We start from the raw sequence: 57,671 nt of genomic DNA on the forward strand, positions 1-57,671 counted from the left end.
TGCATCGTAAGACCTTGTGCTACTCGAAGTCAGTGGAGATGCTCAGTCATTCGATTCGCTTGTTACTGCACTACCTCAAATTTCGAGATGTGCCCATTCCAGTCTAATTCATCCTCTCATTCAGCAATGCCTGACATCCTCTCATACCAAATTGATTTTTGAGTGCTACAGATCTTGGAAGCCCCCTAAATCCCCCACGAGTGGGGGACTTCAAGCCAAATCTGTTTCGGATTCTCAAAGTCCCCCAGTATGGGGGATTTAGGGGGCGAAGGATCTGTCGTATCAACAAATTGATTCGGTATCACACCTATGCTAAATCGGCTCTATAGAAGCGCTGGCTTGATAAGAGCGTGGTGATCGCTTCTTGGCTTAAGGCTTTTGAGAGTAATCGTCCTTGACCAAATTTGTAGCCCAGCTCTCGGAGTCTTTCGAGTTGCTGCTGGGTTTCGATGCCTTCCGCGATCGTGTTCAGTTCCAACTGATTGCTCAAAGCCGCAATTGTTTCAACAATTTGACGATCGCGTTTGCCGGACTGAATCTGATGCACAAAGCAGCGATCGACCTTGAGATTATCAATTGGTAAACGATGGAGGTAGCTTAACGATGAGTATCCTGTGCCAAAATCATCAATACTAATTTGAATCCCTCGTTCTTTAATCTGGTCGAGCAACCGAATCGTAGACTCAGTATCCTCAATCAACATACTTTCAGTAATCTCTAAAGTCAGAGAATCGCCTTGCAGGCGGGTTTGATCAAGAACACGATCGATCTCTTTGAGCAGATCCGATCGGCGTAAATCCAGAGCCGAAAGATTTACGCTCATCTTCATTCCAGAAACTTCAGGAAAAGTTGACTGCCATCTAGCAAGCTGATCGCAAGCTGTCCGAAGTGCCCAATAGTCTAGCCGGGTAATCAGTCCTGTTTCTTCCGCAACTGCAATGAATTCTCCAGGGAGTTTCAAGCCCTGAGTCGGATGCTGCCAGCGAATCAGCGCTTCAAATCCAATCACACAGCCTGTATCCAGCGCAACAATCGGCTGATAGTGCAGCACAAATTCTTGATTGTCGATCGCTCGGCGCAGGTCGTTTTCTAAATCCAGATGCTTCAATGCTTGCGTGTGCATTGAAGCATTAAAGATTTCATACCGTCCCTTGCCATTGGTTTTTGCCCGATACATCGCAATATCAGCATCGCGCAATAGGTCAGAAGCTTCAGCATACGCTTTCGTGCCTAGCACAATACCGATGCTAGCTGAGGTATAGACCTCTCGTTCTTCAATCAGGAGCGGAGTCTGTAGCGTGAAGAAAATTCGCTCGGCGACGTGAATCGCTTCTTGCATGTCCTGAATCTCATCGAGCAAGATGACAAATTCATCCCCCCCTAATCGAGCGACTAGATCAATGCGGCGGACTGTTGTTTGCAATTTTTGGGAGATCGCAATTAGCAATTGGTCGCCTGCTAAATGCCCCAAGCTATCGTTAATCACCTTGAAGCGATCGAGATCCAGAAATAGCACAGCAAAGCAATGATCCTGTAAACATCCCGCTCGATTGATCGCAAGTTCTAACCGCTCTATTAACAAATGGCGATTGGGTAATCCCGTTAGTGCATCATGTAAAGCATCATGTTTGAGCTGACTTTGAACTTGAATACGCTCTGTGACATCGCGAGAGGTGGTCTGGAGCTGAACAATTTCCCCTTTCGCGTTCACAATCGGCTTTGTCAACGTCTCAAACCAGATGTAGTGACCCGATTTCTGACGAATTCGATAGGTCACGGGCAACGGTTTTCCACGCACTGCCGTGATGTGAGCTTGTTTGTGGATGTAATCGCGATCGTCAGGATGAAAAAATGAATAGGGATCTTTCCCCAACATTTCGTCATGTCGATACCCTAGAAGCCCTTCGCAAGACGGACTCACATAGCAGTATCTTCCCTGCAAGTCGTGAAGACAAACCAAATCGTTTATGTTCTCGGCTAATAACCGATAGCGGGTTTCGCTCTCTCGCAATGCTTCTTCCGCTAATTTGCGATCGCTAATATCAACAATCAATCCATCCCAAAGCACGTCGCCATTGGATTGTCGAGTGGGGCGTGCAACTCCCTGTAACCATTTCAATGTTCCCGCAGGAGTAATCACGCGATATTGACATTGCCAGGTTTGCAGGCTTTCGTAAGACACTGCAACAGAAGCGTGCAGTTGTTCTGCATCATCAGGATGCGTTAATCCCCACACAACCGTTGGATCTTGCAGTGCTGCATCAAATTCAAAGCCATAGACATCGCGAAAACCAGAACTAATGTAAGTGAATTGATCAGAACCATCGGGTCGGAGGCGATAACCATAGAGAATTCCAGGCACATTGTCTGCCATCTTTTGAAATCGGCTTTCACTTTCCCGAAGTGCAGTTTCTATGCGGCGGCGCTCTTCTAGTTCCTGTTGTACCTGCTGATAAAGATTGGCTTGCTGAATTGCAACTTCTAGCTGGTCTGCAACGGACTGAGCGAGTTCAAGCTGATCGTCTTGCCAGACGAGGGATTGTTGGGTTGTCGCGATCGTAAAACTACCCCAAATTCTTCCGTCAATCACCAAGGGAATCAGTAATCGTGCTCCGGGCAAGCATCGAACATTTTCCTGGTTAATCGAGTCCTCCAGACAGGATGTATCTTCAACTCGGACTTGCTGCAATTGCTTGAGTTGCTCTGCAAACGGATTTCCCGCATCGGCAATTTCTAACCCGATCATGGCTGGGGCGCTCGGATCATGATGAAATTCCGCAACATACTTCCAAATTTCTTGCTCTGGTAGGTACTGCACCACAAAGCAATCGAGATTTTTCAACAGCAGAGCCGTTTCTTTAGTGGCAGTCGCAAAAATGGTGTCTAAGTCTAACGAGTTACGGATTGCCTGAAATACTCGATTTAATGCCTGTTCGCGGAGGATTTTTTCTTGTAGTGCAGTAACGTCACGTCCCACCGATTGAATTTCGATCAGTTGTCCCTGCTGATCAAAAATCCCCAAATCTAGCCACTGCGTCCAGCCCGTTTGATCATTTGCACGAACGTCTTGATTAATACTTTCAAAGATCGGATGATTTGGGCTAAGCGTAGCAATCTTGCAATGAAGTTTTTCTAAGTCATGTTGGGGAACAAAGCTACTCCACTTTGTCCCAACAATTTGATCTAGAGTACGACCTAGCGCATGACAGAGCGCATCATTGGCAAAGGTAATCGTGGTATCTGGCAGCGATCGTAAAATTAAGTCTGTTTGCGCCTGTACTAACTGGCGGTAGCGGTATTCACTAACTAACAGCGTATTTTCCACGACCTGCTGCTCTAGTTCGCGGCGTTTGCGTTCAGCCTCGCTGCGCTTTCTCTCGCTGATATCTTGAAACGTTGCGATCGCGTACCTCACCTGTCCCTGCTGATCCAGCATCGGTGTCGCCCAAACTTCCAGAGGAATTACACGGTCAGCATGGTGAATTTCTATGTCATCCACCCAAACGACTTCGCCCTTTAATGCGCGATGACTGGGTAAAGCATCCACTGGGTAAAGCTGCTGAGTTCCTTGCTGATACAGTTGAAATGTTTCAGAGAGTCGTTCGGAATGCACTTGGGCTGCGTAATTCACCCCTAGCAATGAGCGTCCAGCCTGATTGATATAGACGACTTTCCCAACGGAATTATGCACAGTAATCCCGATCGGCGTAGCATCTAGAAACTGAATTAGACGAGGTTCGTCTCCGGATACGGTTGCGCCTGCAATCAGAGACTCGACTAAGAGCTTGACAGACTCTGGTGTTTTTTCCCAGTCCTCTGGCGAGACTTGCTCACAGGGGAAGGGTTGCTGTTTTGCCATCACCCCAGCACCTTAGATTTGATAAAGAGATTGATAAAGCGATTGTCTAAGAGTTTACCCGCCTCCCAGATCTATTCTTAGTTTTTGTTGATTGAAAAATAGCATGACTGTAGAGATGTGATCGATCGCGTCGCTACCAACAATTCCGCCATGATCGATTCTGTGCAACGTTCACCAATCAACGTTCATCAATCAAATGAGTATGACATTTAAGAGAGCTAAGAGAGCGCAGCTTTGCGTTTGAGGATGATCATTGTTTCGCCGACGATCGGAGGACGCGCTAGTAGAGATCCTTGAGCATCAGTAATTTCAAGTCTAGGCAAGTCGAAGGTCTGGGATCGTGCCCAGAGTTCGTTGGCAAATTGATCCTGCTGCTCTGCACTAAAGCGATACCAATCTTCGGAGACGCGCACCTTGATCTGGGCGCGATCGATTTGCGGTTCAACTCCCATTACCAAACCCCCAATGAACCGATCGCTAATTTCCATGATTTGAGATTGAATTGCGGCAACTTGTTTTTGTTCTGGGGTGAGTTCTGGTTCTGGAGGAGTTGAAATCGGTTCTGCGACTGGTTCAGGCTGGGGTGCTGCTTCGACCATTGGTTCTTCAACAACTGGTTCAGGAACAATTAGTTCAGGGGCTGGTTCAGAGATCGGTTCAATTGTCGAAGGTGCTACTGGCGCCTCGGCAACAGAGACTTCAGCAGGCTCAACCTCCTCTATAACTGGGACTTCAGCAGGTTCAATCACCTCTACCGGAGTCGAAACAATCTCAGGAGCCGCTTCGGGAGTAGTGAGATTGGTCGGGAATGGAGTCGGTTGAACTGGAGCCGTCACAGGTGGACGACTGGCAACTTGAACGGGTTGTGGAGGTTTCGAGGCAAAGAGTGAAGACGTGAACCAAAATAAAACGACGATCGCCCCTGCGACAATGCCGCTCAACGCTCGATCGCCCAGTTTTCCGTTCAGAGTTGCAGGCAGACGATCGCGAATCACGCTCAGCAATTTTCTCCAAATAGGCAAGAATCGTTCTACGGCGATCGTCAAGCCCGTCGCAATTTTCACCAGTAGTGGATTGAGTTCGTTAGCCGCTTCGACGCGATCGGCAGCGCTCTCTAGAATCCGGCTCGTCGATCGGAGTGTCCCGATCGTTCTCGTTTTCAGCGTCGTCAGGATCTTGCGGGCGGTGGCTTGAGAGTGTGGCAAACTGGACTGGGATTCTGTCGGTGAGTTTGTAGGGGAATTTGCGTCTGGGTGTGACATAGATGTGATCTCCTCGACAAATGAAATCCGTTAGCGTCCGGTAGAGTGAAAATCAGTTGAACTTTCAATCTATCATCTGTCGATCGCACTGTTGTTTAGAACTAGCCGATATGAGTCTAAAGCGTCGTCAACTTCTGGTTTTAGGAGGATTAGGTAGCCTCGGTCTCGTGGTTGCTGGAAAAACCTTGAGTCGTTCCCCTGAACCGTCTTCGAGCATGGCTCAAACCGTGTCTGAGCCGCCTAAGCCCTCTGCTAATGAACTGATGCTGCGCTTTGTTGCCGTGGCAGACTCAGGGGCAGGCGATCGCAACCAGTTTGCCTCAGCAGATGCGATGGCAGCCTATCACCGCAAAAATCCCTATTCGCTGGTCACTCTAGCAGGCGACAACATTTACGACAGTGGCGAAATGGAGCGGATTGGCGTTGCCTTTGAGCAACCTTACGCCCCGCTCCTGAAGCAAAATGTCCGCTTCCGCGCCTGCTTGGGAAATCATGACATCCGTACCGAAAACGGCGATCCGCAAGTTCGTTATGCCGGGTTCAACATGAACGGACGTTACTATACTTACCGCGAAAAAGATGTCCAGTTCTTTGTGCTCGATACTAACGGTAACGCCGATTGGAAAGACCAGATTGCTTGGCTCGATGCTGAGTTGGGGCGCAGTTCTGCACCCTGGAAAGTTGTTTATGGGCATCATCCGATTTATTCGTCGGGCGTGTACGGCACCGATCCAGTCATGATTCAGAGGTTTGCCCCGCTATTCAAGAAACATCAAGTCCAGCTTTATATCAATGGACATGAACATCATTACGAGAGATCGACCTCGATCGACGGCACAACCTATTTAGTGACCGGAATTGGTGGCGCACATTTACGCCGCGTTGGACGCTCGAAGACGACAGAGTACGCTGTGTCTCGCTATGGATTCAGCGCGATCGAAGTTTATCCCGATCGTCTCCAGATCGAAGGGATTGGCACAGATGGACTGGTGTTCGATCGTGGAATCGTCGCCAGAGCCGCCACCGTATGATCTCAAATCTCTAAATGGTTGCTGTAAGCCGTTCAGCCTCCACCCAGAATCGAGGGAGGATTGCTTTTCAGACTGTACTGTGAGTTGGGGAATACAACCCTCCCCAACTCACAGATCTTTAAACCTAACTCAGCACCCAATCTACCAGCAGCCTGACGCCGTAACCCGTTGCGCCTGCCCCGTTGTAGCCATTCTCTTTATCCGTCCAAACTGGGCCTGCCACATCTAGGTGCGCCCAAGGAGTCTCTTTGACATACTGCTTGAGAAACAGTGCTGCTGAAATTGCACCACCTGCCCGTGCTCCGGTGTTCTTCATGTCCGCAATGCCCGACTTCATACTTTCAAAGTATTTTTCTTCCATCGGCATTCGCCAAAGTTTTTCGCCCGATTGCTCACTCGCTTTCAGGAGTTGATCGGCAAGTTCATCGTTGGGACTCCACAAGCCCGCAATGTTATCGCCTAACGCAATCACGCAAGCTCCGGTAAGAGTCGCTAGATCGACGATCGCATCCACCCCTAATTTCTCTGTATAAACCAATGCATCCGCCAGCGTTAAGCGTCCCTCCGCATCGGTGTTATTGATTTCGATCGTCTTGCCGTTCGATGCCGTGAGAATATCTCCGGGGTGAATCGCCCGACCACTGATCATGTTTTCCGTCACTGCCGAGATAAAATGCACCTCGACATCGGGTTTCAGTTGCGCGATCGCTTTAACGGCTCCAAAGGTTGCACCCGCGCCCCCCATGTCGGTCTTCATCATTTCGATGCCGCTTCCCGCACCTTTGATATTCAAGCCACCGGAATCGAACGTGAGACCTTTACCAATGATCGCCACTTTCTTGCGCGGGGTTCCTTGCGGTTTGTAGGTGATGTGAATGAACTTCGGCGGCAGGTCAGACGCTTGAGCGACACCCAGAAAAGCTCCCATCCCCAGCTTTTCGCAATCTTCTTTTTCGAGAATTTGAATCTCTAAGCCGTGTTCATTCGCGATCGCCAGCGCGGTTTCTGCCATCGTGACCGGAGTGACGTAATTTGCTGGAGCCGCTACCAGTTCACGCGCTAGAAATACACCAGAGCAGATTTGACGCGCCTTTTCGATTGCCGCTTCTTGTCCGGCTAAACCAAGCAGCTCGATCGCGTCGATCTTGCCGTTTTCGTCGGGTTCTGACTTAAAGCGCACATCTTTGTAAAGCCCCAGTTCGATGCCTTCAACGATCGCTTGCGTGGTTGTCGCCGCATCATCGTTGCAGAGCGGCAAGCTCACACCGAGCGTTTTGCAGCGTTCGCGCTTGGCTAACTTGGCAACCGCAGCACCCGATCGTCGCAATGCCTCGCCATTGAACGCCTCTGGTTTACCCAATCCCACCAAGAGAAGTTTCCGAATCGGGCTGCCTGCGATTCGAGTCGATGCCGTACTGCCGGATTTCCCTTTGAACTCAGCATCTGCGATTAATTCTGCGATCGCACCGGATAATTTTTGGTCAAGCGCTGCCACATCGCTCGACAATTCTGCGCCTTCAAATAGCCCGATCGCTAGGCCATCACCTGACCATTCGAGTAGGGGAGTTCCCGTGACTGTTAAATTCATGCCAATCGCCCTTAAGAGTGGGTTCTAACGTCTGTTTTCCAGTATCGATCATAAAGTGGGGAGTCGGGAGTCGGGAGGGGGAAGCGATTTTCTGGGGTGTGGCGTTATTCCCTTTGCAAAAGATGATGTGGCTTTGCCCCTATCTCCGCACTCCTCGCTGAATTGATTGCTTCAGAATCATTAAAACTTTGCTATAACTGCTTACAGTTTGCGTCAAATTGCCCCTTCTTTCTGGATTTTCCAATGCGAAAGCCACTGTTTCAAGCGCGGAAGTTTTGGTTAGTGCTAGCAACTGGAGTTGGAGCGATCGGCATCGTGGCGGGTGCGCTGATCCCGATCGAAAAACTTCAGCAAGTCTCGCAAGTGCCCTCGAATGTTGTAAATTCGCTACAGTCTGTGACAGCTCCCGCATCGGGTGGCGTTGGAACTCCGAGCCGGTTAATTAGCCCATTGGTGGCAAAATCGGCGACGGAGCGAGCCGGGGCGCTCAAGCAGGCGACACAAAGCGCCAGTTCGACTTTAGAGCGCGATCGTGCTCGATATTTGTTGGCAACCGATTTGATTGCTCAAGGTCAAGGTGAAAAAGCACTAGAGCAACTGAAGGATCTAGAGAAAAGCTATCCAGTTTTAGCGGCGCAAATTGGGATGAAACGCGCCCAAGCGTATGAAGTTACAGGCAAGCAGAAAGAAGCGGCGCAGACCTTACAAGCGATCGTTAAACAGTTTCCGAAAGAACCCGCCACGGCAGAAGCACTCTTTACTTTAGGGCGCAAAAATTCCCAATATTGGGATCAAGCTTTAGCCCAATTTCCATCGCATCCAAGATCGATCGAGATCGCTAAAACTCGCCTCAAGCAAAATCCGAAGCAGCTTCCCTTACTGTTGATTGTTGCCAAATACGGCACAAGCAGCAATGGATACACTGAGCTACTGGATAAACTCGTTTCGCAGTATGGCACTCAGTTACAGCCACAGGACTGGGAAGCGATCGCATTCGGGTACTGGGAGAACCAAGTTTATGATAAAGGTGCGATCGCGTATGCTCGCGCTCCTCAAACTCCACTGACCGCATATCGATCGGCGCGAGGGCTGCATCTAAGCGGCAGACCCGGAGCCGTCGAACGCTATCGTCAAATGGTGCAGCAGTTTCCCAACTCTCCAGAGGCAGGGTTAGCGTTGACGCGATTAGCCGCATTAGCCGACACTCCCCCCACTGCGATCGCGTATCTTGATCAAGTGATTCAAAACTTTCCCGATCGTGCACCAGAGGCTTTAGTAGAAAAGTCGAAGCTGCTCGACAAGATGAACAGTGCGAAAACGGCTGCACAAATGCGGCAGTTGGTTCTGACTCAATATGCCAATTCGGAGGCTGCTGCTGAGATGCGCTGGGACTATGCTCAACGCAGCGCCAAAACTGGAAACCTCAAGCTTGCAAAACAGTGGGCAGAACCTGTGTTAACCCACAATCCCACCAGTGAGATTGCAGCAGAAGCGGGGTTTTGGGCAGGAAAATGGGCGCAACGAATCGGCAACAATGATCAAGCAGCAAAACTGTTTCAAAAAGTCCTGAGCGAACATTCAGAGTCCTATTACGCATGGCGATCGGCAGCGATGCTCGGTTGGAATGTGGGCGACTTTAACACGGTGCGATCAATGAATCCCCAAGTGCAAAAGCCGCTCGCTCGTCCAGAACTTCCAGCAGGTTCACCTGCCCTCAAGGAGCTCTATCAACTCGGTCAAGAGCGCGATGCTTGGTCACATTGGCAGATCGAATTTCAGAATCGGGTACAACCATCGATCGCAGAACAATTCACCGATGGCGTAATGCGGTTGGGCGTTGGGGAAAATCTCGATGGGCTTTATATGGTCGGGAGTTTGCGCGATCGTGAAAAACCGGAAGATAAAGCGAAGTATCAGGAGCTAAGAAAGCAGATCGGGTACTGGCAAGCGCTGTATCCGTTCCCTTACGTAGAAACGATCGAGAATTGGTCACAGCAGCGCCAACTTAATCCGATGTTGGTAACGGCTTTGATTCGACAAGAATCGCGCTTTGAACCAGACATCAAATCCAGCGTAGGAGCGGTTGGGCTGATGCAAGTGATGCCCGAAACAGGCGAATACATTGCCAACAATATTAAAGTTAAGCAGTTCAAACTCGCTGACCCTGAAACGAATATCAAGTTTGGAACCTGGTATCTAGACTATACACACTTGCAGTACGACAATAATTCGATGTTAGCAGTAGCTAGCTACAATGCCGGGCCCGGTGCAGTGGCAGGATGGGTAAGTAAAGCGAAATCACAAGATCCAGATGAATTTGTCGAAGCAATTCCCTATTCTGAAACGAGAGGATATGTGAAATCCGTGTTAGGCAACTATTGGAACTATCTGAGACTTTACAATCCAGAGATTTCTCAACGAGTCGCACAGGTGGCAAAAGATCATCCCAAAGGAAACTGACGTGCGCTCGCGGGTTTCTATCAGAATCTCCAGTCGCAACGATCGATACTGAGAACTTTCAAAAACACAAAAAACCTCCGACTTTAACATCGGAGGTTAAATCATCAGGGTGCATCTACCAATCACCGTATTCGAGTCTTCTAGAACTTATCCGGAGAAACCTGAGAATTGTTCAGCCCTTAAGGTGGTTCGCCGCCTGCTTGATCGGCTCAAGGAGATCGATCGACACCTTTAAGCTATTGAGCGATCGATATTCATCCGGCTTGCTATCCGCCGGAATGCCGTGAAAATCACTGCCCCCGCTCATCAACAATCCGTACTGAGCGCACATTTCTTTCAGCCGTTCTGCTTGCCAAAGTGTATGGCTTGGATGATAGACTTCCAGCCCCATCAATCCCGCTTCGACCAGTTGCGGTAGAACCTCTTTGACAGGTGCGCCTCGAAATAGAAACGGATGTGCCCAAATCGGAACTGCACCACACTCACGCAGCAATTGAATGCCTGCGATCGCGCTAAATTTCTCGTATTGCACAAAGGCGGGGCGATCGTCGGCTAAGAATCGATCGAAGGCTTCTCGCGTCGATTCCACATGACCCGCTCTCACCAGGGCAGAGGCAATATGCGGACGACCCGGAGCCATGCCTTCACCCATCGAGGGAAGCTCAATTTCATATCCCAGTGCTGCGAGTTTATCGATCATCTCTTGAGCACGGCGTTTTCGTCCTTCGAGGCGTTCGCTCAACGGGGGAACGAGACGATCGCGATCCGGATAAAAGCCCAAAATATGCAGAGAGCGATCGCGCCAAACGGTGCTTAATTCTAGACCGGGAACGATTTCGAGTTCGGGAGGAGCCGCCGCAATCGCTTCATCCCACCCGGAAACTGTATCGTGATCGGTAATCGCAAGCGCACGCACACCGGACTCGATCGCCATCCCTACGAGTTCGGTCGGACTCAGCATTCCGTCTGAGTAAGTTGTGTGACAATGTAGTTCTAACATACCTCTAATCTAGCGCACCCCAATGCCTGAAGGCCCTGAAATTCGCATCTCGGCTGACCAAATTGCAGCAGCACTGGTCGATCGACGAGTGACAGAAATCTTCTTTGCGTTTGAGCGATTAAAACCCTACGAATCTCAGTTGATCGGGCAGTGTGTAACGGCGGTGCGGACTCGCGGCAAAGGCATGGTGATTTGCTTTAGCAATCAGCTTTATCTCTACAGCCACAATCAGCTTTATGGTCGCTGGTATGTACGCCAACCTCATTCTTATCCACAAACAAATCGACAGTTACGGCTAGCTATTCACAATGCTCAGAAATCTGCATTGCTGTACAGTGCTTCTGAGATTGATGTATTACAACAATCCGAGTTAGCGACGCATCCATTCTTGAGTCGGATTGAATTAGATGTGTTAGACGAAGCAGTGACTGTCGAACAGGTTGAAGCAAGGTTTCGAGACAAGCGGTTTTATCGTAGACAGTTACCGATTTTATTGTTAGACCAGCATTTCCTGGGTGGATTGGGAAACTATCTTCGCAGTGAGATTCTATTTGTAGCGCGAGTGTATCCGGTGTTGCGATCGATCGATTGTTCTGACAATCAAATTCATGCACTAGCACAAGCTGTTCTAACTGTCACACAACAGTCTTATCAGACAAAGGGCATCACCAATGATTTAACCCTTGCAATGCAATTAAAAGCCCAAGGACAAAAGCGAAGTGACTATCGGCATTCTGTGTTTAATCGAGAGAATCGCCCCTGCTTTGTCTGTGGAACCTTGATTGTGAAAGAAATCCTTGCAGGACGGCCATTGTATTACTGTCCTCATTGCCAAGCAAAGATTGTCTCTTGATACCAAATTAATTTTTGAGTGCTACAGATCTTGGAAGCCCCCTAAATCCCCCATACTGGGGGACTTCAAGCCCAATCTGTTTCGGATTCTCAAAGTCCCCCAGTATGGGGGATTTAGGGGGCGAAGGATCTGTAGCATTAACAAATTGATTCGGTATGAGACGTTGCATTACCGCTCTATTCAATCAGCATCGAACTGGATATCAACGCAGCAAGAGGCTTTAGAAGTTAGTCGATCACTCACTGCGGACTCGAATTCCTTGAGCATTGCAATCCCGTAGCCACAGTTGAACCGCTTGCCCAATTACTCCGTCACGGCTTTCCCTGGGCGGAGTGATCGGCTGACTGGGGATAGTCGTACCAATTCGAGTAAACATCAGCGCTAGTTGCCAACCTTCTGGAGTGCGGGTGAGAAATAGCCAGTGAAATTGTTGCAGCTCGACTCCTTTACCGCTGACAAATTCACGTCCTAACGTTGTGATAAAGGCTTGTTTGAGTGTGGGATCAACGGGTCGATCGCTGTTAAGCGGTAACGGCTCAAATTCAGGTCGTCCGGCTAGCAGGACTGAGCTTCTCGGTGAACGAATGGTGCCAAGGCGCGATCGAGCAGCAATGCGATTGGCATATCCAGGCAGAGCCGGCAGCATTGCTTTTATCATTGGTTCAACTTCGGTCGGGCAGGCAACACGCGCCGCATGAGCCGGAGAAATTGGCAGGAGAGTGGCGATCGCAACACCAAGAGCAATAATTCGCTGCATCGTTATTCAGAGACTTTAGAAATAAAATGTCGATCGTAGTTTGAACCACGATCGACGAGAATCTGCATTGCAGAAGTTCCCAGAATTAGATTATCCCTGATCCTTTTCCGCGCTGGTCAGCATCCATCGTTAAAGCTCCTGCTTCATCTTGATTGATGTCGTGCAGTTCTTCAGCCCGCTCTGCCTTTGCCTCCTCTTCAGCTTGCCGCGCATCTCCCGGCACTTCGTAGTACATCTCTGGCTCAATGGCATAGTTGTTCAGCAAGCCTTCTTGATCAACGGTATACCCATCCGTCATTTTGATGCTGCCTTCATCCGTTTGATCATCAGTTGCTGCACTCGCTTCTCGTGCTTCGGTCGGTGTTGTTTTGAATTGCTCACCTTCGCGCTCCTTGCGGGCGGCTGTTTCGGCTGGAACAATTCCACGATCGTAGGTATCTCTGTTAACCCGATTAGATGAGTCGCTTGTATTGTTAACCATAAATCTTCTCCTTAATATCAAATGGTAGTTAAGACTACCAAGATTAAGAGGTAGACTACCAGGCTGCGCGAAACAGAAGAATCCTCCCCACGCTTGAAATAAACTGCTTCAAAGTCCGGCGGTCTCATCCACAAGGTCAACACCGCCAGGAGAAATCAGGGTATTTTGATATACGTCGCCATTAGGAGTCCGTAGAGCAATTTTCATCCTGCAAGTTCCTCACAAATTCGATCGAACGCCCCCACCGGATCATCCGCTGCCGTAATCGGTCGCCCAATCACCAAATACGTTGCGCCCGCCGCAATTGCCTGCTTCGGAGTCATTATTCGCTGCTGATCTCCCGCAGCCGCCCAAGTTGGACGCACCCCCGGACAAACCAGCACAAATTCATCACCGCAAACCTGCCGCAGTTGCGCGACTTCCTGCGGCGAACAAACTGCCCCTGATAACCCACTTTCTTTTGCCAAAAGCGCCATTTCTAACGCATATTCGGGCAGTTCGAGCGGAATCTTCAACTCAAACGCTAGCGATCGCGCCGATAAACTCGTTAACACCGTAATTGCAATCAACTTCGACGGCGTAGCCCCCTCTGGAGTATTTGACTCGATCGCTCGTTGCGCCTGCTCTAATGCGGTTTTCCCGGCAGTCGCATGAATCGTAATCAAATCCACACCAAATCGAGCCGCCGCCGCACAAGCGCCCGCAACCGTATTCGGAATGTCGTGGAACTTCAGATCAAGAAAAATCCGTTTCTGACGCTGCTTCAGAATCGTTAAAATGTTCGATCCACTGCTGACAAAGAGTTCTAAGCCGACTTTCCAAAAGGTAACTTGAGGCAGCTTATCGATGAGCGCGATCGCGGCTGCTTCCGACGGCACATCTAACGGAACAATGATGCGATCGTTCATGGCACAAACCGCACAAACTTACTTTTACCAAGCTGAAGCACTTTTCCGCTCAGCGCTTCTGGTGACTCAAACAAACGATCGACCTCACTCATTTTTTCACCGTCCAGTTTCACCGCTCCGCCTTGAATCTGTCGCCGCGCTTCGGAGCTGCTTTTACACAGACCCGCCGCACTCACGAGATAAAACAGTTTCGCCGGAAATTGCACCCCAGACAGCGAAAATTCTGGCACCGAATCGCTCTCGGTTCCCCCACCTTGAACCAGATTCAGCGCTGCGCTTTGCGCTTCAAGAGCGCGTTCTTTGCCGTGATAGTGGCTCACCACATCCAGCGCCAGAAGTTTTTGACGATCGCGAGGTTTCTCCGGCAGTTGATCGAGCGGTAAATCGGTCAGAAGCTCAAAATATTGCTCGATCGCGTTGTCTGGAACTTTCTCTAATTTCGAATACATACTGAGCGGATCTTCCGACAATCCGACATAGTTCCCCAGAGACTTAGACATTTTCTGAACGCCATCTAACCCCGGCAAAATCGGCATCAGCAATCCAAACTGCGGAGTCTGCCCAAAATGACGCTGCAAATCCCGTCCGACGGCGAGATTGAACTTCTGATCGGTTCCGCCGAGTTCGACATCGGCTTCTAGCGCCACCGAATCGTAGCCCTGCATCAACGGGTATAAAAATTCGTGCAGATAAATCGCGCTTCCTTGCTTGTAGCGCTCCGCAAAGCCTTCCTTCGCCAGCATTTGCCCGACCGTCATCGTTGCCAGCAATTCGAGAATCTTGCTCAAATCCAGCTTAGAGAGCCATTCCGAGTTGTAGCGTATCTCTAACCGCCCTGGGGTCTCAAAATCCAGAATCGGGCGCAACTGCTTTAGATAAGTTGCAGCATTTGCCTTCACCTCCTCTTCGGTCAATTGCTTCCGCACCTCGGATTTTCCTGTCGGATCGCCGATTCTCGCGGTAAAATCTCCAATCAATAGCACCGCTGTATGTCCAGCATCCTGAAACTGCCGCAACTTGCGGTAAATGGTACTATGACCCAAATGAATATCAGTTCCCGTCGGATCAATGCCAAACTTAATCCGCAATGGGCGGTTGCTCTTCTCCAAGCGCACCCGTAAATTTTCAGTCGGCTGAGCCGAATCTGGCTGATCCGGGAAAATCTCGGTCGTACCCCGAAACAGCCAGTCAAGAGAATGAGACATACTTTATACTTTTGAGAAAAATCAACAGTCTAAACAACGGCTTCTTATTTTGACCTAAATCGAATCCACACGACTAAACGATATTGCTCGATCGATTTGCTCCATTTGCCTGAGTCTCAATTATCCTACTAAAGTTGTTTCACCTCATCTCGGAAATTGTCTCAACGATTCAAGGTCTGACGGAATTTTCTTCCAATCTCTGAATCCTTTCTCATGCCCTACTTCTTTAACTGATTCTTTAACTGAAAGAGAGTTTGCCGTGTCGTCCAATACCCTTAGACAAAAGCAGCAGCAGCAACAACCCGAAACCACAAAGGAATTTTTCCAGTCGGTGGGCAAAGTGACGGGCGGAACGCTGCTGGCGATTACGATGCTGTCGAGTTCAGTCGTTGCAGGCGGTCTTGTCGGACTCGCGATTAGTTTTCGTAATTTGCCGGATGTACGATCGCTGCGTGCCTTTAAACCCAGCGAAACGACGCATATCTACGACATAAAAGGCAAAAAGCTCACCAGTATTCACGGTGAAGCAAACCGGGAAGTCGTGCCGCTCAACAGCATTTCTCCGCATCTCAAACGGGCAGTAATCGCGATCGAAGACAGCTATTTTTATTCGCATAGCGGCGTGAATGCAGGGGCGATCGCACGGGCAGGGGTAGCAAACTTCACATCCGGGCGCACCGTTGAGGGCGGTTCTACGGTGACGATGCAGCTTGTGAAGAACCTATTTCTGTCGCCGGAGCGTGCCCTGAGTCGAAAAGTTGCGGAAGCCGTCTTAGCGCTAAGAATCGAGCAGATTTTCAAAAAAGACCAGATTCTTGAGATGTATCTGAATCAGGTCTATTGGGGGCACAACACCTATGGAGCGCAGACCGCCGCCAGAAGCTATTTCAACAAAGATGCAGCCAGTCTGAATTTGGCAGAATCGGCAATGATGGCAGGGCTGATTCAATCGCCCGAAGCCCTCAGCCCCTTTGCGGACATGAAGGCGGCAAAAGCGCGTCAAGCCGATGTGCTGAATCGAATGCGAGAACTCGGTTGGATCACAGCATCTGAAGAAGCTGCTGCCCGCAAATATCCGATCAAGCTCGGAAAAATTACCTCGTTCCAGACCAGTCAAATGCCGTATGTCACCGATGCGGTGGTGCAAGAACTGACGCGCAAATTCGGGCGAGATGCAGTCCTCAAGGGCGGAATGCGGATTCAAACGACGATCGATTCTCGAATGCAGCGCATCGCTGAAGACACAGCACGTCGATCGCTTGCCTCGATCAATGCTCAAGGAGTCGGCGCGGATCAGATGTCGATCGTTGCGGTTGATCCCCGGACACAGTTTGTGAAAGCGATGGTCGGCGGTGTCAATGCAAAGAAGAGCCAGTTCAACCGCGCGATTCAAGCGTTGCGGCAACCGGGATCAGCGTTTAAGCCTTTTGTGTACTATGCGGCTTATGCGTCCGGCAAGTACGCGCCAGATTCCACCATCCTCGATGCGCCTGTGGGATATCCCGATGGCTATGATATGTACTACCCCCAGAACTACGATCGTAGCTTCGGGGGTGCCATGACCCTGAGACGCGCTCTAGAGCAATCTCGCAACGTTCCCGCCGTGAAGCTTGGGCAAGAAATCGGTCTTAATAAAATTGTCGAAATTTGTCGCAGCATTGGAATCAAAAGCCCGATTAACCCCGTGATTTCGCTGCCCTTGGGAGCCGTTGACCTGACTCCGCTAGAAATGGCAAGCTCTTACGCTGCCTTCGCAAATAACGGGTGGTACTCAGAAGCGACTTTAATTGCACAAGTGACCGATAGTAGCGGCAACGTCCTCCTAGATAACACGCCGAAACCGAGACTGGTGCTTGATCCCTGGGCATCTGCTGCAACCAACGATACGCTTCAAGGGGTGATCACACGCGGAACTGCCACTGCTGCGCAGATTGGTCGTCCCGCCGCAGGTAAAACCGGAACCACGTCATCCGAGCGTGATATCTGGTTTGTTGGCTATGTGCCTCAGCTTTCGACTGCCGTTTGGGTCGGGAATGATGACTATACAACTCTGGGAGGTGGGGCAACGGGAGGCACGTTTGTGGCTCCAATCTGGCGTGATTTCATGTCTCAAGCGCTGCAAGATGTCCCGGTTGAGCGCTTCCGTCCTCCGTCGGACTTCGATCGACCTTGAGAAGTCCGTTCGCGATCGTGGCAATCTCCTATCAATCGGTCTCGCTGTGTTCTAGTAGAACCATCCCAAAAAAGGGGCGCATCTCGCACCCCTCAGCCCTGAGTTCAAATCAATTTGATTAGCGCTGCGGTGTATACCATTGAATCAGGTTGTTGACTTGACCTGCTCGGCGTTGGGAGTTGAACAACTCAATGGCAGTCCGGTTGTTGTCCGCGTTCATTTTTTCAGCCGTCCGGTTGCTATCGAGCGTTGTAATGACTGATGCGGCAGCAGCGTTATTGGAATCGCAGTCTTTCACCTCACCGACAACGACGGTGGACGAACTGCGATCGCTAAACGAAGAATTGCTAGAGCGACTCGAATTTTGAGCGCTACTGTTGCGCCCGTAAGCGCTGGAGCGACTCGATTGACTTTGCTGGCTACTTTGTGAACCGCCCGAACCGCCAACGCTGACCAATCCAAATACGCTAACTGAGCCACCCCCACCCGCATTCTGATTTCTTCTGCTCGATTGGCTATTCGAGGCGTTACCCCAAGCGTTGTTGCTGTTAGAGCTTGAGGATTGCCGGGAAGAACTATTGCTTTGAATGTTGTTCTGTGTGTTGTTACCCAATCCAACATCCGCCGTGCTGCATTGAATTTTGTCTGCCAATTTGCCGAACAGAGCATCGTTTGCGCGAGCAGGCATCATTCCAGTAAACAGAGTCGAAGCGAGAACCAAAGCGCCAGAGAATTGAACGAGTTTCATAATCAGTTTCCTTGCTTGAGTGTGTGTTGTGAGGTGTTTCATCCTCTACACTCACTCAGTAGGAGGAACGATCGCGCTTTATGCAGCTTGCCAACAAAAAAGGTGAGAAAAATTTTTCCCACCTTGGTAAACGCCTTAAGCGATGCGCTTTTCGATGTATTGTCCGATCATTTGCTGTTCGCCAGCGCGGGAAATGATCGTTTGTCGAGTGCGGTATTTACTGCCAATCAGCTTAAGTTCTTCTTCAAACACCGAGCCTTTGTATTCGGTTCTGAGGCAGAGCGTATCAGGATTGGTGAAGTAGAAGCCTGCGGTGATGGGTTTCGTGGTTGCGAATCCGCGATCGCGGTACAAGACTGAGCCAATCACGCCAAATAACGTCGAGCCTTTCGATTCTGTCCGCCCGGAAACGGTGTTTTCGCTATCCCAGGTGACCGCTGCACCGCAGGTCATAGCGGTTTCGTCTTCGAGTCCATGCAGATGAGCCAGTTCGACCAGTTCGGGCGCTCCCTGCGGTAAAAAGCGAATCGTAATCATGCTGATCATTTCTTTCACTTCACCATCGGGCAAGGTGTAGTAGCGACGCTCCGAACGCCATTGCCCTTCGGATTGTTGAAAAAACGCTTCGATCAACTGATCATCCGCTGTGGAGGAAAGTACAGATACAGTCACAAACACTGCTCCTTCGAGAGAGTAAATAGTAGCTACAGCACTTATACGCTTTGATTCGGAAGCTTCATCACTTCCGTTAGATTTAATCAAGCCTAAATTTACAAATTTTAATATACTCAGAAATGGGTAGGTCAGCAATAGACCACGGATAGAGGAATCAGTCTGTCATGATGAAGACAAGCGTGTTGCGTGTGCAAGTTGATGCAAGTTCTAGAAGTTGAGCAATTACAAAAGACGTATCAAAGCGGCGGAAAGACGGTTGAAGCTGTAAGAAATGTCTCATTCAATATCGGTGCGGGTGAAGTCTTGGCGTTTCTGGGCGCAAACGGAGCAGGAAAAACAACCACGATCAAAATGATTGCGGGATTGATTCTGCCCGATCGCGGACAGGTCAAAATCGCTGGACGAGATCCGCATCGTCAATCGATCGCGCTTAAGTCGGTGGGAGCCGTTCTCGAAGGCAATCGAAATGTCTACTGGCGACTGACTCCAGAAGAGAATTTAGAGTATTTCGGGGTATTGCGGGGATTAAGCGGGTATGTGGCGCGTCAGAGAGCCAAGGCTTTACTAGAGCGATTTGAACTGATGCCGAAGCGAACAACGATCGTTCAAAATCTCTCACGCGGAATGCAGCAAAAGCTGGCGATCGCGGTTGCATTAATTCACGAACCGCAGTTACTTCTGCTGGATGAGCCGACTTTGGGGCTAGATGTAGAAGCGACTCAAACCGTGAAGCGCTTAGTGCGAGAGATTGCCGCAGAAGATCGAGCAATTTTATTAACCACACATCAGCTAGATATCGCTGAAGAATTGTCCGATCGCGTTGCAATTATCAAAGAAGGCGAAATTGTCGCACAAGAAAGAACCGAGACGCTCATTCAGCAGTTTTCTGGCGATTCATATCGAATTGAATTGGAGCAGGAACTAGACGACGATCGCATCAGTAAATTAAGCGCGATCGATGCGGTGATTGAAGGCAAAACGGTTTATGTTCGTCAAATTGAATTGCTGTATCACGCGTTGGAGATTTTGAAGCCGTTCTCGATCGTGCGGTTGGAAAAAGATCAAGCAAATTTGGTCGATGTGTTTCTGAAATTGGTAAATAAGTAAATGTTTGAGTTATTCGTTGCCCAGCTTAAGTGGAGCTGGATTCAGTATAAACGCTATGCCCATGAGCTTTTTGGTGGCATTGTTGCGTTGACCGTGACGTTTTACGGATTATTTCTCAGCGTTGGATATATTGCGGGGGGAAATGTTCGATTTGGCGATCGCTTAGATGCTGTAATCGTGGGATATATTCTGTGGTCGCTGATCATTTTTATTATGAATGGCATTAATGCAACTTTGCAGCGAGAAGCACAAGTTGGAACATTAGAGCAGCTATTCATCTCACCGTTCAAGGTTAGAAGAATTATTTTGCTAAGAGCCGTTTCTGATCTGGTTTTTCAATTAATTCTAATTGCGTTCGTACTACTAATTATCATGGCGCTGACTGGACGATGGCTGACATTTTCGCCCCTGTTGATTTTGCCATTGATCACTGTGATTCTCGGCGCATACGGTCTCGCGTTTGCGATCGGTAGTCTAACGCTGATTTTCAAAACCGTTCAACAAATTGCCGGAATTCTCAACTTCTCGCTTCTGTTTGTGTTGACCATTCCAACTGAGACTTGGACAGGAGTGCAGCGCTATTTGGGATATTTGATTCCGATGACAACGGGTGCAGGAGTCATTCGAGATTTGATGGCGCGGCAAGCGGGGTTAGATTGGGTTGCATTAGGAGCCGCGTTTTTGAATGGAGCAGTTTATTTCGCGATCGGTCTTCTTCTCTTTCGCTGGTCGGAGCGGGAAACTAAGCGGCGCGGTAAGTTGGGCGGGTATTAGGGATGTCGCGATCGTCTTGTCGATCGCTCCATTCAAACACATCAAGATCTGGATTTAAGCTTTAACGCTGCTCTGGGAACCACTTCTCATCTGTTTATTTCTCAGTTTTCGCAATCCAAACACGACTCCATTTGCAGCAATTCCCCAAATTGGAGTAAAACCAAAAGGAACAGGGGTTGCTGCTTGAGTTGTGCCATCCAACACTACATTGTCAAATCTGAGTGTTCCGGCTCCAGCAGTTGCGTTGTATCCATAGATTCTAAAGCTAACGGAAGTAGTCAAGTTCTGAAAGTCTGTTCCTGTAAAGGCAAGCGATAGTGGATAGAAAACGTCGCTCACTGGCAGGGAAAAGGTTGCTAAGACTGCTGCATAGTTGTCTCTGCTGGAGCGAACTTGAACTAATTGAGAACCCGTGGGCGAGCGCCGTCCATCGAAGGATAGTGTGTTGAAGTTCATGCTTCTGCCAGTGTTAGGCGCAATCTCGAAAGTAACGTACTTAGTTAAATTGACAGTTGGAGTTGTTTCCCAGCCATTGAAGTTGCGCGCTCGTCCCGGATTTCCTTCTACATATGTAGCGGTACCAAGACCACTTGAGTTAAAGCTACTAACCGTAACAGTAGGATCGTCGCTGGTACCAGTAGTAACGTCTCCTTCAAATGTATATCGAGCTAGGGTTAGAGCGTGAGCAGGCAAGGTTGTTGCTAGAGCGGTGCTTGAAAGGAGGAAAGTCGCGATCGCGGCGTTTTTCAGCATGAGCTAGTGCCTTTTATTACAGGCTGTGAAGAACCACTGCGATTATACTTACCACTCCAGAGTGAAGAGAGCTAAGATTTTTCTTCTGAGAATTAATTGCACAACCACTTTGCTGCTGAACTCAGCGCGACTACCAGCTTGAAAGCTGTCCGAAAGCAGTATGGGCGTTGTGTGCAACTTGATACACGACTTGATCAACATTAAAAGATTGCTGTCCCGGAACAAAGCGCCAGAGATAGCCAAAAACTTTGCGAATTTCGGAGAAAATCCGATCGCCCCCAATGCCAAAAAATTGCAGCGCAAACACGATCGCAGCAATCAATAACGCAGTCTTCAGCGTGGCTCTGATCACTCGAACCAGCCAGAGAAAAACCAGGACTGTGATGACGATCGAACCTGCAAGTAATAGAAGCTCCATTCCTCAATCGCTCAAATGATTGAATCTAATTACTTTAGCCCAAACGATGGAGATCCGATCGTCACCCCGCAATTACAACGGTGGCAACTCTTCGAGGATCATAAACCGGATGTGATTCAGGGCAAGATCGCCGATCGAAATATCCATCAAATCTCCTAGCGGCATCCCTTGAGACCTCAGCGATTCAAACGAAATCCCTTTACCAATTTCCGCATGATACCAGGGTAATCCCATAAAAAATCGAGTCGGGTACGGCCCTCGTTCAACAATATCATCGGGATTCGACTCCATCGGCAACCAACCATAACCGGGAATGTAAAATTCAATCCAAACGTGATTGTAGTCGGGTTCAAGCGGTACGTTCTGACGATCGGCAAACGACGGACATTTATATCGTCCTACAGTTCGACAGGCAATTCCATTCAATCGCGCCAATGCTAATAGCACACCAACGTACTCACCACAGGAACCAATTCCGCGTTCAAGAACAACATCAGGGGAATCAATGTGAGGTTTAATGCCGTAAGACAAGCGATCGTAAACATAATTGCGAATCTTCAGCATCTTACGAAGGATATTCGTTTCTGTCCCGATCGCTTCTCTTGCCGCTTGCTGAATCACAGGCGTATCCATTGCCAACTCATCATCGTCCACAAGATAACGATCGCGAAACTCTGCGCTCAAGTCGGGAGCGTTCTCGACAGCTTCAAAGTTGAATTGATACTTGATGCCTCGTACCTCTAATAGAGCTTTCCAGCCAAAGATATGCCGCTCCTGAGATTTGAGCGAATTGAATTTAAACACAGCAACTCGCTGCCCTTCCTGAACATCTTCGGTAAACGGAAGACCGATCGCTTCAACGCTGCGAATTTTTTGTCGATGCGTCTCTGCGGGTAATGCAATTCGCCATTCTAAATTCTGGATTTCTACTTCATCGAGCGGCAGTAATTCCTCAACATACGTCATTTCAATTAAATATCCATTCGATAGCGTATAGCGCTCATCGGGATAATAACGAAAATGAAGCGGATGAATAAAAGTACGATCGCGATACGTTAACTCTAAATTCGGATCAGCATTTGGATTGTCGCGAATATAAGCTTCTTCTCCTGCATAGGATACATATAGCGTTGACTGATCTGTATTGGAATCATTCAGAAAAGCGATCGCGGTTGGATTTTCAAACGGAGTCAGCAGACTAAACTGAAGCTCTCCGGTCGCACGATCGAGGCAGTACACCGTTTCTTCTGTACGATCGCACAGCCACAACTCTTCGCCCCGCACCGTTAAGTTGGTCACACCCACTCCAGGCAAGGGAAACTGCGTGATTTTGCGCTTTGTGTTGCGCTCGTAAATTAGGACATAGCCTAACTTCTGAGAAGTCACATAAATCGTAGATTCCCAAACGCCAACACCATCGATATCGTAAGGCAAGGTTGTAAACAGTTGCGGCTCAAATTGCTCAAACGTGCAAAAGTAAACGCTGTTGTCTTTGGTGAACCAGACTGTTTCTTCCCAGATAGCAAAGCCTTTTGCATCGATAAACTGGTCAGTGTGGCAAGAGTTGAGAACGATCGTGTTGTCATTTCGGGGATTAATTTGCAGTAAAAACCCCCGGATTGTATCTAGCGCCACGAATCGATCGCGCCAGACCGCTAACCCATAAAGCGCATACGTGCCGATTGGACGGATCGATCGCGGACGTATGCTGTCCGACGCAGGATGTGATTGGGGTGTAAAAGTGCCAGAGTCAAGCATTCAAAGAGTCAATCGCCATAGATGATACTCCTGATTCTATTAAAACTCTGGCAGGATGAATGTATCGCATCCAGCGATCGCGCTAAACCAAGCTGCGATCGCTCAAAATTTCATATCCGGTTTCTGTCACCAAAACCGTGTGCTCAAACTGCGCCGAGAGCGATCGATCCACAGTTACGGCTGTCCAGCGATCGGGCAAAATTCGCGTATTTTTTGATCCGGCGTTGACGATCGGCTCGATCGCCAACGTCATCCCCGCTTTCAATTTCACATTCGGCATCCGATAAGTTCTGAAATTAAACACAGAAGGTTCTTCATGTAGATTCCGTCCCACACCATGTCCGGTGAAGTCTTCCACAATCTTGAAGCCGTTCGACTCGACATAATCTTGGATTGCGCCTGCTAAATCGAGCAGGAATGCGCCCGCCCGGACTTGCTCAATCCCTTTGTAGAGGGCTTGCTCTGCTACGTGAATTAGTTTTGCCGCGTCTGGAGAAACCTGACCGACTGCGATCGTAATGCAAGAATCGCCGTGGAATCCTTCAAAGAATGCCCCCGTATCAACCTTGAGAACATCGCCCGTCCGAATCACCTTTTTCTTATTCGGAATCCCATGCACCACTTCTTGGTTAATGCTCGAACAAATCGAAGCCGGGAACCCGTGATAGCCCTTAAAGCTGGGAGTTGCGCCCATTTCGCGGATTCGTTTTTCTGCATGAACATCGAGATCCCAGGTTGTCATGCCAGGTTCGACCATTTCTGAGATTTCTTTCAAAACGGTTGCAACGATCCGCGAAGCTTGCCGCATGATTTCGATTTCTCGATCGGATTTGATTTCAATCCCGCGACGGTTTTTGGCAGGCTTGGGAGTCGGAAGAAGATTGCTCAGAATGTTCATGTCAGGGCGATCGCGCTATCAAAAGATGTTCTTTATTAAAGTAACGCAAACTAGGGCAACCATCGTGGATGCAAACCCCGGAAGGGCAACTCTTCTGGCTGAGTTTTGGCGCTGAGATCCCCTTTGAGCGGCAGCAGCCACAGTTTACTTCCTGATAAAGCCTGACTCACTTCAGATTTGGCGCGATCGTCTGCTTGCGTTTGATCAAAAATCAATGCCTTTCCGTCGGGAGCTAAATCAACCTGAATTTCTCGCTGGTTGGGTAACAACACTAACGGGCGTAGAGTCTGCTCCATTGGCTTTCCTTCCCGCGCTGCTTTGAGGTCGATCGCTGCAAGATAAGGCTGTTCTTGAAACGTATTGCCCGGAATCAAATTCGTTAACAAGCAATACAGCACCTGATTATTCGGATCAAAGTTGGCTCTGACAATCGAGCCTGAAATTTTGAGAATTTCCTTTTGTACCCCTTGCGAGACGAGGAACATCGATCGCGTGTAATCGGTGTTAAATTTCACCATCACTGCCGCCGTTCCATCCGGGGAGAAATTTAACACGGTGCCAAATTTTGGTAAGAAGTCGAGCGGTTGGGTTTGGTCTTGCTCAGCGTTGGGTTGTAGCGGCAAAATTGCGAGTCCTTGCCCTTGAGCCACCGCGATCGAACCGCCATCCGGTGTGATCAGAAAATCGCCGCCTGTTTGTTGATTGCTAATCGGTTTTGCGGGTTGACCGTCTCGCAGCAGCCAAGCGCCCGCATCGTTGGGATCGCGGCGACTGAGGCGCTGAACGACGACCGTTCGACCATCTTGAGATAAATCAAACTTGAGGTTCTGGTAGTCGCGATTGTCGAGAATTTGGGTAATTTGCCCAGGTTGGGTTGGAGAAGCAGAGGCGGTCGGAGCCGAGGGAGCACTCAGATCAGCCGGATCGTTAATTTGAATTCCAGTTGTGACCGTGAAAAGCTTTTGTTCTGCTAAGGATTGCGGGGGGTTGGTGCGCTCAACGGCGCTAAATAAAATTCTGTCGTTTTGCGGATAGGCTTTGAAATCCATGACCGCTAAGTTTTCCGGTGTGAGAATTTTTTTATCTTGCTGCGTTAAGTTGTAGAGAATCAGCCGTCCTGCTTCATTGCCTTCGGCTCCGATAAACGCAAGGACGCGATCGCGGCTCTTGAATTTTGCCTGAAAGTCTCGCAAAATCCCGTTATTTGCACCCTCTTTACTAAAGCGATCGCGAGCATTCGTGAGTGAAACCGTAAATTCTGTGCCATACGGCGCAGGTTGATCGAGCGTGTACGCCATCCGTCGCCCAGCCCAGCTAATTCTTCCTCTCAAATCCGGCTGAATTTTGAGATTTTGCTCGACGCTAGGGTGATCCATCGGACGACTAAACGCCAGCAAAAAGGCGCGATCGTCGGCTCCGACCTGTTTTCCGTCCCAGTTAAACTCTCTGATTCTAGGAGCGCTACGATCGCCGCTGAGCAGCAAAACTCCGATCAGCACAATCAAAACGACCATTAACCCGATCGCAACCCGATCAAGCGGCTGCGGAAACTTGCGGAGCGATTCACGAGGCGTTTGCATAAGCGATGTAGATAGCTGTCCCTCAAGCAAGTCGGGGAGCAATTCAATCAAGAATAGCTTTGATTCTAGAGTATTGGGGTCAGGTGCGATCGACGCTTTAAATCCTTTAGAGGAGCAAGAATTTTGATCTCACTCCTCTAGAACCTATTGCAATCCCTATTGCAATCTAAGATTGCGGTGTTGTCGATTGAGGTGTCGTCGGTGTAGGCTGAGTGCGCTCAAATAAGCTTCTCGGAGCCGCACGACGAAATGCACCGCAATAGTGCATCGATAACACCGCCTTGTAAGCCCAATGATTCGGAGAAACATCAACGAACGGATTTGGCAGCGTTTCTGCGCGATCTTGAGTACAGGCTTGGTAAATCTGCTCGGTAGTGGGCTGTGGTGGAGTTTGAGCGTTAATCGACTGAGACGGAGCCGCAAGACTCACAGTCGGCACAGCGCTGAACACAACGCTTGCCGCAAGAATGGATTTCAGCATGAGGATGAGCGATGACAGATCTGCTCCCAGGATAGATCACCGATTCGCGAGTTGTGGCGGCTAGGGGCATTCCAGCGAGTCGCGGGTGCTGATTCCCGTTTTCGGATTCACGCCGCTTGCGGTTTTACACAGTTCAACGACCTGCGATCGATCCAACACGGCTTCGCTAAAATCTGCTCCGGTGATCTCTGCGCCCTTGAACACCGAGCCAATCATCATTGCAGAAGTTAGAACCGCATCCCGTAGATTTGCGCCCGATAAGTCAGTGAGATAAGCGATGCCATTATCAAAATCGGCTCCTTGCCAATTTGATTTGCTCAAGTCTGAACCGCTAAACACAGCACCGCGCAAATCTGCATCGCTAAAGTTGCTGCCTGAGAGTCGAGCATTGCTAAACTCGGCTCGAATCAGATTCTGTCCAGAATAATCTTTGGTAACGGCTTTAACATCATCGATCGCTCGAATCGCACCGGAACTCGCAGCATGAACCGTTTCTGGCAAGCCGATTAGCACCATGAGCGCCAAAATCAGCGCGAAAAAGACTCGCAACATTCGCATACGATCGTTCATCATTACTCGGCTTTACATTTCGTAATTCTATCAGGCGTGGTGATAAATAACGCTCAGCTATCGGATTTCAAGTAGTCGAGCAGTCGATCGCCCGAATCGGCTCGAACCAGTCCCACCGCAATATCGGGCAGTACCGTTAGACTCGGATAGACCAAATAGCGAGGCTCCCAGCGTGGTCGAAACTTCTCTTTGAATTGATGCAGTCCCTTGAAGTTGTAAAACTGGTTGAGATGCTCAAAAAAGTAGTGCAAGCCCTTCTCAACCCGCAAAGAATCAGAAGTCTCACCTACACCGGCTAGCGGCGATAAGCTGAAATTAAAGCTATCGTATCCCGCCTGCTGAAAGTGTTGCAGCAGCGAGGCAAATAAAAAGTCCATTGTGCCTTTTTCCGCATCATTGCGATGCCGCATCAGATCTACGGTGACTTCTTTGCGGTTGTAGCCAGAAAGCAGATTCGAGAAGGCAATGATTTTTGCGTGTGCATCGTAAACCACCGCGATATGACAACCGCTCAGGTACTCACGATCGAACCAGCCGATCGAGAACTGCTTTTCTGATCCCTGCTTCGATTGCAGCCATTCATCACTCACAGGTTTTAATCGCGTGATCAATCCATCATCGATCGGCGGTTCGTATACTTGCAGCCGATAACCTGCTTTCGTAAGTCTATTGATTGCAGTTCTAAAGTCTTGATTTGCTTTGCCTTTGAGATTGAACGTATGTAAATCAATGATTGCTTCTTCGCCGATTTGCGCCCAGCGATAGCCGAGAGTTTGATACAGCAACAAAGTACCCGGCAAAACTTCGTAGAACGTGGGAAACCAATCGTTTTGATTACAAAATTGCTGAAAAGAGACGATCGCTTCTTTCAAATCCTCTGGATGCCCGATCGGATCACCCAATGCGATCGCGGCTCGCCCTTTAGCAACATAAGCAATCACACTTCTACCCGACGGACTGAAAAAATAAGATTTATCTGGCAGCAACGACAACCGCGCCAGCGAAGTTTTACCAAATTCATCAATAATTTGCTGCGCTCTTTTACGGTCTTGCAGCGTCGCAGGATCACCTCGTAATAATACTGGACGCAACAGCATAAACAACGCATACGTTAACGTAGTCGTTCCAACTGCATAAATCGAATTCGCAAAGAATTCTGCATAACGTCGCCTCGGTTCTAGCCCAGCATTATCAGCAGTAAAGAACATGGCAAGCGTTTGCCACAGAGATTCTGAAAGACTGAAATTAATAGGCGCTCCGTTAATACTGAAGTAACCATCGAGAATATAAAATCCAATCGTGCCATACGCCATTGTGAACACAATCGCTGCAATTAAAACGCGAATGCCTTGAGCGATCGACGGTCGATCGGATTGTGCTGTGTAGGCTTTTCTCAGCACAAATAATTGAATTAATAGAACTGTTGCAAGAACACTTTCTTCAACGTCAAATCCTTTAATCAGATGACTGAAGATTGATATAAATAGCAATGCAACAGTAACATACCAGGCAACGCGCTTACGGCGTAATAAATTCGCTGCCAATGTCAGTAAAATGAATCCTGCCAGCGCTGCAAACAAATGTCCGCCAACCCGCACCGAGAATGGGAAAAAGTGCTTTAACCAAGCGGTTCGCTCTGGATAACTCGGCACGACCGCAGACCACAGATTGACGACCCCCATAATTCCCGTAAGCAGTGCGGCTGACCATACCCCGATGCGAGTTCTACGATCGAGGGTTTCTAGACGTTTCCGATTCCAGCCGAGTTTGGGAGGGAACTGCTGCATACACTCAAAAATGTCGATGTTTTTTCTGCTCTTGAACGTCACGGAACTGGCGACCGACAAAACTCAGAGAATCGGCTAGATGCGTTCTCCAATAATTCCAGCCGACATTTTGCCCGACAATGCCGTGACCACCAGGAAATACATAGAATTCGTTATAAATTCCTAAGCGATCTAAGACCGTGTGAAAATCACGGGTGGCATCTAAGTATTTTTCATCTGCCTCACCCGCATCTAAATAAGCTCGGATACGCTTGCGATCGATGATCGGAATTTGTTCAGCAAACACTTGCGGACTGTTCTGAACGCCGCTGTTATCCATGAAATATCCCGTGTGACTGAAGAAGATCGTAAATCGCGCTAAATGCCGCAGTCCGATATTAAACGCACCCCAACCGCCCGAAGACAATCCGCCCATTGCCCAATAGTGTGAGTCTTCGATCGTGCGAAACTGCTGCTTGACTTCTTGCACTAAGTCCACGCCAATGTAAGTTCCAATTTTTCCATTCTCACCATCGTAGTAATCCGTATCCCAAAAGGGACTGGTGCCGCGATTGTCGTTGCCATCTGGCATGATGATCAGCGAGGCAGGAAGCTTTTGATCGCGGTATAGATTCTTTACTGTCGTTGTAATTGCCGCTTTTTCGTAATAGTCCCGCTCATCCCCATGTCCGCCGTGCAGCAAAAAGATGACCGGATAGCGTTGTTCACGATGTTTTTCGTATCCAGGCGGCAGAAGTATGCCGTATCGCCGCTGTTGTCCCAGAGCTTCGCTGTAGAAGCTTTTAACCTGGAAATTAATTCCCGCAACTTCTTCAACGGGTGGCGTGTCGAGTTGCGGTGCGCCCAAGACAAAAACATACCAATATCCACCCGCCGCGATCGCACTCAAGACGATCGCGCTAAGAATTAACGCGGATGTGCGGAGACGCTTTGATTTCGGCTTCAACGTAAGTGGCATTGTAAACGAGCCATTGTAAACGAACCATTGCCCCAGCAATGGCAACTCTAAACTTAACCATCCAGCAGCCTGTTTTAAATCGCTTCTGGTCAGCATTTCTAGAATACGGAGGTTAATCGTAACAGCTTTCTGGATGAGTGAAGAGCAAATTTGAATGATTGCGCTATAACTCACAGTAATGTGATTGGAAGAGACAAATGTGTGCTGCAACTTACCGGGAACGAGCCGATGCAGGAATGGCAACGCTGCAAACGTTTTATAATACGGCAACTGGATTGTGGAATACGACAGGCTGGTGGAATAGTGCCAATGTTTTAGAAACCACGATCGATTACTTGACCTTCACCGATTCGCTCACGTACCGAACCAATATTTTCAATACGTTTGAGAAAAATAAACGTAACAATTTCTTAAACGAATTTTACGACGATGAGGGATGGTGGGCGTTGACCTGGATTAAAGCCTTTGATCTCACCGGCGAAACCCGGTATTTGGACATGTCGAGGATTATTTTTAACGACATGGCGAAAGGGTGGGATAACACTTGTGGAGGTGGAATCTGGTGGAACAAAGAACATAAGTATAAAAACGCGATCGCGAATGAGTTATTTCTGGCGATCGCAGCGCGATTGTTTCTCAGAACGCGGGATCAGCGCTATCTCGACTGGGCAAATCGCACCTGGAACTGGTTCCGCAGAACCGGAATGATCAATCAAAACAATTTGATCAATGACGGGCTGAATGCTCAGTGTAAAAACAATGGTCAGCCCACCTGGACATACAATCAAGGCGTAATTTTGGGAGCGCTGATTGATCTCTCGAAATGCACCAACGATCGATCCCTATTAACGGTCGCACAATCGATCGCAGATGCCGCAACAAAAGCACTCGCCCCCAACGGCGTGTTGCGCGAACCGTGTGAACCCAACTGCGGATTGGATGGGCCGCAATTCAAGGGAATTTTTATCCGTAACCTATCGGATCTCTATCGCAGCGTAAATAAAATCTCGTACCGTGATTTCATTCTCCGCAACGCCGATTCGATCTGGGAAGAATGCCGCAATTCTAAGAATCAGTTTGGGTTATGTTGGGCGCAGCAGTTTGATCAAGCCGATGCTGCCCGCCAAAGTGCTGCGGTAGACGCGCTCAATGCCTCGATCGTCGCCAGTCGAACGCCACTCATCCTGCAAGCCGAAACTTCAGTTCTGCATAACTTAACGATCGAAGCCGTTCACTCAGGTTATGAAGGTGCAGGCTACATTGCAGGCTGGAACCGGGACGGGCAGTGGGTGGACTTTAATTTCACCTTGCCAAACGCCGGACGATTTGATTTAGTTCTGCGCTATGCGGCAGCCGCAGGAAATGCGATTCGATTCATTTTTGTCAATGGTCGGGCACTTGTGAATGCTCATGTGTTTCCTGGAACCGGAAATTGGACAACCTGGAACACGGCAACGATTCCAAATGTTGCACTAAAAACTGGAAACAATACAGTTTCTATCATTTTTAATCAATCGAAGGGAAGTCGAAACTGGCTGAATCTCGATCAGCTTATCATTCGTTAATTTGGTTCCTTAGAGTAACTTGCGATTCGATCCACGAGGTTAGACCCTTGAAACTTAGACATCGACGCTCCCGGCGCATCAACATCCACATCGAAGACGGACGCTTTCAGGTTGTGGGCATGAACGCTTGGTATTCTTACTGGCGTGATCCTTACCACCTAGTTCTCACAGTTCCTTGGCAGGGATTTATCAGCATCATCTCTGCCACTTACATTGGCATTAACGTCGTATTTGCGTTGCTGTACTTACTTGGTGGAGATTGTATTGCCAATGCTACACCGGGATCGTTTTGGGATCATTTCTTTTTTAGTGTTCAAACCTTTGCGTCGATCGGGTACGGGGCAATGTACCCGAAAACGTTTTACGCGCTTTCGGTGATGACGCTCGAAGCGATCGCGGGACTATTCGCGATCGCGATTCTTACAGGACTGTCATTTGCCAGGTTTTCTCGTCCGACTGCCCGCGTTGCCTTTAGTCAGGTCGCCACGATCGCACCGCATGACGGCATTCCAATGCTCTGCTTTCGTGCCGCCAATCAGCGCCGCAACCAGATCTTAGAAGCACAAATGCGCGTTTATTTGCTGCGAGACGAAGTGACCCTAGAAGGAAACTACATTCGCCGCATTCACGATCTCGCGCTGGTTCGCAGCCAGACTCCAACCTTCGCGCTCACTTGGCTCGTCATGCACCCGATCGACGAAAATAGCCCGCTCTACGGCATGACTCCGGAGTCGCTCGTTAAAACACACTGCATGATTCAAGTGATGCTAAGTGGTCTCGATGAAACGGTGTCACAAGTGCTCAACGATCGGCACATCTACGTGCCACAGGAAATTCTGTGGAATCATCGCTTCATCGATTTGGTACATCGAACACCAGAAGGACACCGCTTTATTGATTACAAAACTTTTCACGACACAGAGCCGATCACTCCGACTCAGGTCTAGACGACTCGATCGAACCCCGACTTGACCGTTTTCGACGACAGTACAAAGCTTATGAACTTTTGCGGCAGGCTTTGCCAGAGACTTGAGAGAGCCACAGTGCTCGATCGCCTCATGCTCAATCTCCTGCGACCTCACCTGTTCCAGGCACATTGCAATGCTCAATTGCCGCGAATTCCCGATTGAACCCGCCATAGGCTGGCATACAGTCCATTCAGTTCAAGCAGAGCTTCGTGAGTGCCTTGCTCGACGATGCGCCCGTGTTCCATCACATAAATGCAGTGTGCTTGTCGAATGGTGGAAAGACGGTGCGCGATCGCGATTGTGGTGCGATGTTGGGTGATGGTTTCGAGCGATCGCTGAATTGCGGCTTCAGTTTCGTTATCGACCGCAGACGTGGCTTCATCGAGGATCAAGATGGGTGGATCTTTGAGAATGGCACGAGCGATCGCCAGTCGTTGTCGTTGTCCGCCAGAGAGTTTCTGACCGCGTTCTCCGACGATCGTGTCATAGCCCTGCGGTAATTGCTCAATGAATTCGTGTGCTTCTGCAAGTTTGGCGGCTTGAACAATCTCTGCACAATTGGCATCAAAACTGCCGTAAGCAATGTTTTCTGCAACAGTTCCGTGAAACAGAAAAACTTCTTGACTCACCCAACCGATGCAGCGCCGCAGATCCCGTAGCTGTAATTCTCGAATATCAACGCCATCGATTAGAATTTGTCCTTGCTGAATTTCGTAAAATCTCAGCAGCAATTTTACTAGCGTACTTTTGCCTGAGCCTGTTGCACCGACGATTCCGATCGTTTGTCCGGCAGGAATATGCAACGAAAGATCTTTCAGGGCAGCCGTGCGATCCGCATATGCAAAAGTAATGTTCTGAATTTCCACATTGCCTTTCACTTGATGGGTTGGGAACGGTCGATCGCCTGTGGGAATTGCGATCGGTGTATCTAACAAATTCATCACACGATTGATTGATGCCATTGCACGTTGGTACTGATCCAACGTTTGTCCCAAAGTTGTGAAGGGCCACAGCAATCGCTGAATGATAAACACCATAAAGCCGTAAGTCCCGACCGAAAGCTCACCATTTGCGGCTTTAAGTCCACCCAAAAACAGGGTTGCCGTAAATCCGATCAGAATCACAAATCGAATCAAAGGAACGAATGCGGCAGAAAGCTCGATCGCTTTTCGATTGCTATTCCGGTAAGCGTTACTTTCAGAGCCAACGCGATCGAGTTCGTAATCTTCAGCCGTAAAGCTCTTAATCGTCGCAATTCCCGATAAGTTATTCGCCAATCTCGCGCTAATCAATCCCGATTTCTGTCTCACATCTGCATATCGGGGTGCTAATCGTTTCTGAAATACGATCGATCCCCATAAAATGAATGGAATCGGCAACATTGCAAGCCACGATACTGAAGGCGCAAATGCAATAAAAGTTCCACCCACTAACAATACAGTCGTGAAAAACTGCAAAAGCTGATTTACACCACTATCAAGAAATCTTTCAAGCTGATTGATATCATCATTGAGAATCGCAAGAAGATTACCTGTAGTTTCGGTTTCAAAAAAGCCAAGCTCTAATTCTTGTAAATGCTGGTAAGCATCCAATCGCAAATCATGCTGCATGGTTTGGGCAAGATTTCGCCATTTGCGATCGTACAAGTATTCAAACAGCGATTCTAATCCCCAAATCAACAGTGTTAGGAATGAGATAAACGTAAGCTGACCAATGAGATCGGTAATTCCAAGTGCAGCAATCCAAGAGCGATCGCGGCTCACCACAATATCGACCGCAATCCCAATTAGGTAAGGCGGAGCCAGATCAAACACTTTGTTAAGAATCGAATAAACGCTGGCTCGAATCGCTTCGGAACGGTAAATGCGATCGTAGTTAAACAGCCGTTGCAGTGGGTGAGCCTTGGCAGATGTCATAGTCAGGAGATCCAAGTAATCTCACTATGCTACAACTTGTGGTTTTATTTTGCAGCGATCAAATTCTGTAGCTCAGCAGTATAGATTATGAATTTAACTGTGTATTGGTTGGCTAAGTGTATTGTCGAGTTTTTCCGCGATCGCACTCACCCATTTCTCATCTTGCCGCGTGTAGCTCCGTGGCGCATTTGCCCCCAAAATCAAAACGCCTTCTTTACCGATCGGCTGACAAATCACACCTTGAGTATTTTCGGGCAGATAGCTGAATTCAATTTTTCCTGGATAAACATTCAGCGCGACGAGATAAATTGGTTTTTGCTTGTCCAAAACGCGCTGTAAAATTGCACCTGGTTTTACTTCTTTGTTGGGGCTGAGAATGCCGCGACGTAAAAGAACTTTACCGCGATAGAAGACAATGAGCGATCGCGTCACCGTATTCGTCAGCAAAATATGAGAAGCCCAAGCTAGCTCAGTTTTCACCGCATCCGGTAATTCTGCATCGAGTTCAAAGCCTTCCTCTCCAATAAGTTCCACACTGTCCGGAGTGCGAGGTTGAATTTGCTGCCAGATTAAGCCCGTCAGAATCAGAATCGCACTCAAAATTACGCCCAGCGCATCCGATCGCGCTTGAGAATCGGTGAGCGCAGGGGTAAGAATACGATTGGTGAACAACAAACTTCCACCGAGAGCGCCAACAACGATCGGTAAAAGGCGTAAAATTCGATTCGGATCAGGCTTTGCCATTGCTCAAAGTTTCGTTCCAGGTTTCGCAGTATTCTTTTAGCCTACCTTACGGGAGGATGCGGTTTGCTAGATCTAATCAGTGCTGGATTGGTTTCAGGGTGGTTAAAGCTTGCAGGGTTGCCTGCTTCGTTTGACCCAAGTGAAATATTCGCTCAAACAACGATCCAATCTCCATTTTGGCAAGCTAGCGATCGAACCGCAGAGAAAGTCGTCAATGACTATCTGAAACTTCTCAGCAGTAAAGGGTTAAAACCAACTGAACAAGGAATTTGGCTACAGTCGGGATCTCATTTACTATTGAGCAATCAGGGGACAACTCCGGTTCCTGCGGCATCGATTACCAAAGTTGCAACATCCTTAGCAGCCTTGCAAACTTGGTCAGCAGATCACCAGTTTGAAACATTGATTAGCTCAACAGGTGCGATCGAAAACGGTACACTTCAAGGCGATCTCATCGTTCAGGGTGGCGGCGATCCATTGTTCTTGTGGGAAGATGCGATCGCGCTTGGAAATGCTCTGCGTCAGTTGGGTATCACTCGCATTTCAGGCAATTTGATTGTTACCGGAAGCTTTATGATGAGCTTTCGCGACGATGCTGTTAAGTCCGGTGAACTGTTGAAAAAAGCATTCAATGCTAAAACTTGGGATGAGGACATTCGCGATGAGTTCGGAGAAATGCCGAAAGAAATGATCCGCCCAATGATCGAAATAAAAGGGAAGGTGCAGACTGGATCAGCCCCTCCAAAACAGATTTTATTGATGAAGTATCGATCGCTTCCGTTGGTTCATCTAATCAAATACCTCAATGTTCACAGCCAGAATGAGATGTCGCAACTGCTAGCAAACAATCTAGGGGGTGTGAACGCTGTGATTCAGAAAGCCTCAACTGCCGCGAACATTTCACCTGATGAAGTTCGATTAATCAATGGATCTGGACTCGGAATGGAGAATCAGGTTTCACCTCATGCGGCTTGTGCAATGTTTGCGGCAATCGATCGCATCATGCACCCGTTGAATCTATCGATCGCGGATTTCTTTCCTGCATCTAGCATTGATCGTGAGGGAACATTAGAAGATCGATCGATGCCAGCACGATCAGTGGTTAAAACTGGAACGCTCAATCAAGTGAGTGCTTTAGCGGGTGTATTGCCAACGCGCGATCGTGGTTTAGTTTGTTTTGCAATTATCAACCGTGGAACAGACATTCTAGAGTTGCGACATCAGCAAGATGTATTACTTCAAGCGTTGCAGAAAGAATGGGGAGCTGATGTTGATGCAAGTGTAGTTCAGCCAAGTGAATGGTTAAAGCAAACACGATTCACTCCCGAACAACGCCTCGAAATCATTGCGAATCGCGGATAAAAGCAAGATTGCTATACAGTTGAAAGGCTGCACCCCATAAGCTTTCATCCTGTCCATAAGAATGGATTTGTGCAGGTAAACGATCTAGCAATAACGGAAACTCGATCGCAGTTTCTCCAAACGACGTGAAATCCGACCAAATCGATTTTTCAGAGGTTTGCTCGGTGAGAAAATTAAGCAAGCTATTCCAGTGCAATCGATTAATCGCCTGATCAAGCTCGATCGTTGCATCACCCATCGCCCCGAACTCAATGCCCTGCTCAAATCGATAGCGCCAGTCACACAGCCGCAGAATACAGCGTCTTGCTGGTAAATGCAGATCACAAATCTGTACATAATCTTGGGTTTTCTCTTTGCGCTGCCGCTGCACTCCTTCACGCATTGAGCTATCAATTACTCGCTCAAAAATTGGTAACTGTCCCTCGACGCGCTGACTCACTTCTGACCAATCAAACGTTAATGATCCGAGTTGCCCTTGGTCATTCTGACAGACGACGATCGCTTGCGGTGCATAATCGAGAAAATACGCGACTTCAAACACTGCGATCTGTTTCAAACTCGCTTCAGGTGCACAGAACGCAGGAATGTTTGCGGCTCTGAGTTGTTGAGTATAAAAATCTAGCTCTCCGATCGCGCCTAATCGATACATTTTCCAGCCGCGATTGGGCAACTGTAGGCGAGCCGTATAGACATCAAGGTTCAAAATCCGCGCAAAGTCTTTAGCGGCTTGAGTGCGGGATTCTGGCGCGATCGCTTCGAGAACCAATAAACCGGGTTCAGTGTTTTCGGGTGCAGATTTGGCTTGTTCGATCGCCTGTTGTCGTTGAGTCTCAATCTGGCTGGCGATCCGCTGGAGTCCTTGTCTTGCTTGAGACATGATCTTCGGGTGAGTCACCGTTTTCAAAAGCTGCTGATACAGGGCGATCGCACCCTCGAAATTGTTCGACACTTCGTACAATCGCGCTTTGTACAGTTGTCCCCAGGGATGATCGGGAGAAGTTTGGAGAAACGCTTTCAGCAATCGAGCCGCGCTTTTGTAATCTTTGCGATCGAACGCTGCTGCAATTTGATCCAGTGACATAGTTCAGCGGGAAAATCTGCCTTTTTAGGTTTCACTTTCTGCGGGGCTTTCTACCATGCCTGCGATTAATGCGGCAGCTGCGATCGGAGCGGTAACAGCCCTTAAAATTCGCTTGCCTAATGTCACAGGCTGATAGTTCTGAGCGATCGCGCTTTCAATTTCCTGGGTTGTCCAACCGCCTTCACAGCCGATCGCAACAATCACGGAATTTTCAAATCTACAGTTAATCAAATGCTGCGATGAACTCCGCTCTGCACAGATATAGCGTGAATCCGCTTGCAATTGTTCTAGCGCTAATTTGAATGGCATTGGTTCTAAAATCGTTGGCACAATCTGGCGCTCCGATTGTTCTGCGGCTTCTTGGGTAATTCGTCGCCAGCGATCGAGCTTATTTCCACTCGGATTCAGTAGAGTACGATCGCTCACCACAGGCGCAATACAACTCACTCCTAATTCTGTCACTTGTCGCACTACATCATCAAATCCCGTTTTTGGTAGCGCTAACATTAATGTGATTGATACTGTTAGTTCTGATGATGCTTGCAGCGATTCGATTAGTGTTGCTTGATCTGATTCAAGCTTGGCAATCCAGGTTTGTCCTTTGCCGTCGAGTGCAATGAAGCGATCGCCATTTTTCAATCTTAAAACGCGCTGAAGATAGTGCTGTTGCTCTGGGGATAAAGAGACGATCGCGTTTTGTATCTGTGATTCATCAATGACTAATCGTTGTAGTTGCGACATTGAATCTACTCCTGAGCCGCAGAGAGAATTGCTTGATACAAGCCAGAGCTAACTCGGAATCCCGCTCGCTCGATTAATGAATCGATTAGAGGTTGAACCAGCGAAATTAAGTCTTGTTGCTTGGCAATGAGTAGTACGCTCAGAATTCCTGTTACTTTTAGCCCTGCTTCTTCCGCAATCGATCGTCCAATTGCTTCATCAATTAATAATCGCTTAGCAGAAAGCTCCAACGCTAGAACAATTGCTTCGGCTTCACCTGCATCAACCCGTTGCTGAAAACTTGCAACTTGAGCGCGATTTTGAACCCTCATCACTTTGACCCAACTCACCGTCTGAACTTCTACCGTTCCGGGTACAGGATAGCCCACGTTTGTTAGTTCGTCGTAAACGGCTTGAGGAATTACGATCTCACCAAAAATCGAGTGTAGAAGCTCAAGTTGGGTAATCGCTGCAAGATTCGTAATCGGAGAAGTGTTGCAGACGATCGTCACAAATCACCCCAAGCTTTCAAATTCTCTACTTCTGTCTGAAAGCTGGTTACATCTTCATAAATTGCGATGCCTCGATGCGCCAATTCTCGCTGAAACTCAATTAGTGGAAGTCCTGCCAATTCTCGTGCTTTCCTCAGATCTAGCTTCTTCTGTTGAAAGAGCAAAATTGCAATTTCACGCTTCAACTCTGACTCAGAAATTTGTGCAGCTTGAAGAATTTCATCAGAAATGATAACGCTCATGGAAGAAATTAGTAGGCTCATTAAAAAAGGGCGTTGTTCACGCCCCTTTATTTTAGACTCCAGCGAATTGGTGAATGGCATCTAATCCGATACGATCGCAGAAATCCCCAAAGCTTTCACCGGGTTTCCGCTCTTTTTTGAACAGAATGAACACAGGTTCAAACACCGCTTCCAAATCATCCATGTTCATCTTTTCGATGAACACTTTCGCGAGTCGCGTTTGATTCGGAGCCGCTCCCATCCAAACCTGATACGTATTTGGGCCATTTCCAACAAATGCCAATTCTGCTAAATATGGACGCGCACATCCATTCGGGCAACCCGTCATCCGCACAATAAACGACTCATTCGGCAAGCCGACTTGATCTAGCAAAAGCCGGATTCGAGTCAACACAGGTAAACTGACACGCTCAGATTCTGCCGTTGCCAGTCCACAAGTGGGTAACGCCGGACACGCCATCGAATCTCGAACTAACGGATCAACTTTCTCCGGTCGCTCAATGCCATGTTCGCGCAGAATCCGATTGATTCGCTGCCTATCTCCTGGCTGAATGTCGTACAGCAACACATTTTGGCTCGGTGTGAGCAGCATCGGCAAATTAAATTTGCTGACAATCTTCCGCAGCGCCGTTTTCAGCCTGAAGCCGCTATCATCTTTGATCCGACCATTCAGAACCGAAATTCCGTAGAACAGCTTGCCGTCACCTTGTTCATTCCAGCCCAAATAATTCTTGAATTCAAATTCAGGCAGCGATCGGAATGGCTGAATCGCTTTGCCAAAATATTCCTCAACTTTGGCGCGGAACTTCTCAACGCCCCATTCTTCGACCAGATACTTCATCCGCGAATGTCTGCGATCGCTGCGATCGCCATAATCGCGCTGGGTGGCGACGATCGCTTTCACCACGTCATACACATCGGCTTTGTCTACGTAACCGATCGGATCTGCCAGTCGCGGGAAGGTTTCTTCCTTGCCGTGGGTGCGTCCGAGTCCGCCACCTGCATAAACGTTAAATCCTTCAAGTTCGCCTTGTTCGTTCGTCAAGACCACTAACGAAATATCTTGAGAGAACAAATCGATCGAGTTATCTCCCGGAACCGTCACACCAATCTTGAACTTACGGGGTAGGTAATGTGTTCCGTAAATTGGCTCCGGAGAGTCTTCAATGTTTGAGCCATTGATATTCCGTTTCCGAGCTTCCACCACTTCGGGATCTTCTTCGCCCGTAATCGCTTTCTCACCGTCGAGCCAAACTTCGTAATAAGCTCCGGATTGGGGCGTTAATAAATCTGCAATATTATTTGCGTACTTCCAAGCGTATTCATATTCCGGGCGATTTCTAAACGGAGCAGGCGGAGCCATGACATTTCGATTCACGTCGCCGCAAGCACTCAACGTTGATCCCATGCTGTTCACGATCGCGCTAATCGTCGCCTTCAGATTCTTTTTCAACACGCCATGAAGCTGAAACGCCTGACGAGTCGTCACCCGAATCGTGTGATTCCCGTATTCATCTGATAAGCGATCGATCGTCAAATAAAGCTCTGGCGGTACAAATCCTCCCGGCGATCGAGTTCTCAGCATCATTGAGTAGTCTTTTTCCTGACCTTTGACGCGGTTATCCCGATTATCTTGCTGATAGGAACCGTGAAACTTGATCAGTTGAATCCCGTCTTCGCTGAATGCTTTTGTGTCGAGTTTCAATTCTGAAGCAACGGGTTCACGCAAGAAATTACTGCGCTCTTTGATGCCTTCAACTTTAGAGGGTTTGCGGACGATGGGTGTAGAAGAAATAACCATTGACTTGTGACTGGCTGCGATCGGTGTAAAGACAACAATTAAAGACAGCAATGCGGCACTTGATGATTCTCAAGCTGCCGTAAGCATTTATTCCCGGTATGCCGCTCGGAATTGTGTTGAATGTGTTTAGTCTATCACGATCGCTCGATCGAGCGGGCGGAAGAGGGCGTTAAGTTCTGTTCCTTAATAATGAAGTCCAACAATCCTTGACACGCATCCAGCAGCAAATCGATCACAAAGTTAAATCCTTCTTGCCCACCGTAGTAAGGATCAGGAACCTCCCGCAGCGTGTGCTCTGTGCAGAAATTACACATTAATTGAACTTTATCGCGATAAGTTCCAGCCGGATCGATCGAGCAAATCGCCTCATAATTGTCGTGATCCATCGCCAAAATCAGATCAAATTCTTCAAAATCCGATCGTTCAAATTGTCGCGCCCGTCCGACTAATTGAATTCCCCGCAGTTTTGCCGCCGCCGTCATTCTGCGATCGGGCGGACTGCCGATGTGATAGCTCGATGTCCCCGCCGAATCACAAACAATCTCATGCTCTAATCCCGCCTGCTGAATTAAGTGATTCATAATATTCTCGGCAGAGGGCGATCGACAAATATTGCCCAAACACACAAACAATAAGCGATATGCCATGTTTCTAATCCATCCACGCTAAAAAACCGAGCCATGAAAGTCTAGCTCGGTTTAATCATAAGTTTGAACGATCTCGCCTTAACCCAATCCTGGCAAATTTAATCCGCCTGTCAGGTCTTCCATTTTCTGGCGCATGGTTGCAGTCGAGTTTTCGTAAGCGGTACGAGTCGCTGCCAAAACCAAATCAGACAGCGTTTCTGCATCTTCTTTCAGCGCATCTGGCGAAATCACAACCTTTAGCGGCTCCTGATTTCCACTCATCGTCACTTTCACCAGACCGCCGCCAGATTCGCCCACGATCTCCATTTGCTCTAGTTCTTCCTGAAGCCGTTTCGCGCCTTCTTGAACCTGCTGTGCTTTTTTAATGGCATCAGTCAATTCGCGCATTTTGCCAAGCCCGAAGCCAAATCCCTGTCCTTGTGACATAACGTTCTAATTAAGTTACGAGTGGAATAGCGGTGCCCAAAGCGATCGAAATCACTAGACACCATCAAACTGCTTTATTATGACATCGAGGCGCAAATCCGACGCACTTGGAAATTCTCGATTGTATAGGGATCTCCCTACCCTCTCTAAAATTCACCCAGCATTTTCACTTCTGGCTCTAGCAACAGCGACCATTCCTGCTGCACTCGCTGTTGCACATGATGAATCAGTTGAAAAATATCCGAGGCTGTCGCGCCCCCACAGTTGAGAATAAAATTCGCATGACGTTGCGCGACCTGAGCGCCCCCGATCTGATAGCCCTTCAAGCCCACCTGCTCAATCAGCCAGCCTGCCTTATAGTTTCCGGGATTGCGGAACACGCTGCCGCAACTCGGTAAATGGTACGGCTGGGTGTTCTGGCGCTGTTGTTTGTGGTTCGCTGTAACCGTGTTCACTGCGGTGGGATCCGCACCCGGACGCAGTTGAAGGGTTGCTTGAGTCACGTAGCGCGAACCGCCCTGTAGAGCCGAGGTGCGATATTCGTACTTCAACTCCTCTGGCGTAAGAATCTGCGTCGTTCCATCGGGTAGCAATACCGTTGCACTCACCAAGATTTCCGAGACACTGCTGCTGTGTGCGCCTGCATTCATCACCACTGCACCCCCCACCGTTCCCGGAATTCCCACCGCCCATTCAAATCCCTGCCATCCTCGATCGGCGAGTTTCCAAGCGAGACGCGGTAACGGTTCACCTGCGCCTACGGTGACTTGCCCGTTCGCATCGTCAAATTCAATGTGCCGTAGATGCCGGGTTGAAACCACTAACCCCGGTAAGCCTGCATCGCTGACCAGCAAATTCGACCCCGCTCCTAGCATCGTCACCGGTACGTCCTGTGAATGCGCCCACTCTAAACAGGCTTGTAGTTCTTCAAGGGTTCGGGGTGCGGCATACCAGTCCGCAGGTCCGCCGACTCGAAATGAAGTCAGTGAGGCGAGGAGAACATTAGCTTTCAGCACAGCGTCGCTACCAACGATCGGAATCGTGAGTATCTTAGACCGAATCGGTTGATCCAGCGCATTAGGCGATCGAGAACCGTCGGAACCAGGTGAATGAACAGTCCGAGAATCAATAGAGAGTGTCATAACATTTCTACAGGTATGGCTTCAACCCGAGATCTAACCGCAACCTATCGCTAGAGTTACAGTTAGATCTCCATTGCACGAAACACAACAAGCACGACTTACAAGCAAGATTGGGGGTGCGACTTCTAGGAAGCAGCTTTCTCAACGCCCTGTTGGTAAGCCATCACATCGGGGATAATCTGATTCAAATTTCCAGCCCCTAGAAAGATCGCAAGATCGCCCGGAGTCAGAAGTTTGGCTAGAAAATCGCCCATCGCAGCAAGGGATGGTTGGTAGTGCACACTGGAATGATGAGTTGCAACCAGATTCGCGAGCGTCTGACCGCTAATTTCCCCGGTATTCGCTTCTCCAGCGCTGTAGATGTCACTGAGAACAACCACATCAGCATCCCCAAACGATTCCGCAAACTCTGCTAGAAAAGTTTGAGTGCGGCTGTAGCGGTGCGGTTGAAAAATCGCTACAACGCGCCGACGCGGATGAGTTTTCCCGGCTTGCAGGCGTGCGGCTGCCAAAGTCACCCGGAGTTCGCTCGGATGGTGAGCGTAATCATCGATAAATAGTACGTCGTTATAATCACCCCGATGCTCAAACCGACGACGCGCTCCTTCAAACGGTGCGATCGCTGCTGCAATTGTCTGAAACTCCAGCCCCAATAACCGACCCACCGCGATCGCGGCGAGTGCATTACTCAAATTATGCTGTCCGAGAATTTGGAGTTTAATCTGTCCTAAGACTTGTCCTCGCTCCCACACTCGCGCGGTTGTGCCATCTCCGCGATATTGGACTTGATCGACGGTGTAATCTGCATTTGTGGCCGGATCAAGACTGTAGCTAATGGTGGGTGTGATGCGATCTCGTACCGTTTCACAATCAATTGATCCGATCGTCACTTTGCAGCGATTCGCAAAGGTTTGGAACGTTTCGACGACTTGATCAAGGGTGCTGTAGTGGTCGGGATGGTCTAGTTCGGCGTTGGTGATGATTCCGATGTAAGGCGCAAATTTTACGAGCGATCCATCGGATTCGTCGGCTTCTGCAACCAAGTATTCGCCCTGTCCGATGCGGGCGTTGCCTTCCCAAGCTTTCACCTCACCACCAACAATCACGGTAGGGTCAAGATTTGCTCCGTGAAGCATGTAGCTAATCAGGCTGCTTGTTGTGGTTTTGCCGTGAGTCCCGGCGACTGCGATGCTGCGATATTCCTGAATTAATGCAGCGAGAATATCCGATCGATGAAAGATGGGACAGCCTAACGCTAATGCGGCTCGGTATTCAGAATTGGCAGGATTGATTGCGGTGGAGCAAACCACTTGCGGCAGTTCGGTTTTGCTCTGAGGCGGAACCAGCGTGGCAACGTTAGCCCCGATTGCGACAGGGTGCGGCACCGTCGTCCGCGATCGCAAACGATCAAAATTTGAGGCATCTTGCCCGATAAAAATCTGTGCGCCTGAGGTTTGCAATCGCTCGGTAATATGGCTCGATCGCAGATCGGAACCCGATACAGGTAACTTACGGTCTAACAAGACATAAGCTAGGGCCGACATTCCAATTCCACCGATACCGATAAAATGAAATGGTCTGCCGCTGAAGTCAACGGAACTCAGCATTTTTCTCCTTACACACCACACCAATGTCACGCGCTATCATATCAAGGATCTCTTTTTACCGATACGGTAATTTGAAACAATTTGATAGCTAGTTTGCCTTCCTAGAATGCCGCTTCAGCGCAATTCAAAACAATTTAGTCTAGCTAAGAATTATTCTGATTGCAAAGTTGCCACTCTAGATGGACTGTAATCAATTCTCTTCACTTAAATTCGGGCTGATTCCTGAAAAATTAAAATCTTTTATGCGCTGAAGAGCGCCGAATCAACCCTGCTTCTAAGTTCTGCTGACTCAAATTTGTTTTAGATCGAATCTTCTTTCAAAGGACTTGTAAGAGTGCCTCGATCGAATTCCAATTTATTGCCAAAATCACCCCCAAGTTGCAGTCTTATTCGTCAGAGTGCTACAGATTTTGCCACAACTATTTTGAAATAGCATCTATTTTTTAGCTTGCCCGTCGTCGTTCTGAAGATTAATGATTCGGTTGACCTTCTTTGGCTCTATCTTGAGGAGTAGAGGCTGCGATCGAATGACTTTGCTATGCCTTGCTGATCCCAATTCATTTGTTGATGAGAAGTCGGCTGCCTTTTACGGTATGATGTGACTCATCAATAGGTATTTATATTCAGAGGGCAAGACGCAGTGGTTAGAGTAGCGATCAACGGCTTTGGACGTATTGGACGCAACTTTTTGCGATGCTGGGCAGGGCGGCAGACGACGGGACTGGATTTGGTTGCGATTAACGATACGTCTGATCCCAGAACGAACGCGCATTTGATCAAGTATGACTCGATGCTGGGTAAATTCTCCGGCGAAGTGAGTGCGGACGAGAATACGATCACGGTGAACGGTAAGACGATTAAATGCACCTCCGATCGCAATCCCGAAAACCTACCCTGGGGGGCTTGGGACATTGATCTGATCATCGAATCAACGGGTGTGTTCATCTCGAAAGAGGGCGCAACCAAGCATCTCAATGCAGGTGCAAAAAAGGTTCTGATCACTGCGCCTGGCAAGAATGAAGATGGGACGTTTGTCGTGGGAGTGAACCACGAAGATTACGACCATCACAAGCACCACATCATCAGTAACGCAAGCTGTACGACGAACTGCTTAGCGCCGATCGCGAAAGTGATCCACGAAAACTTTGGCATTATCAAAGGTACGATGACGACGACCCACAGCTACACTGGGGATCAGCGGATTCTTGATGCGAGCCACCGGGATTTGCGTCGGGCACGGGCAGCGGCGATTAACATTGTACCGACTTCGACCGGTGCAGCGAAAGCGGTTGCGCTCGTCCTCCCCGAACTAGCTGGAAAGCTGAACGGGATTGCATTGCGCGTTCCGACTCCGAACGTTTCGGTTGTGGATCTTGTGGTGAACGTGGAGAAAAGCACGATCGCCGATCAAGTGAATGCAGTGCTGAAAGAGGCTTCAGAAACTTCGCTCAAAGGAATTCTGAAATATTGCGATCTGCCGTTGGTGTCCAGCGATCACGCGGGAACCGATGAATCATCGATTATCGATGCGGCTTTGACGATGGTGATGGGCGGCGACATGGTGAAGGTGGTCGCTTGGTATGACAACGAGTGGGGCTATTCTCAGCGGGTGGTTGACCTGGCTGAAGTTGTTGCCCAGAAGTGGGAAAAATAAGAGAGTTCTTTTTGATGAAATCCCCGGTCGCACACTGGTGCGACCGGGGATTTTTGTTAGATGGGAGCTTGCCAGAGAAAACGCAGCGAATTTCAGTCGCTTATGCCTACAGTAACGCAGGTTCTCAGCCGCTAAAATGCTGAAATCCCTGTTCTAAGCTCAAAGGTCGATCGTCAAACCCACCCGAAGAATCAATTAATTGAACTGCCAAATCAGAAGTAATTTCACCGACGATCGCTGATCCTTTCACTTGCTTCACCCACTGTTGCGCCTGCCCGAACGGTAAAGATAAAACAAGCTCGAAATCCTCACCGCCGTAGAGTGCCCAGTCGATCGCTTGTTGGGGTGAAACCCATTGCTTTAAGGCAGGCTCGATCGGAATCAACGCATGATCGAGCTTTGCCCCAACTCCGCTCATCCGGCAAATTTGCAGCACTGCGTCTGCGAGTCCATCGCTGCTATCCATGCCAGAAACACGACCCGAAAACTGGGGCAGATCAAATCGCGGAATCGGATATTGATGAGCGCGAATCAGAGAAGCCCGTTCTGGAGCGTGATCAGAGTTCAACAACATTTCTAAACCTGCGCGAGATGAGCCATGAACTCCGGTGACGAAAATGGCATCACCTGGTTGAGCGGTCGATCGCTGAATCACACGATCTGGATCAACTTGTCCAAACGCAGTAATTGCCAACGTAACTACAGGCGATCGACATAAATCTCCGCCGACGATCGCCCCACCAAACTGATTCAAACAATCCGACATTCCTTGATAAAGCCGTTCGACCCATTCTACGGGCGTTGTTTTCGGTAGACCTAAACCGACTGTGATACCAAGCGGTAAGGCTCCCATTGCAGCGAGATCCGAAAGATTTGCAGCGATCGCTCTCCAACCTGCGGATTCTGGCGGTGTGGTTCGGTCACTAAAATGCACACCATCGACGAGAACATCAGAAGTAATGACCAGTGATTTTCCCGGTTCTGTGGGCAAAACAGCAGCATCGTCTCCAACAATCGCACTCGGACAGAATGCCTGAACTCGCTTTAATAACCCTTGTTCGCCGATATCTTGAACGGTCAGAGACATAAATTTAAGAGGTGACGAATGCTAGGCATACTTCAACGGCTTGGAACGTATAGCTACGCTGATTGCTACTGAAGTCACTCTCGTCCATAGGAATCCTAAAGCAAATTACGGCATCATCTTGAAGGCAGCGCTACTAAGTTTTGAAGTTAGTAGCGCTGCTTCTTTTAAGCATCTTTTGGCTCGACCAGGTTTTCTAAGCCATCTACAACTTTCATTGACTCGATCGTATCTCCTGCTTTCAGTTGTCCCAAAACATCTGCTCCGTCCGTCACAAAGCCGAAAATCGAATATCGACCGTCGAGCAAGTTTGCACCTGCTGGAGTTAATTCTGGCTCAAACAGGAAGAAAAAGAACTGAGACGATCCACCATTGGGATCAAAGTCAGGACGTGCCAACGCTAAAGCACCATACGCTGAGAACGGTAACACAGGGGGATCAAGGTAGCGTCCTGCATCTTCTAAAGTAATGCCGTAGGTCGGAACCTTATCGCCTTTCACCAAGACTTCGAGTGGAACTGCCCGATATTGGTTTGTTTTCGGGTCAACAAATCCCACTTCCTTTCCGGGTGGATCACCAACTTGCAGCACGTAAGATTCTTCAGCGCGAGTAAAGGGTAAGCCGTTATAAAAACCGCGCTGTACCAGATCGACAAAGTTTCCAGCCGTCACGGGTGCACTATAACCATCCACCACGATCGTTAAATCACCTTTCGAGGTTTTGGCTGCGATCGTGGCTCGTCCTTTCAGTTGCGGCAGATTGTTGTACTCTTGCGGCACTTCATACGGAAAGCCAGTCACCATCGCCGATTCAATATCGCCCACTTTATCGAGCAATTCCGCCCGCTTCTCTAATGTTTTTGACTTATCTTTCGCAGCAGCAACTTCCGTCAGTTCCGCGATTCCGGCTTTTAGCTGCTCGATTAATTGCTCGGCTTCGGGCTTGCGATCGTCTACCACACTTGCCAAAATTTTATCTTTTTTCAGCGACAAAATCCGATCTGCTCGATTCAAATCTGAAGTGACCGCTCCCCAGCGACGATTTGCTCGCAGTTGAGTCGAGATCTCTTCGAGACTCGATTGCACTTGGCGAATTTCGTCATTGTCGATCGGCAACGCATAGCGCAATAATGCTTTTGGATCTTTGATCGCATTCCCTTGAGGAAGTGCGTAAACAGGCGCGGCAACCCCGATCAAGAGCGCGATCGTACAAATCAGTGCGCCAACAGAGCGTTTGAAGGAAACATTACAAAAAGACATACAGCTTAAAACCTAGAGATCAGTCAGCCCGCTTTGATTGTCCCATGTTGGGGAGCGATAAAAAGCGATCAGTGAGCGGTAAAATGAAGTGCCGAACGTTCTCCCCATTTATTTAAAGTCATGATTTCCAGTAACGATTTTCGCCCCGGTGTCAGTATTGAGCTTGATGGCTCAGTGTGGCGCGTGGTGGAGTTTTTGCACGTTAAACCGGGTAAAGGGTCTGCATTTGTTCGCACCAAGCTGAAGAATGCTCAAAACGGCAACGTGGTTGAACGCACCTTCCGGGCAGGGGAAACGGTTCCCCAAGCTACGCTCGAAAAAAGCACGATGCAGCACACCTACAAAGAAGGTGATGAGTATGTGTTTATGGACATGGAGACCTACGATGAAGGTCGTCTCAGCGCGGCGCAAATTGGCGATCGCGTCAAATACCTCAAAGAAGGCATGGAAGTGAACGTCGTGCGCTGGAACGAGCAAGTTCTCGAAGTAGAACTGCCCAACTCTGTCGTTCTCGAAGTGACGCAAACCGATCCGGGCGTGAAAGGCGATACCGCAACGGGTGGCACAAAACCCGCGATCGTCGAAACAGGCGCACAAGTGATGGTTCCCTTGTTTATCACCATCGGGGAAAAGATCAAAATCGATACCCGAAATGATACTTATTTGGGAAGAGAGAAAGAATAATGAGTCAGAGATCAGAGAATCTCTCTTCGCTTTTTCTGATCTCGACCCCGATTTTTGAGGAGTACCAATACTGTGCCACTGGATCTCACTGAACTGCGTGAATTATTAACGACGTTAAATCAAACAGATATTTCGGAATTAACGTTAAAAGCAGATGATTTTGAATTGACGGTACGGCGCGGGTCGCGAGTCGAAGCGCCTGCGATCGCGCCTGTTCCGGGTGTAATGCCTCAACCTGTAGTTGCACCGCCGCCTGAACCTGTAAAACCGGAAGCACCCAGCGCTGCACCCATCAGCGATCGCAAGCTCGTTGATGTGGTTTCGCCGATCGTTGGCACGTTCTACCGCGCTCCTTCTCCGGATGAGCCGCCTTTTGCTGATATTGGGACTCGCATCCAAAAAGGGCAGGTTGTTTGCATCATCGAAGCGATGAAAGTGATGAATGAAATCGAAGCCGAAGTCGCGGGCGAGGTTGTCGAAGTGCTAGTGCAGAACGGGCAACCCGTAGAATATGGACAGCCTTTGATGCGGGTTAATCCGGCTTAGAGAATTCATCGAGCATGGCGGGTGTTTCGATCCGATGCACCCGAATTTCGTGTAGGCGTGGCCCTTCTGCGGAGACAACGGTTAGCTCATAGTTGGCATATTGCAGCGTTTCGCCCTTGTGTGGGATTTTCTGCCACTGATAAAACAGAAAGCCTCCCAGCGTTTGGTACTCATCCATCATGGGCAAACCGAGGTGCAGTCGATCGTTGATTTCTTCGACATCGACTTGCGCTTGGATTAAGAAGGTATTCTCATCGACGATCTGAATCTCTTGATCTTCATCGCTTTCGGATTCAGGCGGATCCCCAATAATTTGAGTGACTAAATCCTGAATTGTGACTAATCCTGCTGTACCCCCGAACTCATCGACGACTAGCACCATATGTTGTCGATCGCGCTGCATCAAGCTGAGCAATTCTCCTAAAGTCGTGTACTCTGGCACGAATCGCGCCGGCTGAATCCAGGGTTTAATTGGACTTTCTAGATCCAATGTTCCTTGTACCAACGGTTCTGCAAATTCTTTCAGATGCACAAACCCGCAAATGTCATCCAGCGATTCTCCGGTAATGGGAAAGCGAGAATGTCCGCTTTCCGCGACTTCGACGAGTAGATCGCGGACTGTCGCATCGATCGGTAACGTGATCATGCTAGGACGGCGTACCATTACCGATTCGGCTGAAACTTCCGCAAACTCAAAGACATTACTCAGCAGTTCACGCTCTTCTTGCTCCAGTCCGCTCGATTCGGTTGAAGTTGCGATGATGAGCTGCAACTCTTCGGGTGTGACCTGGTTATACCAACCCTGTCCGGTGTACTGAATGCCGATCAAGCGCAATAGTAATCGAGTGGATTGATTTAATGCCCAGACGAATGGATTGAAAAATCGAGCGATCGCTAAACTAAACGGACCTAAAAATCTGGCAATTTCTTCTGAATATAAAAGCGCGACGGATTTAGGACAGAGTTCACCTAATACGATCTGTAAATAAGCAATCATCAGAAACGCGATCGCCGTCGAGAGCGAGTGTGAAATCGGCTGAATCCATGCGCTGGGCAATGGCAAGTGATTTAACCACACCGCAACGACCACTGCCATTGTCGATTCCCCGATCCAGCCCAGCGCCAAACTCGACAGCGTAATGCCAAGCTGCGTGGTGGAGAGCAATCGATCAATACTGCGCTGGAGCGATTGCACCGTTCGGGCTTGCACGTCTCCAGCATCGACTAATTGATTAATTCGGGAGCGACGCACCGAGACGATCGAGAATTCCGCAGTCACAAAAAAGGCATTGATCGCAATCAGCAGCAATACTGAAAGAAATCGCAATCCGATATCGGTAAAACTTAAATCCTGGGTCGGAACTGCCAACACGGGCGGAATAGAAGCAGTCATTGAGCGCTTAAGATGAACATTGCCAGAGTAGATCAGTTTAAGGGGATTTGATCGGAATATCCGCCATCTTAAGTTGAAGCTTCTGATCGGGGTAATCGCTCAGTTGCAGCGAAATTTTTTGAGCATCATCAAGCATCGACGTGGAAATGCTAATCGTTCCGGTAAAGCGATCGCTCTTTGACGGCAATTCAGGCGGCAATCCGGCGGTATCCGCCACAATCAAGCGTCCTTTATCATCGGTGACATTGAGAAAACTGTAGAGAAATTTTACGGGTTGATTGCTGTTGTTTTTCAGCGCAACATCAAGCAAGAGAAACTCACCCTGCTTGCGAATGCCTGTGACATCCATCGCGACTCCATTCGTTTGAGTCGTCATCGGTAGTTTAGCGGCGGAATTGGACGCAGGCTTGGCTTCTTCTGAGTTTGATTGAGGAGAAGCATTGGGACTGGGTGAACTAGAACGCCCAGCGCTTGTTCGTCCTTTCACGGTTTTTAGAATGTCTTCTTCTTTAAGCAGCACGATATCTTCGCGCACACTAGAGTTTTGAGCTGTTCCTTTATTCGTTGGGCGTGAATCTGGTTGGGTAATGCCCTTGAGCGCTTCTCGCCCGATCGCAAATCCCAACGCTCCAGTAAATACGCCTGCTCCCGTCATCAGAACGAGCAATAAAAACGTGAGGGCAACGGTAGGATTGATTTTCATGAGCGATCGGGCAATGATTACATCAGCAATTGTATGCTGCAAATTTGAATTTGAGCAGACTTGAGTGTGCGATCGATTTTTTGAACAGACCCGAAAAATCTCAGCTACAATACGGCTAGTTCCAGGGTTGGCCGAGCGGTTTAGGCAGCGAACTCATAATTCGCCTTAGGCGGGTTCAACTCCTGCACCCTGGATTAAAAAGATTTTGGATTTTAGCGTCACCCAAAATCCAAAATCCAAACCCTTTAAAACCGTTGGGGAAGCAGTTGTGTTGGGCGTGGGGGCTGCGCTACCGGGACGGCCTGGACTGGGAATTGCGGATCTAAAGGCTGATCGATCGAGAATTCGCTGCCTGCGATCGGATTGCTGGCAGTCGGTAGCGTCAACACTGAGAGATTAAACGGATTGGGCAGATCAGCCGTCCGAATAATCGGATCGCTTGAAACTTGCTGATTGAGCAAATCCACATAGAGGCGATGAACCCGCTCACCATCGCGAGAAATTTGGTTCTCAGGAAAGCCAAACGGTGTGCCTAGAATGGTTTGCGTGGTTCTGAGGGGATTGCGATCGGAGAACTCGCCCAAGGCACCATAAAATGCACGATCGACTGCATTCGGGATGACTTCGCGGGGACGGAACACGGAAGATGCAGAATCTTGCGCGTTCGCGGACATGGCAACCATGCTCGAAACTGCGCTAAATCCAATTGCGCGAATCAGGCTCTTGATCCTAACGCCCATAGTCTTTATCCTCAATGATTGGTTAAAGGGTGACAGCGAGACTGGTGTTTCTTCGATCGAGTCCGTATATTTTGCGATTCGAGTGATGAATTTAACCAAATCTCTAATTTTTGTCACGTAACATTCATTAGTTTGCCCGTATATGACAAATGTAACTAAGTTCGACGCAAAATCATTTCCTTGGGCAACTGCCGCGATCGATGAGGTGCGCGATCGGCTGTTGGATCTCTTCTGTGCAGGGGCGTATCGCGAGGGTGATTTTCTCTTATCTTCGGGACAGCGCAGCACGTACTACATCAACGGAAAACAGGTGACGCTGCATCCTCAAGGAGCGCTGGCAGTAGGTCGAGTCCTATTATCGCTGCTGGATGCGGAAACGGTGGCGGTGGCGGGATTGACGCTAGGGGCTGATCCGATCGTCACTGCAACCAGCGTTGTCGCGGCGTATGAAGGGCGCACGATCGCGGCGCTGATTGTGCGTAAAGAAGCGAAAGGACATGGCACACAGGCGTATATCGAAGGATTAACGCTGCCGCAGGGAAGTCCGGTTGTGGTGTTAGAAGATGTGGTGACAACCGGACAATCGGCGATGAAAGCAGTTGATCGACTGCGCGATGCGGGCTATCGAGTTGAGGAAGTCATTTCGCTCGTTGATCGTCAACAAGGAGGGGCAGAGTTTTATCAACAGCAGGGCTTGAAGTTTCGAGCGGTTTATACGATCGTTGACTTACAGCAGCGCTGGAAACAATTGCAGGCTTAGAATATGCAGGCTTAGAACAGCGGCAGGTTAAAGCCCAATCCCAGACCAAAGGAAAGGTTATCTAGGTTAATGGCGCTATTCGACGATCGGCCAAATAAGTAGGAGGCTGATCCCGTCAAGAAGACATCGGGGCTGATGTTGTAGGTCATTAACGCGCTGATTTGATGCTCAGTGTCGGATCGATCAACCTGCGTAAAGCTCTTGAACGTGAGTCGATAATCTAATGCACCTTGCACAGTGGGCGTAATGTCGTAGCGCAACCTCGCGCCGATCGTATTGGTAACGCGGCTTTGCTCATTTGGATTGGCAAAACTCGCTCTGAGTTCATAAAACGAATCTAGCCGCAGTTGTTCACTGATCTGGTCTTGTCGCCCTACGATCAGTTGAACCGCATTGTCTTGCAGCAATCGCTGTCCGTTTGAATCTCGGTACAGCGTATCTTGCACCCATCCCAACTGTCCAAAGGTTCCCGGTGCGAGACGCTGCTGAACGGCGACGTTGTAATTGACGAAGTTGTAGTTAGAAGCGCCTTCTGAGGCAAAGCGGGTAATACCGCCGCCTGCTGCCGCAATCAGTCGCGTGTTCTCGCCGAGTTTGGGGGTTGCAAGCAGGTGGGCACTGTTGACGAAAACCGCATCACCGATTCTGAGGGCATCTAAAGCGGTGATGTTAGAGCTTGAGAAAGCAGACGATCGCACCAACAATTGCACATCCGGCTGACGGCGCGGAGGCGGGGGGCGATCAATAATCTGAATTTCACCCAGTTCGGATTTTGTGTCTTCTGGATCAAGCGGATCGAGATTCGACTGTGAGTTGTTTTGTGAGCTGTTTTCGGGAGCGCGATCGATGGGAGAGGAAACCGGATCGGGAATGGATTGTGCAACGGTAGGACAACCCACTCCCACAACTGCAAGTGCAGAGAAAGCAATCAGAATATGTCGCATAAGAATTACTAGGTGAATGCTGAACTCAAGTGAACTAGCGTATGACGGTTCCTTGGCCGGTCGTAGGTTGTGTTCCAGGTTGTGTTGTTCCAGGTTGCGTTGTTCCAGGAGGCTGTGTTTGGGGAGGTTGTGTATCTACAGGAATATCGGTGGGTCTTCCCTGATCAGGTCGGGGATTTGTGAGATCGCGCCGCTCCTCGAATGTTCTGAGCGGGTCATCTGAATCAGTGGTGACACAATTGGTGCTGAATGTGCTTGCTTCGCCTCGTGCATTCAGGGTGCAGAGTCCCTCTAGCTGACGTGCCTGTAAATTCAAGGCTGCGATCGTTGCTGCTCGGACTAAGTTCAACGTCTGCTGGACTCGCGCAGATTCAGCCGCGATCGTCGCTTCTTGTCCGGGTGCTAAGCCGAGGGCAAGGGAACTGGTTTGATAAAACCGTCTGAGATCAAAGGTTTGCACCTGTCCGATTACGCCATTTTGCACTGCAACCGTTTGACCCGCATTGAGGAGAACGGAGTTGCCTTTTGCATCGAGAATTCGAATCGGATTGTTAGTGAGATTGAAAAACTGCGCTTTGTTATTTGTGCCATCCACTACAATTGCCATTGCCAAGCTGCGGGGCGGAAACTGCTCGCTAGTGGAAGGAACATCAACTGCGCTAGGCGGTAGCTCTGCAATGGCTTGTCCTTCGAGCGTTTCGATCCGAGTTGCGACGGTTGTGGGTGGACTCATGATCAGCGCTGTTCCGTTTCGCAACTGAAAACCTCGCATCCCTGGGATAAATCGGAAAATCGCATTCGATCCAATCCGCGCCAGGGAACCTTCGTTAAATAACAGTTCTGCTCTCGATCGAGCCGCCGTCCGAATTGCATCTTGAGGTGCTAACACATCCGCTAATCGAGCAGGACGAGCAGGACGATTATTCTGAAGCAGTTGCGCTCTGTTTGTGAGTTTATAAACTTCGCCGCGAGTCAGGAGATCGGATGCTGCTAGGGCTGGACTCATCCAGGCAAAGGCTAAAAGACTCGCTGCAACGATACCGCGATGGATGTTCATAGGGGCGTTTTTGAAAAGGGATACTAATGGCACCGCATGTTTAGCTGCGACCATCATTTATCAATAGGGACGATTGAAAAAAGTTATGCAGTCTGCACCTGTGTTCTCCACTAGAGCGAAGATTTAATCCGGACAACGCAATATTCTGCAACAAAATCTATCTCAAGTGGGGGTCTCGATCGCGCGAATCCCAACACCATTGAAAGTGTTGTATGAGTTGAATGTTATGGCATTAAAACTGCACGTTCCCACTTTGGATAGTCCCGAAGCTGCTGAAGATATCAAAGCAACAATTTTGACGCACGAACCCGACGCGAAGGTCGATATCGATCTGGAGCAAAGGACTGTAACGGTTGAAGCGAAAGCCTCAGAAGAAACCTTCAAGCAAGCGATTACCGCAACCGGGCATGAGATTAGCGGGTACTAAGAAATGTAACGATGAGCGGTTCATAAAACTAAAGAGTGTTAATGTGAACCGCCATGTTTACTGCATTGAACAATGCCAAAGTTTTACCCGGAACTGACAGACGCGCTTCAGCAATTTATCGAAGAACAACACATCTTTTTTACGGCGACAGCTCCGATCGCCGGTCGAGTGAATGTCTCTCCAAAAGGGATTAATTCGTTTCGCGTTCTCGATCGTCAAACCGTTGCCTATCTCGATCTCACCGGAAGCGGCAATGAAACCAGCGCTCATCTGCTAGAAAATGGGCGGATGACGATTATGTTTTGCAGCTTTATCGGAAAGCCCGTCATCTTAAGACTTTACGGAACTGGATCGGTCATTTCCCCCAATCATGAAAAGTGGGACATGCTGTATTCCTTGTTTGAGCCGATTCCCGGAGCGCGGCAAATTGTTCGACTAGCGATCGATTCGCTCTCGACTTCTTGCGGTGGTGGGGTTCCGCTTTATGACTTTGTGGGCGATCGCGACGCTTTGATCAATTGGTCGATCAAGAAAGGCAGCAAAGGCTTGGAGCAGTACCGCAAAGATAACAATGAGGTCAGCATTGATGGTTTGCCAACCTACCCGTTGGTTTAGGGCGATCGCAGGATTTCTGGTAGAGACGTTTCGCCGAAACGTCTCTATGGTATTGGCATCGAACAGACTTTGATCGAATTACGGCGAGGGAGAAGGCGAAGGTGACGCTGAAGGTGATGGTGAGGCTGAGGGCGACGGGGAAGGTGACGGCGAGGATTTAACGGTTAAGGGAATTCCATTGCTGGACGATCGACCACTGGTATCAAGCTGACGCGGATTTGTCTTAGCTTGCACCTGAGCTTCGGATAAATTGCGCTCGTATTCTGTGAGTGATTTGCGGACACGCGGTAACTGTGCCACAGGCTTGAGAATATCGATCGCCAGCCTCCACCGCTCGATGACCAAATTCCAATCGTCTTTCGACTGTGCCGATCCTGCTAGGTTCCGGGCACTCACCGCTTTATCTTCTGCCTGACTCAGCAAAGTATTTAAGTCTTCTTCCGAGAGTTTTTTGCCTGGCTTTGCTACGACAGTACGCGGGACTTTGATCTCAGATTTTGGTGGCAGTCGATCGGCAGTTTTTCCCGAAACAAAGCCTTTTTTCTCATAAGGAGTCGGATCGACAGGGCGGGGCGGGGTGTATTGCACAATGCGAGTTGGCAGAGGGTTACAGCCAATCAGCAACCCTAAAAGCGAAACGATCGACAGTCCTTTGATCAAACCGAAGCTCATACCAAAGCCCATACCAAAGCCCATACAGTGGAACAAATTCGACCCAGTTAGAATGCCTCGATTTCAGCTTTTGATTACACAAGAGCGTTAAAATTTCTTAAGAAAGTCGCGAGTGGAATTGCAGAATGCGTGTTGCGATCGTTGGGGCAGGTTTGGCAGGATTAGCCGCCGCCGTGGAATTAGTCGATGCGGGTCACGAAGTCGAAATCTTTGAAGCTCGATCGTTTGTAGGTGGAAAGGTCGGCAGTTGGATTGATGCCGACGGCAATCACATCGAAATGGGCTTGCACGTTTTCTTCAACAACTATGCAAACCT

At 48.9% G+C, this 57,671-nt stretch carries 55 protein-coding genes and 1 tRNA gene (1 of these 56 running past the window's edge); 18 read left to right on the forward strand and 38 right to left on the reverse strand.

From position 1 onward, the window contains the following. On the forward strand, positions 1-107 hold a 107-nt coding region (locus H6F51_01840), incomplete at its 5' end, for an IS1 family transposase (protein MBD1821259.1). 200 nt (positions 108-307) lie between these two features. On the opposite strand, the gene H6F51_01845 is transcribed toward H6F51_01840, so the two are convergent. Together H6F51_01845 and H6F51_01850 are read right to left on the reverse strand one after the other, a co-directional pair. Beyond that, entirely contained in the window at positions 308-3,859 is a 3,552-nt protein-coding gene (locus H6F51_01845; GenBank protein ID MBD1821260.1) for an EAL domain-containing protein, read from the reverse strand. A 218-nt stretch (positions 3,860-4,077) separates the two neighbouring features. Further along, complete coding sequence (locus tag H6F51_01850; GenBank protein ID MBD1821261.1) at positions 4,078-5,121, reverse strand: hypothetical protein; 1,044 nt, start codon at positions 5,119-5,121, stop codon at positions 4,078-4,080. Between the two features lie 110 nt (positions 5,122-5,231). Between H6F51_01850 and H6F51_01855 the strand changes: the two genes are divergently transcribed. Beyond that, positions 5,232-6,152 carry a metallophosphoesterase gene (locus H6F51_01855; protein MBD1821262.1) on the forward strand — a complete coding sequence of 307 codons (921 nt, stop codon included), beginning with the start codon at positions 5,232-5,234 and terminating at the stop codon, positions 6,150-6,152. A gap of 124 nt (positions 6,153-6,276) precedes the next feature. Here the strand turns inward: H6F51_01855 and H6F51_01860 are convergent, their stop codons facing one another. Beyond that, positions 6,277-7,740: a leucyl aminopeptidase gene (locus H6F51_01860; protein ID MBD1821263.1), complete on the reverse strand. Its 1,464-nt coding sequence runs from the start codon at positions 7,738-7,740 to the stop codon at positions 6,277-6,279. 243 nt (positions 7,741-7,983) lie between these two features. On the opposite strand from H6F51_01860, the gene H6F51_01865 reads away from it, so the two are divergent. Then, positions 7,984-10,200: a transglycosylase SLT domain-containing protein gene (locus H6F51_01865; GenBank protein MBD1821264.1), complete on the forward strand. Its 2,217-nt coding sequence runs from the start codon at positions 7,984-7,986 to the stop codon at positions 10,198-10,200. A 172-nt stretch (positions 10,201-10,372) separates the two neighbouring features. Here H6F51_01865 and H6F51_01870 read toward each other — a convergent pair whose 3' ends face one another. Next, positions 10,373-11,200, reverse strand: a complete 828-nt coding sequence (locus tag H6F51_01870; protein MBD1821265.1) for a PHP domain-containing protein — start codon at positions 11,198-11,200, stop codon at positions 10,373-10,375. Between the two features lie 22 nt (positions 11,201-11,222). On the opposite strand from H6F51_01870, the gene nei reads away from it, so the two are divergent. Next, complete coding sequence (nei, locus tag H6F51_01875; protein MBD1821266.1) at positions 11,223-12,053, forward strand: endonuclease VIII; 831 nt, start codon at positions 11,223-11,225, stop codon at positions 12,051-12,053. A gap of 235 nt (positions 12,054-12,288) precedes the next feature. On the opposite strand, the gene H6F51_01880 is transcribed toward nei, so the two are convergent. From H6F51_01880 to H6F51_01895, 4 genes are all read right to left on the reverse strand, one after another. After that, positions 12,289-12,810, reverse strand: coding sequence for a hypothetical protein (locus H6F51_01880; GenBank protein MBD1821267.1), 522 nt, complete (start codon positions 12,808-12,810; stop codon positions 12,289-12,291). 85 nt (positions 12,811-12,895) lie between these two features. Beyond that, the gene (locus H6F51_01885; GenBank protein ID MBD1821268.1) at positions 12,896-13,291 is read right to left on the reverse strand and encodes a hypothetical protein; all 396 of its coding nucleotides are present in this window, start codon (positions 13,289-13,291) and stop codon (positions 12,896-12,898) included. Between the two features lie 203 nt (positions 13,292-13,494). After that, positions 13,495-14,199, reverse strand: coding sequence for an orotidine-5'-phosphate decarboxylase (gene pyrF / locus H6F51_01890; protein MBD1821269.1), 705 nt, complete (start codon positions 14,197-14,199; stop codon positions 13,495-13,497). Continuing rightward, positions 14,196-15,404 carry a tyrosine--tRNA ligase gene (locus H6F51_01895; protein ID MBD1821270.1) on the reverse strand — a complete coding sequence of 403 codons (1,209 nt, stop codon included), beginning with the start codon at positions 15,402-15,404 and terminating at the stop codon, positions 14,196-14,198. Before H6F51_01895 ends, pyrF begins: the two co-directional genes overlap by 4 nt. 259 nt (positions 15,405-15,663) lie before the next feature. On the opposite strand from H6F51_01895, the gene H6F51_01900 reads away from it, so the two are divergent. Beyond that, positions 15,664-17,577, forward strand: coding sequence for a penicillin-binding protein 1A (locus tag H6F51_01900; protein MBD1821271.1), 1,914 nt, complete (start codon positions 15,664-15,666; stop codon positions 17,575-17,577). 118 nt (positions 17,578-17,695) lie between these two features. Here the strand turns inward: H6F51_01900 and H6F51_01905 are convergent, their stop codons facing one another. Both H6F51_01905 and H6F51_01910 read right to left on the reverse strand, forming a co-directional pair. Further along, positions 17,696-18,325, reverse strand: coding sequence for a hypothetical protein (locus H6F51_01905; protein MBD1821272.1), 630 nt, complete (start codon positions 18,323-18,325; stop codon positions 17,696-17,698). 135 nt (positions 18,326-18,460) lie between these two features. Then, positions 18,461-18,997 carry a phycobiliprotein lyase gene (locus H6F51_01910; protein ID MBD1821273.1) on the reverse strand — a complete coding sequence of 179 codons (537 nt, stop codon included), beginning with the start codon at positions 18,995-18,997 and terminating at the stop codon, positions 18,461-18,463. A gap of 201 nt (positions 18,998-19,198) precedes the next feature. On the opposite strand from H6F51_01910, the gene H6F51_01915 reads away from it, so the two are divergent. Then, positions 19,199-20,107: an ABC transporter ATP-binding protein gene (locus tag H6F51_01915; protein MBD1821274.1), complete on the forward strand. Its 909-nt coding sequence runs from the start codon at positions 19,199-19,201 to the stop codon at positions 20,105-20,107. After that, complete coding sequence (locus tag H6F51_01920) at positions 20,108-20,881, forward strand: ABC transporter permease (GenBank protein MBD1821275.1); 774 nt, start codon at positions 20,108-20,110, stop codon at positions 20,879-20,881. Positions 20,882-20,935: 54 nt separating this feature from the next. Here H6F51_01920 and H6F51_01925 read toward each other — a convergent pair whose 3' ends face one another. The 9 genes from H6F51_01925 to H6F51_01965 form a co-directional block, all read right to left on the reverse strand. Then, positions 20,936-21,634, reverse strand: coding sequence for a hypothetical protein (locus H6F51_01925; protein ID MBD1821276.1), 699 nt, complete (start codon positions 21,632-21,634; stop codon positions 20,936-20,938). 130 nt (positions 21,635-21,764) lie between these two features. Further along, positions 21,765-22,052, reverse strand: coding sequence for a hypothetical protein (locus H6F51_01930; GenBank protein MBD1821277.1), 288 nt, complete (start codon positions 22,050-22,052; stop codon positions 21,765-21,767). A 72-nt stretch (positions 22,053-22,124) separates the two neighbouring features. Continuing rightward, positions 22,125-23,810 (reverse strand): transglutaminase family protein, encoded by a 1,686-nt coding sequence (locus H6F51_01935; protein MBD1821278.1) that lies wholly within the window; start codon positions 23,808-23,810, stop codon positions 22,125-22,127. An 82-nt stretch (positions 23,811-23,892) separates the two neighbouring features. Beyond that, a complete protein-coding gene (map, locus tag H6F51_01940; GenBank protein MBD1821279.1) occupies positions 23,893-24,708 on the reverse strand; it encodes a type I methionyl aminopeptidase in 816 nt (271 codons plus the stop codon). A gap of 50 nt (positions 24,709-24,758) precedes the next feature. Continuing rightward, the gene (locus H6F51_01945; protein MBD1821280.1) at positions 24,759-26,288 is read right to left on the reverse strand and encodes a hypothetical protein; all 1,530 of its coding nucleotides are present in this window, start codon (positions 26,286-26,288) and stop codon (positions 24,759-24,761) included. A 166-nt stretch (positions 26,289-26,454) separates the two neighbouring features. Beyond that, on the reverse strand, positions 26,455-26,769 hold the full coding sequence (locus H6F51_01950; GenBank protein ID MBD1821281.1) for a hypothetical protein: 315 nt from the start codon (positions 26,767-26,769) through the stop codon (positions 26,455-26,457). Between the two features lie 60 nt (positions 26,770-26,829). Continuing rightward, the gene (locus tag H6F51_01955; protein MBD1821282.1) at positions 26,830-27,327 is read right to left on the reverse strand and encodes a pentapeptide repeat-containing protein; all 498 of its coding nucleotides are present in this window, start codon (positions 27,325-27,327) and stop codon (positions 26,830-26,832) included. Positions 27,328-27,392: 65 nt separating this feature from the next. Beyond that, positions 27,393-29,126 (reverse strand): bifunctional lysylphosphatidylglycerol flippase/synthetase MprF, encoded by a 1,734-nt coding sequence (locus tag H6F51_01960; protein ID MBD1821283.1) that lies wholly within the window; start codon positions 29,124-29,126, stop codon positions 27,393-27,395. Positions 29,127-29,130: 4 nt separating this feature from the next. Next, positions 29,131-30,084, reverse strand: a complete 954-nt coding sequence (locus H6F51_01965) for an esterase family protein (GenBank protein ID MBD1821284.1) — start codon at positions 30,082-30,084, stop codon at positions 29,131-29,133. Positions 30,085-30,281: 197 nt separating this feature from the next. Between H6F51_01965 and H6F51_01970 the strand changes: the two genes are divergently transcribed. Both H6F51_01970 and H6F51_01975 read left to right on the forward strand, forming a co-directional pair. Continuing rightward, positions 30,282-31,649 (forward strand): carbohydrate-binding protein, encoded by a 1,368-nt coding sequence (locus tag H6F51_01970; protein ID MBD1821285.1) that lies wholly within the window; start codon positions 30,282-30,284, stop codon positions 31,647-31,649. Between the two features lie 119 nt (positions 31,650-31,768). After that, positions 31,769-32,596 carry an ATP-sensitive inward rectifier potassium channel 10 gene (locus H6F51_01975; protein ID MBD1821286.1) on the forward strand — a complete coding sequence of 276 codons (828 nt, stop codon included), beginning with the start codon at positions 31,769-31,771 and terminating at the stop codon, positions 32,594-32,596. Between the two features lie 158 nt (positions 32,597-32,754). Here H6F51_01975 and H6F51_01980 read toward each other — a convergent pair whose 3' ends face one another. Both H6F51_01980 and H6F51_01985 read right to left on the reverse strand, forming a co-directional pair. Continuing rightward, positions 32,755-34,533 carry an ABC transporter ATP-binding protein gene (locus tag H6F51_01980; GenBank protein MBD1821287.1) on the reverse strand — a complete coding sequence of 593 codons (1,779 nt, stop codon included), beginning with the start codon at positions 34,531-34,533 and terminating at the stop codon, positions 32,755-32,757. 93 nt (positions 34,534-34,626) lie between these two features. Further along, positions 34,627-35,277 carry a cofactor assembly of complex C subunit B gene (locus H6F51_01985; GenBank protein MBD1821288.1) on the reverse strand — a complete coding sequence of 217 codons (651 nt, stop codon included), beginning with the start codon at positions 35,275-35,277 and terminating at the stop codon, positions 34,627-34,629. 87 nt (positions 35,278-35,364) lie between these two features. On the opposite strand from H6F51_01985, the gene H6F51_01990 reads away from it, so the two are divergent. After that, positions 35,365-36,639, forward strand: coding sequence for a D-alanyl-D-alanine carboxypeptidase (locus tag H6F51_01990; GenBank protein ID MBD1821289.1), 1,275 nt, complete (start codon positions 35,365-35,367; stop codon positions 36,637-36,639). Here the strand turns inward: H6F51_01990 and H6F51_01995 are convergent. The 9 genes from H6F51_01995 to H6F51_02035 form a co-directional block, all read right to left on the reverse strand. Further along, positions 36,620-37,720, reverse strand: a complete 1,101-nt coding sequence (locus H6F51_01995) for a tetratricopeptide repeat protein (GenBank protein ID MBD1821290.1) — start codon at positions 37,718-37,720, stop codon at positions 36,620-36,622. The two genes, H6F51_01990 and H6F51_01995, sit on opposite strands and share 20 nt — an antisense overlap. A gap of 24 nt (positions 37,721-37,744) precedes the next feature. Next, on the reverse strand, positions 37,745-38,461 hold the full coding sequence (locus H6F51_02000; protein ID MBD1821291.1) for a 16S rRNA (uracil(1498)-N(3))-methyltransferase: 717 nt from the start codon (positions 38,459-38,461) through the stop codon (positions 37,745-37,747). Positions 38,462-38,466: 5 nt separating this feature from the next. Continuing rightward, on the reverse strand, positions 38,467-38,952 hold the full coding sequence (locus H6F51_02005; protein ID MBD1821292.1) for a DUF3368 domain-containing protein: 486 nt from the start codon (positions 38,950-38,952) through the stop codon (positions 38,467-38,469). Continuing rightward, entirely contained in the window at positions 38,949-39,194 is a 246-nt protein-coding gene (locus tag H6F51_02010) for a UPF0175 family protein (GenBank protein MBD1821293.1), read from the reverse strand. Before H6F51_02010 ends, H6F51_02005 begins: the two co-directional genes overlap by 4 nt. Positions 39,195-39,246: 52 nt before the next feature. Then, positions 39,247-40,995 (reverse strand): sulfite reductase, ferredoxin dependent, encoded by a 1,749-nt coding sequence (gene sir / locus H6F51_02015; GenBank protein MBD1821294.1) that lies wholly within the window; start codon positions 40,993-40,995, stop codon positions 39,247-39,249. Between the two features lie 134 nt (positions 40,996-41,129). Then, the gene (locus H6F51_02020) at positions 41,130-41,642 is read right to left on the reverse strand and encodes a low molecular weight phosphotyrosine protein phosphatase (protein MBD1821295.1); all 513 of its coding nucleotides are present in this window, start codon (positions 41,640-41,642) and stop codon (positions 41,130-41,132) included. A 78-nt stretch (positions 41,643-41,720) separates the two neighbouring features. Beyond that, positions 41,721-42,068 (reverse strand): YbaB/EbfC family nucleoid-associated protein, encoded by a 348-nt coding sequence (locus H6F51_02025; protein MBD1821296.1) that lies wholly within the window; start codon positions 42,066-42,068, stop codon positions 41,721-41,723. A 146-nt stretch (positions 42,069-42,214) separates the two neighbouring features. Continuing rightward, positions 42,215-43,210 carry a UDP-N-acetylmuramate dehydrogenase gene (gene murB, locus H6F51_02030; GenBank protein ID MBD1821297.1) on the reverse strand — a complete coding sequence of 332 codons (996 nt, stop codon included), beginning with the start codon at positions 43,208-43,210 and terminating at the stop codon, positions 42,215-42,217. A 125-nt stretch (positions 43,211-43,335) separates the two neighbouring features. Then, the gene (locus H6F51_02035; GenBank protein ID MBD1821298.1) at positions 43,336-44,817 is read right to left on the reverse strand and encodes a UDP-N-acetylmuramate--L-alanine ligase; all 1,482 of its coding nucleotides are present in this window, start codon (positions 44,815-44,817) and stop codon (positions 43,336-43,338) included. Between the two features lie 640 nt (positions 44,818-45,457). Between H6F51_02035 and H6F51_02040 the strand changes: the two genes are divergently transcribed. Further along, the gene (locus H6F51_02040; GenBank protein ID MBD1821299.1) at positions 45,458-46,471 is read left to right on the forward strand and encodes a type I glyceraldehyde-3-phosphate dehydrogenase; all 1,014 of its coding nucleotides are present in this window, start codon (positions 45,458-45,460) and stop codon (positions 46,469-46,471) included. A gap of 124 nt (positions 46,472-46,595) precedes the next feature. Here the strand turns inward: H6F51_02040 and H6F51_02045 are convergent, their stop codons facing one another. After that, on the reverse strand, positions 46,596-47,558 hold the full coding sequence (locus tag H6F51_02045; GenBank protein MBD1821300.1) for a thiamine-phosphate kinase: 963 nt from the start codon (positions 47,556-47,558) through the stop codon (positions 46,596-46,598). A gap of 164 nt (positions 47,559-47,722) precedes the next feature. Next, positions 47,723-48,814, reverse strand: a complete 1,092-nt coding sequence (locus H6F51_02050) for a peptidylprolyl isomerase (GenBank protein ID MBD1821301.1) — start codon at positions 48,812-48,814, stop codon at positions 47,723-47,725. Between the two features lie 120 nt (positions 48,815-48,934). Here H6F51_02050 and efp point away from each other — a divergent pair, with 120 nt between their 5' ends. Both efp and accB read left to right on the forward strand, forming a co-directional pair. After that, positions 48,935-49,498: an elongation factor P gene (gene efp / locus H6F51_02055; GenBank protein ID MBD1821302.1), complete on the forward strand. Its 564-nt coding sequence runs from the start codon at positions 48,935-48,937 to the stop codon at positions 49,496-49,498. A 72-nt stretch (positions 49,499-49,570) separates the two neighbouring features. Next, complete coding sequence (gene accB / locus H6F51_02060) at positions 49,571-50,044, forward strand: acetyl-CoA carboxylase biotin carboxyl carrier protein (protein MBD1821303.1); 474 nt, start codon at positions 49,571-49,573, stop codon at positions 50,042-50,044. Here accB and H6F51_02065 read toward each other — a convergent pair. Beyond that, a complete protein-coding gene (locus tag H6F51_02065) occupies positions 50,031-51,437 on the reverse strand; it encodes an HlyC/CorC family transporter (protein ID MBD1821304.1) in 1,407 nt (468 codons plus the stop codon). The two genes, accB and H6F51_02065, sit on opposite strands and share 14 nt — an antisense overlap. Before the next feature lie 37 nt (positions 51,438-51,474). Then, positions 51,475-52,140 carry a hypothetical protein gene (locus H6F51_02070; GenBank protein ID MBD1821305.1) on the reverse strand — a complete coding sequence of 222 codons (666 nt, stop codon included), beginning with the start codon at positions 52,138-52,140 and terminating at the stop codon, positions 51,475-51,477. A 121-nt stretch (positions 52,141-52,261) separates the two neighbouring features. Between H6F51_02070 and H6F51_02075 the strand changes: the two genes are divergently transcribed. Further along, positions 52,262-52,334: transfer RNA gene (locus H6F51_02075), tRNA-Ile, on the forward strand. A gap of 51 nt (positions 52,335-52,385) precedes the next feature. Here H6F51_02075 and H6F51_02080 read toward each other — a convergent pair. Continuing rightward, complete coding sequence (locus H6F51_02080) at positions 52,386-52,880, reverse strand: hypothetical protein (protein MBD1821306.1); 495 nt, start codon at positions 52,878-52,880, stop codon at positions 52,386-52,388. 142 nt (positions 52,881-53,022) lie between these two features. On the opposite strand from H6F51_02080, the gene H6F51_02085 reads away from it, so the two are divergent. Continuing rightward, complete coding sequence (locus H6F51_02085) at positions 53,023-53,640, forward strand: orotate phosphoribosyltransferase (GenBank protein MBD1821307.1); 618 nt, start codon at positions 53,023-53,025, stop codon at positions 53,638-53,640. A gap of 11 nt (positions 53,641-53,651) precedes the next feature. Here H6F51_02085 and H6F51_02090 read toward each other — a convergent pair whose 3' ends face one another. Both H6F51_02090 and H6F51_02095 read right to left on the reverse strand, forming a co-directional pair. Next, a complete protein-coding gene (locus tag H6F51_02090) occupies positions 53,652-54,584 on the reverse strand; it encodes an outer membrane beta-barrel protein (protein ID MBD1821308.1) in 933 nt (310 codons plus the stop codon). 34 nt (positions 54,585-54,618) lie between these two features. Next, positions 54,619-55,641: a hypothetical protein gene (locus H6F51_02095; protein ID MBD1821309.1), complete on the reverse strand. Its 1,023-nt coding sequence runs from the start codon at positions 55,639-55,641 to the stop codon at positions 54,619-54,621. A 226-nt stretch (positions 55,642-55,867) separates the two neighbouring features. Between H6F51_02095 and H6F51_02100 the strand changes: the two genes are divergently transcribed. Together H6F51_02100 and H6F51_02105 are read left to right on the forward strand one after the other, a co-directional pair. Then, entirely contained in the window at positions 55,868-56,068 is a 201-nt protein-coding gene (locus tag H6F51_02100; GenBank protein ID MBD1821310.1) for a cation transporter, read from the forward strand. A 72-nt stretch (positions 56,069-56,140) separates the two neighbouring features. Next, on the forward strand, positions 56,141-56,683 hold the full coding sequence (locus tag H6F51_02105) for a pyridoxamine 5'-phosphate oxidase family protein (protein ID MBD1821311.1): 543 nt from the start codon (positions 56,141-56,143) through the stop codon (positions 56,681-56,683). Positions 56,684-56,761: 78 nt separating this feature from the next. Here the strand turns inward: H6F51_02105 and H6F51_02110 are convergent, their stop codons facing one another. Beyond that, a complete protein-coding gene (locus tag H6F51_02110; GenBank protein MBD1821312.1) occupies positions 56,762-57,355 on the reverse strand; it encodes a hypothetical protein in 594 nt (197 codons plus the stop codon). Positions 57,356-57,480: 125 nt separating this feature from the next. On the opposite strand from H6F51_02110, the gene zds reads away from it, so the two are divergent. Further along, positions 57,481-57,671: the 5' portion of a 9,9'-di-cis-zeta-carotene desaturase gene (zds, locus tag H6F51_02115; GenBank protein MBD1821313.1), read on the forward strand. Its footprint extends 1,279 nt past the window's final position; 191 of the gene's 1,470 nt are visible here — the first part of the coding sequence; the start codon lies at positions 57,481-57,483; its stop codon lies beyond the right edge, outside the window.

The organism is Cyanobacteria bacterium FACHB-DQ100, from assembly GCA_014695195.1.
Lineage (GTDB): Bacteria > Cyanobacteriota > Cyanobacteriia > Leptolyngbyales > Leptolyngbyaceae > Leptolyngbya.

What these genes read in the sequence shown, in the direction of transcription:
- H6F51_01845 (MBD1821260.1), bottom strand. Translation starts at nt 3,859, where the DNA reads ATGGCAAAACAGCAACCCTTCCCCTGTGAGCAAGTCTCGCCAGAGGAC.
- H6F51_01850 (MBD1821261.1), bottom strand. Translation starts at nt 5,121, where the DNA reads ATGTCACACCCAGACGCAAATTCCCCTACAAACTCACCGACAGAATCC.
- H6F51_01855 (MBD1821262.1), top strand. Translation starts at nt 5,232, where the DNA reads ATGAGTCTAAAGCGTCGTCAACTTCTGGTTTTAGGAGGATTAGGTAGC.
- H6F51_01860 (MBD1821263.1), bottom strand. Translation starts at nt 7,740, where the DNA reads ATGAATTTAACAGTCACGGGAACTCCCCTACTCGAATGGTCAGGTGAT.
- H6F51_01865 (MBD1821264.1), top strand. Translation starts at nt 7,984, where the DNA reads ATGCGAAAGCCACTGTTTCAAGCGCGGAAGTTTTGGTTAGTGCTAGCA.
- H6F51_01870 (MBD1821265.1), bottom strand. Translation starts at nt 11,200, where the DNA reads ATGTTAGAACTACATTGTCACACAACTTACTCAGACGGAATGCTGAGT.
- nei (MBD1821266.1), top strand. Translation starts at nt 11,223, where the DNA reads ATGCCTGAAGGCCCTGAAATTCGCATCTCGGCTGACCAAATTGCAGCA.
- H6F51_01880 (MBD1821267.1), bottom strand. Translation starts at nt 12,810, where the DNA reads ATGCAGCGAATTATTGCTCTTGGTGTTGCGATCGCCACTCTCCTGCCA.
- H6F51_01885 (MBD1821268.1), bottom strand. Translation starts at nt 13,291, where the DNA reads ATGGTTAACAATACAAGCGACTCATCTAATCGGGTTAACAGAGATACC.
- pyrF (MBD1821269.1), bottom strand. Translation starts at nt 14,199, where the DNA reads ATGAACGATCGCATCATTGTTCCGTTAGATGTGCCGTCGGAAGCAGCC.
- H6F51_01895 (MBD1821270.1), bottom strand. Translation starts at nt 15,404, where the DNA reads ATGTCTCATTCTCTTGACTGGCTGTTTCGGGGTACGACCGAGATTTTC.
- H6F51_01905 (MBD1821272.1), bottom strand. Translation starts at nt 18,325, where the DNA reads ATGAAACTCGTTCAATTCTCTGGCGCTTTGGTTCTCGCTTCGACTCTG.
- H6F51_01915 (MBD1821274.1), top strand. Translation starts at nt 19,199, where the DNA reads ATGCAAGTTCTAGAAGTTGAGCAATTACAAAAGACGTATCAAAGCGGC.
- H6F51_01920 (MBD1821275.1), top strand. Translation starts at nt 20,108, where the DNA reads ATGTTTGAGTTATTCGTTGCCCAGCTTAAGTGGAGCTGGATTCAGTAT.
- H6F51_01925 (MBD1821276.1), bottom strand. Translation starts at nt 21,634, where the DNA reads ATGCTGAAAAACGCCGCGATCGCGACTTTCCTCCTTTCAAGCACCGCT.
- H6F51_01930 (MBD1821277.1), bottom strand. Translation starts at nt 22,052, where the DNA reads ATGGAGCTTCTATTACTTGCAGGTTCGATCGTCATCACAGTCCTGGTT.
- H6F51_01935 (MBD1821278.1), bottom strand. Translation starts at nt 23,810, where the DNA reads ATGCTTGACTCTGGCACTTTTACACCCCAATCACATCCTGCGTCGGAC.
- map (MBD1821279.1), bottom strand. Translation starts at nt 24,708, where the DNA reads ATGAACATTCTGAGCAATCTTCTTCCGACTCCCAAGCCTGCCAAAAAC.
- H6F51_01945 (MBD1821280.1), bottom strand. Translation starts at nt 26,288, where the DNA reads ATGCAAACGCCTCGTGAATCGCTCCGCAAGTTTCCGCAGCCGCTTGAT.
- H6F51_01950 (MBD1821281.1), bottom strand. Translation starts at nt 26,769, where the DNA reads ATGCTGAAATCCATTCTTGCGGCAAGCGTTGTGTTCAGCGCTGTGCCG.
- H6F51_01955 (MBD1821282.1), bottom strand. Translation starts at nt 27,327, where the DNA reads ATGCGAATGTTGCGAGTCTTTTTCGCGCTGATTTTGGCGCTCATGGTG.
- H6F51_01960 (MBD1821283.1), bottom strand. Translation starts at nt 29,126, where the DNA reads ATGCAGCAGTTCCCTCCCAAACTCGGCTGGAATCGGAAACGTCTAGAA.
- H6F51_01965 (MBD1821284.1), bottom strand. Translation starts at nt 30,084, where the DNA reads ATGCCACTTACGTTGAAGCCGAAATCAAAGCGTCTCCGCACATCCGCG.
- H6F51_01970 (MBD1821285.1), top strand. Translation starts at nt 30,282, where the DNA reads ATGTGTGCTGCAACTTACCGGGAACGAGCCGATGCAGGAATGGCAACG.
- H6F51_01975 (MBD1821286.1), top strand. Translation starts at nt 31,769, where the DNA reads ATGAACGCTTGGTATTCTTACTGGCGTGATCCTTACCACCTAGTTCTC.
- H6F51_01980 (MBD1821287.1), bottom strand. Translation starts at nt 34,533, where the DNA reads ATGACATCTGCCAAGGCTCACCCACTGCAACGGCTGTTTAACTACGAT.
- H6F51_01985 (MBD1821288.1), bottom strand. Translation starts at nt 35,277, where the DNA reads ATGGCAAAGCCTGATCCGAATCGAATTTTACGCCTTTTACCGATCGTT.
- H6F51_01995 (MBD1821290.1), bottom strand. Translation starts at nt 37,720, where the DNA reads ATGTCACTGGATCAAATTGCAGCAGCGTTCGATCGCAAAGATTACAAA.
- H6F51_02000 (MBD1821291.1), bottom strand. Translation starts at nt 38,461, where the DNA reads ATGTCGCAACTACAACGATTAGTCATTGATGAATCACAGATACAAAAC.
- H6F51_02010 (MBD1821293.1), bottom strand. Translation starts at nt 39,194, where the DNA reads ATGAGCGTTATCATTTCTGATGAAATTCTTCAAGCTGCACAAATTTCT.
- sir (MBD1821294.1), bottom strand. Translation starts at nt 40,995, where the DNA reads ATGGTTATTTCTTCTACACCCATCGTCCGCAAACCCTCTAAAGTTGAA.
- H6F51_02020 (MBD1821295.1), bottom strand. Translation starts at nt 41,642, where the DNA reads ATGGCATATCGCTTATTGTTTGTGTGTTTGGGCAATATTTGTCGATCG.
- H6F51_02025 (MBD1821296.1), bottom strand. Translation starts at nt 42,068, where the DNA reads ATGTCACAAGGACAGGGATTTGGCTTCGGGCTTGGCAAAATGCGCGAA.
- murB (MBD1821297.1), bottom strand. Translation starts at nt 43,210, where the DNA reads ATGACACTCTCTATTGATTCTCGGACTGTTCATTCACCTGGTTCCGAC.
- H6F51_02035 (MBD1821298.1), bottom strand. Translation starts at nt 44,817, where the DNA reads ATGCTGAGTTCCGTTGACTTCAGCGGCAGACCATTTCATTTTATCGGT.
- H6F51_02045 (MBD1821300.1), bottom strand. Translation starts at nt 47,558, where the DNA reads ATGTCTCTGACCGTTCAAGATATCGGCGAACAAGGGTTATTAAAGCGA.
- H6F51_02050 (MBD1821301.1), bottom strand. Translation starts at nt 48,814, where the DNA reads ATGTCTTTTTGTAATGTTTCCTTCAAACGCTCTGTTGGCGCACTGATT.
- efp (MBD1821302.1), top strand. Translation starts at nt 48,935, where the DNA reads ATGATTTCCAGTAACGATTTTCGCCCCGGTGTCAGTATTGAGCTTGAT.
- H6F51_02065 (MBD1821304.1), bottom strand. Translation starts at nt 51,437, where the DNA reads ATGACTGCTTCTATTCCGCCCGTGTTGGCAGTTCCGACCCAGGATTTA.
- H6F51_02070 (MBD1821305.1), bottom strand. Translation starts at nt 52,140, where the DNA reads ATGAAAATCAATCCTACCGTTGCCCTCACGTTTTTATTGCTCGTTCTG.
- H6F51_02080 (MBD1821306.1), bottom strand. Translation starts at nt 52,880, where the DNA reads ATGGGCGTTAGGATCAAGAGCCTGATTCGCGCAATTGGATTTAGCGCA.
- H6F51_02085 (MBD1821307.1), top strand. Translation starts at nt 53,023, where the DNA reads ATGACAAATGTAACTAAGTTCGACGCAAAATCATTTCCTTGGGCAACT.
- H6F51_02090 (MBD1821308.1), bottom strand. Translation starts at nt 54,584, where the DNA reads ATGCGACATATTCTGATTGCTTTCTCTGCACTTGCAGTTGTGGGAGTG.
- H6F51_02095 (MBD1821309.1), bottom strand. Translation starts at nt 55,641, where the DNA reads ATGAACATCCATCGCGGTATCGTTGCAGCGAGTCTTTTAGCCTTTGCC.
- H6F51_02100 (MBD1821310.1), top strand. Translation starts at nt 55,868, where the DNA reads ATGGCATTAAAACTGCACGTTCCCACTTTGGATAGTCCCGAAGCTGCT.
- H6F51_02105 (MBD1821311.1), top strand. Translation starts at nt 56,141, where the DNA reads ATGCCAAAGTTTTACCCGGAACTGACAGACGCGCTTCAGCAATTTATC.
- H6F51_02110 (MBD1821312.1), bottom strand. Translation starts at nt 57,355, where the DNA reads ATGAGCTTCGGTTTGATCAAAGGACTGTCGATCGTTTCGCTTTTAGGG.